The 55,973-nt window shown below is 49.2% G+C and carries 57 protein-coding genes and 3 pseudogenes (1 of these 60 running past the window's edge); 34 read left to right on the top strand and 26 right to left on the bottom strand.

The window, feature by feature from the left end:
• Positions 1-772: the 3' portion of a tripartite tricarboxylate transporter substrate-binding protein gene (locus KU392_RS10840; RefSeq protein WP_217735306.1), read on the top strand. 185 nt of this gene lie to the left of the window's left edge; the window shows 772 of its 957 coding nt (coding positions 186-957); the start codon falls outside the window, past its left edge; it ends in the stop codon at positions 770-772.
• 17 nt (positions 773-789) lie between these two features.
• Here the strand turns inward: KU392_RS10840 and KU392_RS10835 are convergent, their stop codons facing one another.
• The 4 genes from KU392_RS10835 to KU392_RS10820 all read right to left on the bottom strand — a co-directional run bounded on the left by KU392_RS10835 (position 790) and on the right by KU392_RS10820 (position 4,679).
• A complete protein-coding gene (locus tag KU392_RS10835) occupies positions 790-1,794 on the bottom strand; it encodes a sigma-54 interaction domain-containing protein (RefSeq protein ID WP_217735305.1) in 1,005 nt (334 codons plus the stop codon).
• A gap of 92 nt (positions 1,795-1,886) precedes the next feature.
• Positions 1,887-2,885, bottom strand: coding sequence for a Bug family tripartite tricarboxylate transporter substrate binding protein (locus tag KU392_RS10830; RefSeq protein WP_217735304.1), 999 nt, complete (start codon positions 2,883-2,885; stop codon positions 1,887-1,889).
• Positions 2,886-2,934: 49 nt separating this feature from the next.
• Complete coding sequence (locus KU392_RS10825) at positions 2,935-4,098, bottom strand: alpha/beta hydrolase (RefSeq protein ID WP_217735303.1); 1,164 nt, start codon at positions 4,096-4,098, stop codon at positions 2,935-2,937.
• Positions 4,099-4,142: 44 nt separating this feature from the next.
• Positions 4,143-4,679 (bottom strand): VOC family protein, encoded by a 537-nt coding sequence (locus KU392_RS10820; protein ID WP_217735302.1) that lies wholly within the window; start codon positions 4,677-4,679, stop codon positions 4,143-4,145.
• Positions 4,680-4,933: 254 nt separating this feature from the next.
• Between KU392_RS10820 and KU392_RS10815 the strand changes: the two genes are divergently transcribed.
• Positions 4,934-6,625, top strand: a complete 1,692-nt coding sequence (locus tag KU392_RS10815; RefSeq protein ID WP_217735301.1) for an FAD-dependent monooxygenase — start codon at positions 4,934-4,936, stop codon at positions 6,623-6,625.
• 9 nt (positions 6,626-6,634) lie between these two features.
• Positions 6,635-6,829: a DUF2783 domain-containing protein gene (locus KU392_RS10810; protein ID WP_217735300.1), complete on the top strand. Its 195-nt coding sequence runs from the start codon at positions 6,635-6,637 to the stop codon at positions 6,827-6,829.
• A 65-nt stretch (positions 6,830-6,894) separates the two neighbouring features.
• Here the strand turns inward: KU392_RS10810 and KU392_RS10805 are convergent, their stop codons facing one another.
• The 3 genes from KU392_RS10805 to KU392_RS10795 form a co-directional block, all read right to left on the bottom strand.
• Positions 6,895-7,917 (bottom strand): RNA-guided endonuclease InsQ/TnpB family protein, encoded by a 1,023-nt coding sequence (locus KU392_RS10805; protein ID WP_217735299.1) that lies wholly within the window; start codon positions 7,915-7,917, stop codon positions 6,895-6,897.
• Positions 7,918-8,003: 86 nt separating this feature from the next.
• Entirely contained in the window at positions 8,004-8,750 is a 747-nt protein-coding gene (locus KU392_RS10800) for an IclR family transcriptional regulator (protein ID WP_217735298.1), read from the bottom strand.
• Between the two features lie 93 nt (positions 8,751-8,843).
• Positions 8,844-9,671 carry a helix-turn-helix transcriptional regulator gene (locus tag KU392_RS10795; protein ID WP_217735297.1) on the bottom strand — a complete coding sequence of 276 codons (828 nt, stop codon included), beginning with the start codon at positions 9,669-9,671 and terminating at the stop codon, positions 8,844-8,846.
• Between the two features lie 239 nt (positions 9,672-9,910).
• Between KU392_RS10795 and KU392_RS10790 the strand changes: the two genes are divergently transcribed.
• The 4 genes from KU392_RS10790 to KU392_RS10775 are packed head-to-tail and all read left to right on the top strand — an operon-like array spanning position 9,911 to position 13,772.
• The gene (locus tag KU392_RS10790; RefSeq protein WP_217735296.1) at positions 9,911-10,876 is read left to right on the top strand and encodes an MBL fold metallo-hydrolase; all 966 of its coding nucleotides are present in this window, start codon (positions 9,911-9,913) and stop codon (positions 10,874-10,876) included.
• Positions 10,877-10,924: 48 nt separating this feature from the next.
• Positions 10,925-12,550: an FAD-dependent monooxygenase gene (locus tag KU392_RS10785; RefSeq protein ID WP_217735295.1), complete on the top strand. Its 1,626-nt coding sequence runs from the start codon at positions 10,925-10,927 to the stop codon at positions 12,548-12,550.
• A gap of 3 nt (positions 12,551-12,553) precedes the next feature.
• On the top strand, positions 12,554-12,751 hold the full coding sequence (locus KU392_RS10780; RefSeq protein ID WP_217735294.1) for a DUF2783 domain-containing protein: 198 nt from the start codon (positions 12,554-12,556) through the stop codon (positions 12,749-12,751).
• A gap of 19 nt (positions 12,752-12,770) precedes the next feature.
• Entirely contained in the window at positions 12,771-13,772 is a 1,002-nt protein-coding gene (locus KU392_RS10775; RefSeq protein WP_217735293.1) for a Bug family tripartite tricarboxylate transporter substrate binding protein, read from the top strand.
• Positions 13,773-13,869: 97 nt separating this feature from the next.
• Here KU392_RS10775 and KU392_RS10770 read toward each other — a convergent pair whose 3' ends face one another.
• From KU392_RS10770 to paaG, 4 genes are all read right to left on the bottom strand, one after another.
• Positions 13,870-14,472, bottom strand: coding sequence for a TetR/AcrR family transcriptional regulator (locus KU392_RS10770; protein WP_169293912.1), 603 nt, complete (start codon positions 14,470-14,472; stop codon positions 13,870-13,872).
• 97 nt (positions 14,473-14,569) lie between these two features.
• Positions 14,570-15,883 (bottom strand): phenylacetate--CoA ligase PaaK, encoded by a 1,314-nt coding sequence (gene paaK, locus KU392_RS10765; RefSeq protein WP_217735292.1) that lies wholly within the window; start codon positions 15,881-15,883, stop codon positions 14,570-14,572.
• Between the two features lie 52 nt (positions 15,884-15,935).
• Positions 15,936-16,382 (bottom strand): hydroxyphenylacetyl-CoA thioesterase PaaI, encoded by a 447-nt coding sequence (gene paaI / locus KU392_RS10760; RefSeq protein WP_217735291.1) that lies wholly within the window; start codon positions 16,380-16,382, stop codon positions 15,936-15,938.
• A gap of 2 nt (positions 16,383-16,384) precedes the next feature.
• Positions 16,385-17,185, bottom strand: a complete 801-nt coding sequence (gene paaG / locus KU392_RS10755) for a 2-(1,2-epoxy-1,2-dihydrophenyl)acetyl-CoA isomerase PaaG (RefSeq protein ID WP_169293915.1) — start codon at positions 17,183-17,185, stop codon at positions 16,385-16,387.
• 142 nt (positions 17,186-17,327) lie between these two features.
• Between paaG and paaN the strand changes: the two genes are divergently transcribed.
• The 14 genes from paaN (at position 17,328) to KU392_RS10685 (ending at position 29,996) form a co-directional block, all read left to right on the top strand.
• The gene (paaN, locus tag KU392_RS10750; RefSeq protein ID WP_217735290.1) at positions 17,328-18,989 is read left to right on the top strand and encodes a phenylacetic acid degradation protein PaaN; all 1,662 of its coding nucleotides are present in this window, start codon (positions 17,328-17,330) and stop codon (positions 18,987-18,989) included.
• 80 nt (positions 18,990-19,069) lie between these two features.
• Positions 19,070-20,227, top strand: a complete 1,158-nt coding sequence (locus tag KU392_RS10745; protein ID WP_169293917.1) for an ABC transporter substrate-binding protein — start codon at positions 19,070-19,072, stop codon at positions 20,225-20,227.
• Positions 20,228-20,293: 66 nt separating this feature from the next.
• The gene (locus tag KU392_RS10740; RefSeq protein ID WP_217735289.1) at positions 20,294-21,166 is read left to right on the top strand and encodes a branched-chain amino acid ABC transporter permease; all 873 of its coding nucleotides are present in this window, start codon (positions 20,294-20,296) and stop codon (positions 21,164-21,166) included.
• Between the two features lie 3 nt (positions 21,167-21,169).
• Positions 21,170-22,126: a branched-chain amino acid ABC transporter permease gene (locus tag KU392_RS10735; RefSeq protein ID WP_169293919.1), complete on the top strand. Its 957-nt coding sequence runs from the start codon at positions 21,170-21,172 to the stop codon at positions 22,124-22,126.
• Entirely contained in the window at positions 22,126-22,917 is a 792-nt protein-coding gene (locus KU392_RS10730; RefSeq protein ID WP_169293920.1) for an ABC transporter ATP-binding protein, read from the top strand. Before KU392_RS10735 ends, KU392_RS10730 begins: the two co-directional genes overlap by 1 nt.
• The gene (locus KU392_RS10725; protein ID WP_169293921.1) at positions 22,904-23,605 is read left to right on the top strand and encodes an ABC transporter ATP-binding protein; all 702 of its coding nucleotides are present in this window, start codon (positions 22,904-22,906) and stop codon (positions 23,603-23,605) included. The genes KU392_RS10730 and KU392_RS10725 overlap by 14 nt, the downstream gene beginning before the upstream one ends.
• A 144-nt stretch (positions 23,606-23,749) precedes the next feature.
• Positions 23,750-24,631, top strand: coding sequence for a PaaX family transcriptional regulator C-terminal domain-containing protein (locus KU392_RS10720; protein ID WP_169293922.1), 882 nt, complete (start codon positions 23,750-23,752; stop codon positions 24,629-24,631).
• 143 nt (positions 24,632-24,774) lie between these two features.
• Complete coding sequence (paaA, locus tag KU392_RS10715; RefSeq protein WP_169293923.1) at positions 24,775-25,764, top strand: 1,2-phenylacetyl-CoA epoxidase subunit PaaA; 990 nt, start codon at positions 24,775-24,777, stop codon at positions 25,762-25,764.
• A gap of 83 nt (positions 25,765-25,847) precedes the next feature.
• Entirely contained in the window at positions 25,848-26,132 is a 285-nt protein-coding gene (gene paaB / locus KU392_RS10710; protein ID WP_169293924.1) for a 1,2-phenylacetyl-CoA epoxidase subunit PaaB, read from the top strand.
• Positions 26,132-26,905: a 1,2-phenylacetyl-CoA epoxidase subunit PaaC gene (gene paaC, locus KU392_RS10705; protein ID WP_217735288.1), complete on the top strand. Its 774-nt coding sequence runs from the start codon at positions 26,132-26,134 to the stop codon at positions 26,903-26,905. The genes paaB and paaC overlap by 1 nt, the downstream gene beginning before the upstream one ends.
• A 5-nt stretch (positions 26,906-26,910) precedes the next feature.
• Entirely contained in the window at positions 26,911-27,426 is a 516-nt protein-coding gene (paaD, locus tag KU392_RS10700) for a 1,2-phenylacetyl-CoA epoxidase subunit PaaD (protein WP_169293926.1), read from the top strand.
• Positions 27,427-27,444: 18 nt separating this feature from the next.
• The gene (gene paaE / locus KU392_RS10695; protein WP_217735287.1) at positions 27,445-28,521 is read left to right on the top strand and encodes a 1,2-phenylacetyl-CoA epoxidase subunit PaaE; all 1,077 of its coding nucleotides are present in this window, start codon (positions 27,445-27,447) and stop codon (positions 28,519-28,521) included.
• A 23-nt stretch (positions 28,522-28,544) separates the two neighbouring features.
• Entirely contained in the window at positions 28,545-29,294 is a 750-nt protein-coding gene (locus tag KU392_RS10690) for a Phenylacetic acid catabolic protein (RefSeq protein ID WP_217735286.1), read from the top strand.
• A 51-nt stretch (positions 29,295-29,345) separates the two neighbouring features.
• Entirely contained in the window at positions 29,346-29,996 is a 651-nt protein-coding gene (locus KU392_RS10685) for an acyltransferase (protein ID WP_217735285.1), read from the top strand.
• 2 nt (positions 29,997-29,998) lie between these two features.
• Here the strand turns inward: KU392_RS10685 and KU392_RS14390 are convergent, their stop codons facing one another.
• Both KU392_RS14390 and KU392_RS10680 read right to left on the bottom strand, forming a co-directional pair.
• On the bottom strand, positions 29,999-30,121 hold the full coding sequence (locus KU392_RS14390) for a hypothetical protein (protein ID WP_256368577.1): 123 nt from the start codon (positions 30,119-30,121) through the stop codon (positions 29,999-30,001).
• A gap of 4 nt (positions 30,122-30,125) precedes the next feature.
• On the bottom strand, positions 30,126-30,857 hold the full coding sequence (locus KU392_RS10680; protein WP_169293930.1) for a GntR family transcriptional regulator: 732 nt from the start codon (positions 30,855-30,857) through the stop codon (positions 30,126-30,128).
• A 236-nt stretch (positions 30,858-31,093) separates the two neighbouring features.
• Between KU392_RS10680 and KU392_RS10675 the strand changes: the two genes are divergently transcribed.
• The 5 genes from KU392_RS10675 (at position 31,094) to KU392_RS10655 (ending at position 35,655) form a co-directional block, all read left to right on the top strand.
• Positions 31,094-31,375, top strand: a complete 282-nt coding sequence (locus KU392_RS10675; RefSeq protein ID WP_169293931.1) for a UxaA family hydrolase — start codon at positions 31,094-31,096, stop codon at positions 31,373-31,375.
• Between the two features lie 68 nt (positions 31,376-31,443).
• Positions 31,444-32,619, top strand: coding sequence for a UxaA family hydrolase (locus KU392_RS10670; RefSeq protein ID WP_169293932.1), 1,176 nt, complete (start codon positions 31,444-31,446; stop codon positions 32,617-32,619).
• A 64-nt stretch (positions 32,620-32,683) separates the two neighbouring features.
• The gene (locus tag KU392_RS10665; RefSeq protein WP_217735284.1) at positions 32,684-33,682 is read left to right on the top strand and encodes a Bug family tripartite tricarboxylate transporter substrate binding protein; all 999 of its coding nucleotides are present in this window, start codon (positions 32,684-32,686) and stop codon (positions 33,680-33,682) included.
• Positions 33,683-33,700: 18 nt separating this feature from the next.
• Positions 33,701-34,630 carry a hydroxyacid dehydrogenase gene (locus KU392_RS10660; protein ID WP_217735283.1) on the top strand — a complete coding sequence of 310 codons (930 nt, stop codon included), beginning with the start codon at positions 33,701-33,703 and terminating at the stop codon, positions 34,628-34,630.
• 23 nt (positions 34,631-34,653) lie between these two features.
• Entirely contained in the window at positions 34,654-35,655 is a 1,002-nt protein-coding gene (locus tag KU392_RS10655; protein WP_217735282.1) for an Ldh family oxidoreductase, read from the top strand.
• Positions 35,656-35,659: 4 nt separating this feature from the next.
• Here the strand turns inward: KU392_RS10655 and pgi are convergent, their stop codons facing one another.
• The 3 genes from pgi to galU are packed head-to-tail and all read right to left on the bottom strand — an operon-like array spanning position 35,660 to position 39,512.
• Positions 35,660-37,345, bottom strand: a complete 1,686-nt coding sequence (gene pgi, locus KU392_RS10650; RefSeq protein ID WP_217735281.1) for a glucose-6-phosphate isomerase — start codon at positions 37,343-37,345, stop codon at positions 35,660-35,662.
• Complete coding sequence (locus KU392_RS10645) at positions 37,345-38,598, bottom strand: nucleotide sugar dehydrogenase (RefSeq protein ID WP_217735280.1); 1,254 nt, start codon at positions 38,596-38,598, stop codon at positions 37,345-37,347. The genes pgi and KU392_RS10645 overlap by 1 nt, the downstream gene beginning before the upstream one ends.
• A gap of 38 nt (positions 38,599-38,636) precedes the next feature.
• A complete protein-coding gene (galU, locus tag KU392_RS10640) occupies positions 38,637-39,512 on the bottom strand; it encodes a UTP--glucose-1-phosphate uridylyltransferase GalU (protein ID WP_217735279.1) in 876 nt (291 codons plus the stop codon).
• A 589-nt stretch (positions 39,513-40,101) separates the two neighbouring features.
• On the opposite strand from galU, the gene KU392_RS10635 reads away from it, so the two are divergent.
• The gene (locus KU392_RS10635) at positions 40,102-40,893 is read left to right on the top strand and encodes a 1,6-dihydroxycyclohexa-2,4-diene-1-carboxylate dehydrogenase (RefSeq protein WP_217735278.1); all 792 of its coding nucleotides are present in this window, start codon (positions 40,102-40,104) and stop codon (positions 40,891-40,893) included.
• A gap of 64 nt (positions 40,894-40,957) precedes the next feature.
• The gene (locus KU392_RS10630) at positions 40,958-42,025 is read left to right on the top strand and encodes a 2-keto-3-deoxygluconate permease (RefSeq protein WP_217735277.1); all 1,068 of its coding nucleotides are present in this window, start codon (positions 40,958-40,960) and stop codon (positions 42,023-42,025) included.
• A gap of 155 nt (positions 42,026-42,180) precedes the next feature.
• On the opposite strand, the gene KU392_RS10625 is transcribed toward KU392_RS10630, so the two are convergent.
• From KU392_RS10625 to KU392_RS10610, 4 genes are all read right to left on the bottom strand, one after another.
• Positions 42,181-42,504: a DsrE family protein gene (locus tag KU392_RS10625; RefSeq protein ID WP_217735276.1), complete on the bottom strand. Its 324-nt coding sequence runs from the start codon at positions 42,502-42,504 to the stop codon at positions 42,181-42,183.
• Between the two features lie 385 nt (positions 42,505-42,889).
• Positions 42,890-44,230: an anti-phage deoxyguanosine triphosphatase gene (locus KU392_RS10620; protein WP_217735275.1), complete on the bottom strand. Its 1,341-nt coding sequence runs from the start codon at positions 44,228-44,230 to the stop codon at positions 42,890-42,892.
• A 50-nt stretch (positions 44,231-44,280) separates the two neighbouring features.
• Positions 44,281-44,955 (bottom strand): RloB family protein, encoded by a 675-nt coding sequence (locus KU392_RS10615; protein WP_217735274.1) that lies wholly within the window; start codon positions 44,953-44,955, stop codon positions 44,281-44,283.
• Positions 44,955-46,223 carry an AAA family ATPase gene (locus KU392_RS10610; RefSeq protein ID WP_217735273.1) on the bottom strand — a complete coding sequence of 423 codons (1,269 nt, stop codon included), beginning with the start codon at positions 46,221-46,223 and terminating at the stop codon, positions 44,955-44,957. The genes KU392_RS10615 and KU392_RS10610 overlap by 1 nt, the downstream gene beginning before the upstream one ends.
• 301 nt (positions 46,224-46,524) lie before the next feature.
• Here KU392_RS10610 and KU392_RS10605 point away from each other — a divergent pair.
• The 3 genes and pseudogenes from KU392_RS10605 to KU392_RS10595 form a co-directional block, all read left to right on the top strand.
• Positions 46,525-47,010: pseudogene (locus KU392_RS10605) on the top strand (transposase); the annotation flags it as partial.
• Between the two features lie 10 nt (positions 47,011-47,020).
• Positions 47,021-47,308 (top strand): hypothetical protein, encoded by a 288-nt coding sequence (locus KU392_RS10600; protein ID WP_217735272.1) that lies wholly within the window; start codon positions 47,021-47,023, stop codon positions 47,306-47,308.
• A 950-nt stretch (positions 47,309-48,258) separates the two neighbouring features.
• Entirely contained in the window at positions 48,259-49,269 is a 1,011-nt protein-coding gene (locus KU392_RS10595) for an Ldh family oxidoreductase (RefSeq protein ID WP_217735271.1), read from the top strand.
• Positions 49,270-49,927: 658 nt separating this feature from the next.
• On the opposite strand, the gene KU392_RS10590 is transcribed toward KU392_RS10595, so the two are convergent.
• From KU392_RS10590 to KU392_RS10575, 4 genes are all read right to left on the bottom strand, one after another.
• Positions 49,928-50,218, bottom strand: coding sequence for a helix-turn-helix domain-containing protein (locus KU392_RS10590; RefSeq protein WP_217735270.1), 291 nt, complete (start codon positions 50,216-50,218; stop codon positions 49,928-49,930).
• A complete protein-coding gene (locus KU392_RS10585; RefSeq protein ID WP_343212443.1) occupies positions 50,215-50,637 on the bottom strand; it encodes a transcriptional regulator in 423 nt (140 codons plus the stop codon). The genes KU392_RS10590 and KU392_RS10585 overlap by 4 nt, the downstream gene beginning before the upstream one ends.
• A 92-nt stretch (positions 50,638-50,729) precedes the next feature.
• The gene (locus KU392_RS10580; RefSeq protein ID WP_246587439.1) at positions 50,730-51,347 is read right to left on the bottom strand and encodes a nucleotidyltransferase domain-containing protein; all 618 of its coding nucleotides are present in this window, start codon (positions 51,345-51,347) and stop codon (positions 50,730-50,732) included.
• Between the two features lie 136 nt (positions 51,348-51,483).
• Entirely contained in the window at positions 51,484-53,187 is a 1,704-nt protein-coding gene (locus KU392_RS10575) for an IS1634 family transposase (RefSeq protein ID WP_217735268.1), read from the bottom strand.
• Between the two features lie 135 nt (positions 53,188-53,322).
• Between KU392_RS10575 and KU392_RS10570 the strand changes: the two genes are divergently transcribed.
• The 3 genes and pseudogenes from KU392_RS10570 to KU392_RS10560 all read left to right on the top strand — a co-directional run.
• Positions 53,323-54,086, top strand: a protein-coding gene (locus tag KU392_RS10570; RefSeq protein ID WP_246587438.1) for an IS5 family transposase whose coding sequence is annotated in 2 segments (ribosomal slippage) — positions 53,323-53,638 and positions 53,638-54,086 — 765 coding nt in all. Because the reading frame shifts where the segments join, the coding sequence is not laid out codon by codon here.
• A gap of 71 nt (positions 54,087-54,157) precedes the next feature.
• Positions 54,158-54,709: pseudogene (locus KU392_RS10565) on the top strand (transposase); the annotation flags it as partial.
• Positions 54,710-54,724: 15 nt separating this feature from the next.
• Positions 54,725-54,925, top strand: a pseudogene (locus KU392_RS10560) (transposase domain-containing protein); the annotation flags it as partial.
• Positions 54,926-55,001: 76 nt separating this feature from the next.
• On the opposite strand, the gene KU392_RS10555 reads toward KU392_RS10560, so the two are convergent.
• Positions 55,002-55,787: an HNH endonuclease gene (locus tag KU392_RS10555; protein ID WP_217735266.1), complete on the bottom strand. Its 786-nt coding sequence runs from the start codon at positions 55,785-55,787 to the stop codon at positions 55,002-55,004.
• A 64-nt stretch (positions 55,788-55,851) separates the two neighbouring features.
• Positions 55,852-55,973, bottom strand: a 122-nt coding sequence (locus KU392_RS10550; RefSeq protein ID WP_217735121.1) for a transposase domain-containing protein, incomplete at its 5' end; no start/stop codon positions are given.

Here is a 55,973-nt window from a genome sequence, read left to right as displayed (position 1 = left end):
AAACAGGGCGGGTGCGGCAGGGGTCATTGGATCAAATTATGTGGCAAAGGCGCCCAATGACGGTTCCACTTTGCTACTCACCTCGTCTACATTTGTAACAACCGCGGCCACGCAACCGTCTTTGCCCTATGACCCCATCAAGAGCTTTACGCCCGTTGCCATGATCGGGCAGGGACCACTGGTGATCGCGGTTCCCGCGCAGAAGCCCTATGCCTCATTGCCGGATGTCATGAACAAAGCCCGCATGAGTCCTGGTGCCGTCAATTATGGATCATCGGGAATTGGCTCACTGGCGCACTTGGCCACAACATTAATGGAAGATTCGGCCGATGTGAAAATGACGCATGTGCCATATAAAGGAGCGGCCAATGCGGCTGCCGACCTTGCCGGTGAACGGCTGGACATTATGCTGGCCAACTACAGTTCTTTGGCGCCATTGTTGCCCACCGGCAAGGTAAAATTGCTGGCAACAACGGCACCGGGCGTACATCCTGCATTTCCTGACTTGCCGCCCGCTTCACAAACCCTGCCGGGCTATGACGTGGATATTTGGGTGGGGATTTTTGCACCTGCGGGCACATCGCCCGAATTCATTGAAACCCTGAATGAGGCACTGAATGAAATCAGTCAGTCCAAACAGCTGGCACGTTTGCTCGAGATGGATGGGACGGTTCCCTCTGCCATGAGCAGTGAGGAGTTTGCCCAGCGCGTTTCGGGTGATCTTGAGCGATGGAAAAAGCTGGCGGACCAACACCAGATCCAGGCCAACTGATGTCGGTTTCTGTGGGCTCAGGGCGTTATTCCAAGCCTGGACAGTTGGTGACGCAAGGCATGACGGGATATGCCCAGGATGCTGGCAGCCAGAGTCTGGTTGCCGGCACTGCGTTTTAGGGCCTGCAAAATGAGTGACTTCTGGAAGCGTGCCGTCTGTTCGAAATAATCACTGGCTGATAGGGCGTCATCATGACCGGTGCTGCCTGCCGTATTATCCGGGATCATGGCGCTTTGTCCGTTTGCCTCGCGGATAATACGAGATGGCAAGTGTTTTTCAGTAATGACTTCCCCTTCCTCCAGAATACAAATCCGCTCCAGTAAATTGCCAAGCTCACGGACATTGCCTGGCCAACGGTATTGTTGAAAAATTTCCTTGACGGCTGTGCTTATTTCCGTGAAATGAGCATCATGCAGGGCATTGTATTTTTTCAGGAAACGGTCTACCAGTACAAAAACATCGTCTCCGCGCTCCCGTAAAGGAGGAATGTTGATGGAAACCACCTGGAGCCGATAATAAAGATCGTCCCGAAACTTGCCGGCCGACACCTCATTCAGCAGTATCTTATTGGTGGCGGCAATAAAGCGCAGGTCGGTAGACTGCTCCTGCACCGAGCCAATGCGCCGGAAACGGCGGCTGTCCAGTAAGGTCAGGATTTTGGCCTGCATAATAGGGTCAAGTTCACGTATCTCATCCAGAAACACGGTGCCACCGTTGGAGACTTCCAATAACCCCATTTTTTTATCGACCGCACCGGTGAATGAGCCCCGCTCGTGTCCGAACAGTTCAGACTCGAGCAGGTTGCCAGGAATGGCGGCGCAATTGATTTCCGTAAAGAGGTGACTGGCGCGGCTGGATTGTTCATGGAGCGTGCGTGCAACCAGCCCCTTGCCGGTGCCGGTTTCGCCGTAGATCAGGACCGTGCTGACTTTGCTGCGGGCCACCTTGGTGATCAGGTTTTTCAATTCAACCATGGAAGGATGGTTGCCAATTATCTCATTAACCGGTGTGGGGTTTGACATGCCGAAATCTTCAAATGAGCGTGAGACGGAGAAATGACATTATAGTCTCAAGTCTTTGGATAGCAATCACCAGGCTGGCCGCATAAGTGCCGTCAATTAACCGTGATACCACTTTTCCTGATGATTTCCCCTGCCTGTTTGGCCCGCTCATCAACATAAGACTTGAAGGCTTCCGGTGTGGATGCTACAGGATACATGCCCAGAACCTCCAGTTTTTCACGGACGGCAGGTATTTCAAGTGCTTTGGTTATTTCCGCGTTCCAGCGATTGACAATCTCTTTGGGTACGCCTGCCGGCATGATAATACCCTGTTCCGCGCTCCCCCTGAAGTCTTTTACGCCCAGTTCTTCGAACGTTGGCACATTGGGCGTGCTGCTTAAACGTGACGGCCAGGTAACCGCCAGAAAGCGCACACGAGGGTCGTTCTGGTATTGCCGGGCATTGGCAACGCCAACCAGGGCAGTTTGGATTTGGCCACCAACAAGATCAGTCATAGCGGCCGCATCACCCCGGTAGGGAACGTGAACCATGTTGATTTTTTCCCGGTCACTTAAGGTTTCCATGGCGATATGATGGGGTGATCCGATGCCCGGAGAGGCATAACTGATTTTGTTCGGGCTTTGTTTGACCCATTCCAGCCATTCCTGATAATTGGTGACATTGCTTTCTGTATTGACGATCAACAGCAAAGGCAGATGTACGGTTGTTGCCACATACTCAAAATCATTCTGCCTGTAATTCAAGTTATTGAAAAGATGCCAGTTATTGAACAGGGTGCTGTTATCGGCGGTTGCCAATGTGTACCCATCGGCAGGGGCTTTGGCCAGGGCGGCCGTCCCGATCGTGCCACCGGCACCGGGGCGGTTTTCAATGATGATCTGTTGTTTCAGTTCGGCACCAATTTGCTCACCAAGCAGTCGGGCCAGAATATCAGAGGCACCACCTGCTCCGTATGGGACAATCCATTTGATGGTTTTTTTCGGATACTCCTGGGCAATGGCTGGCTGCGCGAGCAGAAGGGCCATGCCTGCGGACAGGCCCAGAAAAAATGAGCCAAAGCGGGAACTGCGATATTGTATTGAGTTCAACATGTTGATTGTCTCCGGTTTATTTTAAAATAGTGTGCAGCTTATGGTCTGTTTACCAGTTATGTTTCTGGGTCCAGTCGGTAATTAAGGCAATGGCCTGGGCCAGTTCCTCTGCCTGTCCCTTGAAGTAATGATTCGCACCTTTGATGCAATGCATTTGCTTGTCGGTACTGTTATAGGCCTGGTACATTAAACCGATATCGCGTTGGGGCACGGCATCATCTGCACTGTGTTCGATGGCCAGCAAGGGAACCGTAATATGTCTGGCACAAGACTCACCGTCTGCTCTTGAGTGGTCTATGGACCATTGCGATAACCAGGAGCGTAAAGTGGAAAAGCGGGCAAGACCAACCGGACCGGTATTAACGGTTTCGGGAATACCCATGTAACAATGTCCGATTTTTCTGTCATTCGGGTCGATGCTGCCGTCCAGGAAACGCGGTTCCGCCATGGTGCGATGGGTGACGAAACAGCGCTCTATTTCAGCCGTATTGCGTTTTTTCAGGGTTTCCAGGGTTTCCTGCACCCAATCAGTGATACGCCGTACGCGCGCCAGTTGTGCCTGGCGATAAGCCTGCAGCCATTGCTGCGGGTAGGGCGGCTGAACAGAAAGGGAAGGTGAATACAGGTCAAATTCGGGGTTTCTTCTGTCCGGGTTGAGTTCATCAATGACCGACGGGTCTATCCATTCGCTTAAGCAGCGTGCCCGCGAGCGGTGAGCCGCTTCAAGAACGATGCCGTCAGCAGGTGTCAGACCGGACTCTTTGATATCCACCATATCACCGGCGGGCGTATGGGTAATGGTGGGATTTTGGGCCTGAGACTGGTAGAACAGGGCCAATGAACCCCCCCCCGACCAACCCAGCAGAATCACATTTTCATAGCCCAGTTGGCCTTTGGCATAACGAACGCAAGCGCCAAGATCAAGAAGGATTTTTTCATAGATGAGGGCTGAATCATTTTTGACATAGCGGCTTCCCATGCACAAAACCGGATACCCGTTTGCGGCCATTGCATTTGGAAGCGGCAGCAATTGCAAGGTGGAACTGGGGTGCATCATGAGAAAGACGGTTTTTCTATCGTGTTTTTTGGGCTTGATCAGTACGCCTTCGAGATTGACGGTTCCCTGACTGCCCACAAAACCATAGGTTTCGGTGAACTTGCTGGTTTCCTTATAGCTGACATGTACCCATTGCTGTTCAATTTCGTGTTTCATAAAATATTCAATACCTGTTAAATCCTGGGTTTTCTGACAAAAATTTATTGCTTCAGTATGGACAAGCGGGCTTGTGCTTTTTCACGGGTCCAGCTTGCCAGTTTGTCATGCGCCAGCTGAATGCTTTCTTCGGACAAGTTTTCGGGAAACATGTCGACCGTTAATTCAAGCCGGATACCGTTAGGGTCAAAAAAATAGATGGATCTTACAAAACCGTGATCGGTAATACCCAGAACCTGAATGCCGGCGGCTTCCAGTTTCGTTTTTGCACGCTCCAATGCCGCCAAAGAGTCAACTTTGAGTGCCAGATGGTTGACCCAGGCGGGCGTATTGGGTGAGGGTAATGCGGTCTGGTCATCTCCCAGGTCAAAAAAGGCGATGGAAGAGCCATCTTGCAGGCGAAAGAAAAGATGGACGTAAGGGCAGTGCTCTCCGGTACTGGGGACATTATCCGCACGAATAATATGGATGAGGGGTAATCCCAGAATGTCTTCATAAAAAGCGCGCGTTTGCTCGCCGTCTTTACAGCGCCATGCGAAGTGGTGCAAACGCTGTATGGGTTCAAAGTGGTTTAAAGGCATCTCATTCTCCTGGACCAGGAATTGTTTTATAAAAGTTTCAATTATTGATACTTTATATTATTTTTAAATAAATTAAATAGAGAAAACCCTAGTTAATTTGAAAAAATTTATAAGTATGGGTGATTTTTAACTAAGTAAAGAAAAAAAATTGTTTTTATGTGCATGAAAACCCTAATTATTTTTTTGTAATTGTAATTTATATTGTAAAAGTATCAGCTTTTGATATTATTTAAAAAATATTTTGAGGAGACACCATGCATTTACCATCTACCGAACCTCGGTTTTCACTTTATTACGACTATAAAATTCATCAACCCTGGCTTGCTTCGCAACATGCCCCTCAGGATCGCAAGCAGGTTGTCATTGTTGGTGCCGGTCCGTCTGGTCTGGTAACCGCACTGGAACTGGCACGATTGGGCGTGTCTTGTGTGGTCGTGACGGCAGAGTTGCAGGTTTCCCAGGGTAGTCGTGCTTTGGCATTTACCCGACGCTCAATGGAAATTCTGCAACAGGTTGGCATTGATGAGCGTATGACAGAGGCCGGCCTGCCCTGGCGTTTTGGCAATTCTTATTATCGTGGCAAGCGGGTATTCCGCATGGAGGCCCCCTACGATGTGAATGACCGCTTTTACCCCTTAATCAATGTGCAACAGCAATATATGGAAGAGTTTTTGCATGATGCATGCAAGGCGAATCCATTGATTGATTTTCGCTGGGGCAATAAAGTGGTTCAGGTGGAGCAGAAAGAGGGATATGTTGAGCTGGTCGTTGATACACCAGAGGGAACTTATTCACTTGAAACACAATGGCTGGTTGCTGCCGACGGGGGACGTTCCGGTATCCGCGCAGCACTGGGCCTGGAAATGGAGGGGACTTCTTATGAAGGCAAGTTCGTTATTGCGGATATCAAAATTGATTTGCCGCTACCCACTGAAAGAATGGCCTTTTTCGCACCCGAGTGGAATCCTGGCAATACCATCCTGATGCATCGTGAACCACATGGCATCTGGCGGCTGGATTATCAACTTCCTGAGGGAGAGGACCCGGACGAAGCGCTCAAGCCGGAATCAATCAAGGCCCGTATTGATGCCCAGCTGGCCATGATTGGATATGCGGATAAAACCTGGGAGCTGGATTGGTGTTCGGTGTATTCGGCACGCACGCTGACATTGCCGGATTATGTCCATGACAATATTCTTTTTACGGGTGATGCCGCACACTTGCTTCCTATTTTCGGTGTCCGGGGGGCCAATACCGGCTTTCAGGATGGTCAGTCACTGGCCTGGCACTTGGCCTTTGTGGTCAAGGGACTGGCCAGCAGAAAACTGCTGGAAAATTACAGTGCCGAACGAGTGACCGCAGCCAGGGAAATTATTGAGGAGGCCGGTAAAAGCACCCGTTTCATGACCCCTCCCAGTCGTGGCTTTCATTTGCTGCGTGATGCCGTGCTTTCACTTTCACTGACGCAGGCGTTCGTGCGGCCACTATATCATTGGCGTACTTCGCGACCGCATGAGTACACGCACTCTGCCCTGAATAGCATGGGGGATGACAATGCGCTTTTTCAGGCAGGCCCGGCACATGGTGCTCCGCCTAAAAATGTTCGTTTGGGCGCCGATAATTATCTGCTTGATTATCTTGGCGGAGGTTTTGACTTGCTGTATTTTACGCAAAATCAAACCGTCCCTGAATCAATAATGACGGTGGTTCGGCAAGCAAGAGCCAAAGGCATTCCCCTGAATGTGGTTGGGATTGGGCCCGGCTTGGAGATTGCCGGGGCCGATAAAACCATTAATGATGCATCGGGCGCCATCCGTGGCTGCTACGGCGTCAATAACCATGGTGCCGCTTATTTGCTACGCCCCGACCAGCATATCTGTGCCCGCTGGATTAACCTTGATGCCATGCGTCTTCAAATGGCATTGAATACCGCATTACCGCAATAAGGAGTTTTTATGTCTGAACAAAATAATACTTTGCCAGTAGATGCGCTGGAAATGATTTATGATGAGTTGGCAAGTGCCATTGATGAGGTGGACAAGGAGGCAACAGCGCTGTTCCTGGTAAAACTGGTGTTGCTGAATGCCAAAACCATTGGGAGTGCCGAAACACTGCGTGAGCATATCCGTATTGCAAAACAGGACTTTTGACATCCTCCCCTCCCTCTCGCTAACGCTCGGCCCCAAGGGGCCAGGGAAGGGGATTCCTGCCGTGTTTAGCCCACAGAGGCTAACTCACCTCGGTGGGTTCCTGCTGCTGGCGACCTGACTGCATCGCTCACTTCACAGGCGAACCGGGCGTGTCCCGCCCTTAAAATATTAATCGCACCGACGACATCGGCATGATTTTCAAATCCGCACTCAACGCAATGAAACCGGGCCTGGGTCTGGCGATTGTCTTTCGATACATGCCCACAAGCCGGGCAAGTCTGGCTGGTATGCTGCGGTGGTACCGCAATCAGCCAGCCCCCATTCCATGCGGTTTTATATTCAAGCTGTCGCCTGAACTCACCCCACCCTTGATCCAGGATGGAACGGCTCAGGCCCGACTTGGCCTTTACGTTGTTACCGGGCCGCTCACGGGTGCCGGATGCCGACCTGGACATATTCCGTATCGGCAAATCTTCAATCACGATCATGGCGTGGTTTTGGCTGATCTGGCTTGAAGCCTTATGCAGAAAGTCCTTGCGCGCGTTGGCAATGGCAGTGGTCGCTTTAGGCAGGGGCTGGTCTACTTCCCGCTCCGTCTGGATACTCACAAACCATTTACCTGCCGACTGGCTGACGGTGACATTTTTAACCTGACCCTGAACGTTCCGGCTGTTGCGATAACGTACCCAGCCCAGTTTGGGCAGGAAGATGCGGTTATTGCCTTGCTCCAGCTGAATACCTTGCGGATAACGGAAACTGTCAGCACGGCCTTTTTTCCTGAAGCGCGGAAATTCGGCCCGCTTTTCAAAGAAATTTTTGTAGGCCCGTTCCAGGTCCTTCAAGGCCTGTTGCAACGCCTGGCTGGGGGTGTTATTCAACCAATCGGTTTCCGCTTGTTTTTTCCATGCAGTCAGTACCTTGCACAACCCGGCATAACCCAGTTTCTTTTCTCCCGCTTTATACCGTTCCTGCTGCAAGTGCAATGCCTGGTTATACACATACCGACAGGAACCGGCAAAGCTGCGCATGGCGCGCTGCTGTTGGCCATTGGGCATCAGTTCGAATCGGTAGGCTTGAAGGCGTTGCATAGGGTTTAGTATAACCCCGTGCTATCCATCCCCACCATGAATGATGGGGCTTTCCGCACTTAGTGGTAAACCATCTTGAACGGGTATTAACGGTCAAGTTGTACCAGACGGTCGCCGAATTCGGCGGCCCTTTGTTTTAACACGGCAACCACACCATCGGGGTTGATCATTTGCAGGCGTTCTTCAGTCATGACCAGTGAAATGGCGCCTACGATGCCAATACCGCTTGTGTAAACCGGGACGGCAATACCAATGACACCGCTATCGATTTCATGCATTGAGATATAAAATCCTGCCTTGCGTATGGCGGTAAAGTGTTGTTTGAAATCGGGCCATTCGGTGGCGATTTCCCGGACGTCGGGTAAATGCCTGTTTTTTTCATACAGTTTTTGCAATTTGGCCGAAGGCAATAAGGCCAGCATGACTTTACTGGCAGAGCCCTTGAATAAGGGTAACGGGCGACCACGACCGAATGACACACCCACAGGGTTGTTGCTGGCCTGATGGTGCACGTTAATGATTTCATCGTTATACATGCGACAAAAAATGGAATCGCATCCGGTTTCATCGGAAATCTGACGCAGTATTTGTTCAGCTCTTTTCAGGACGGGATCGGATTGACGGATCCGGTAATCGAGTGTGATGATACGGGCACCCAGTGAGTAACGTCCCGAGTAGTTGGCCAGAAAACCGGCCGCATTGAGCTCTTTTGCATAACGGAACGCCGTGGGTCTTGAAACTTGCAGTTTTTCAGCGATTTCTTCTGCCGTCAAAAGAGTATCGGTTTCTGAAAACAGATCGAGGACATCGACAATACGGGAAAATTTCGTCATAAAAGAGTAAACGGTCTTATCTTGGTGCCCGGCAAGGAGTGGAACAGGCGCAAAGACAAACTATACCGTGATTGGAAGAATTTTGAAACTGAACTAATGAAGGCAGATATGGAATAACTCGTTTTGTGAGTTGATGTTGAGTTTTGTGTATGCCCTTTTGCGATAGGTCAGTATGGTATTGATGGATAAGTCCAGTTTCAGGCTGATGGATTCGGAGCTGTGACCAAGCATAATGAGCTTGCATACTTCGGCCTCTCTGGCAGATAAATTGTTAGCCCTGTCATGCAGCTTGCGTAGAATATCGTCCGAAACGGATTGGTTAAAAATGGCAGGCGAAAGATTGGATACATTGAGATGTTTCAGAACAAGGCTTGACAGTATTTCAGACAGCGATGAAAGGGCATTCACCTCGTTTCTGAAAAACAGGCCGGAGTGATAGGTCCGGTAAAAACTCATTGCATAACAAGACCGGTCATCCTTGAACAGGATGGAAAGACGCTCCAGCGTTCCGGTCAGGTTAAAACACAACTCACGATAGGGCGCGTAGCTGATACGCTCCTTGAATAAATGAAAGACGCCTATTGAATTGCTTGCAAGTACATTGTTTATTTCCAGTCGCATCGGGTCATGCAAACCCAATCCTGATGCGTAACGTTCTGCGGTCAGCCGGGTGATTTCATTCGAAACACGACTTGCCGTTCCAAAGTTACTGGGATTGCTGGCATTGTCGTAGTGGAATAAAGAGCAGACATCCACCGGTGTCACAGAGCGGCTGATGGCACCCATAATGGCAGAAATAAAATGCTTGCTTCCGATTTGGCCGATCAGGCCGGGGAGTTCATATTTTGAAAAACGCAACCATGTTGAGTCTGTATGTTCACTTGTTGACGGATTGGTTTGAAATACAGGTTTGGCTAACATGAAATATTCCTTGAATATATTTATTATTAATGGCTTATTTTTTTATGGGGCCTAAATTCTGGTGTCACATACAGTAGAGCCTTACAGGTCTTCCTGTCAATTATAAGAATTACTGATTGTCATAAAAAAGTACCGGATTTTGTCTTCAGCAGGAAATTTGTCACAAAGCCATGTGACAGGATAAAAGCAAAAAATAAACCATACTTTCTCCCATCTACCAACCAGAGGAGGAATTGGAAATGACCGTTGCATTTGCATCAACAGCAGACCATCAGGATCAGCAATTATATTTTGAAGCGATCGCCCCGAACATTTATGCCGCGACAGCGGAAGGGGACCCGAATGTGCTGGTGATTATTGGCAAAAGCGGTATTATGGTGGTCGATACGACCGCAACACCAGCGATGGCACAGCCCGTGATAGAAAAAATCAGGGAGATTTCAGATGCGCCCTTCAAATATGTGGTGTTGTCCCATTATCATGCCGTACGTACTTTGGGGGCTTCCGCTTATGATGCCCAGGCGATTATTGCCAGCAGAGGTACCTTTGATCTGATCAAGGAACGGGGGCAGCAGGATTACGACAGTGAGTTCGAGCGTTTCCCGCGCTTGTTCAGAGGAGTGGACTCTATCCCGGGCCTGACCTGGCCAACCATTGTGTTCGAGCAAAAACTGCAAATATTTATCGATGATCTTGAGGTACGGATTTTGCATCTTGGAAAAGGGCATACCAAGGGTGATACCGTGGTTTGGATTCCCAAGTACAGGATCATGTTTGGTGGGGATGCCATTGATTACCGTTCAACACCGTATTGTGGCGATGCTTATTTGAAAGAATGGCGAGAGTCGCTGCGTGCAATTCGCAGTCTTGAACCGGCCATACTTGTGCCAGGGCGTGGCTCGGCGTTATTGGGCAAGGAAAACTGTTCGGCAGCATTTGATGAAATGGATGAGTATCTGGCTGATGTGTATGAAATTACCCGCCAGGGGACGACGCTTGGTGGCTTGAAAGAAGCCTTTGATTATGCGTATCCGCGCTTAAAAGAAAAATATGGCAATTGGTTCATATTTGAACATTGTATTCCGTTCAGTATATCAAGGGCATTTGATGAAAGCCAGGGCATAACAGAGCCGCGTATCTGGACGGCGGAGCGTGATAAGGAACTTTGGCGTGAAGTGCACCGGGCAACAGAAAAAAATACCTGATAAAAGTTGTCAAAGTGAACATATTCAAATTAAAAGGAGACAAAAGAGATGATTGAGGAAAACGTATCGGGTTATAAACTGCCCCGATTTGAATATCGCAAACCCGCTGATTTTGATAAAACGGTGCAACGATATCCGGTTGTGATTGTGGGGGGAGGTCTGGCAGGATTAACCCTGGCGGCAGATTTGTCAACTCGGGGTATTGCGTTTGTTTTGCTGGATGAGGACGATACGGTTGGCGTTAAAGGGGCCTCCAGCAGAGGTATTGTCTATGCGCAAAAATCGTTGGAAATTTTTGATCGTTTGGGTATATATGAAAAGATAGCCCAGAAAGGGGTGGCCTGGTCAGTAGGAAAATCTCTGGTTGGGCAAAATGATATTATTTATGAGTTTGATGCGGCAAAAAGTTCGCAATCACTTCAGCCGCCTTTTCTGAATATCCAACAGTTTTATATAGAGTGGTTTCTGGTTGAAAGAATCAATGAACTGAAAACGGGAGAAATTCGCTGGAAAAGTCGTGTCATTGACGTTGAGGCGGCGCAAACGCATTCCCGCATTAAAGTGGAAACGCCGGATGGCACCTATTGGCTGGAAGCAGAGTGGCTGGTGGATTGTTGTGGTTTGGCCAGTGGCGTGCGTGAAAAGCTTGGTTTGGAAACTTTTCCTGAAAAAGGGACCGAGCGCTGGTGTATTTCAGACATCCGGTTTAAAAAAGAGCTGCCCCTGGAGCGCTGGACCTGGGTTGAATCACCGGTCAATGACGGGCGTGCGGTTTGGCAACATCCCATGGCCGATGGCGTCTGGCGCATAGATTTTCAAATGAAAATTGATTCGGATGTCGAGTACATAAGCCGACCCGATGTGTGTGAAGAAAGGGTGAGAAAATTATTGGGTCATAACGAGCCATTCGAACTTGTCTGGGTAGGTCCCTGGGCAAGCCGGACTCACCTTCTGGATAACTTCAAGTATCGCCGGGTTTTGTTTGCCGGCGATTCCGCCCATGTCTTTCCCCCATTAGGTGCACGTGGCGGTAATAGCGGTATTCAGGATGCCGATAATCTGGGCTGGAAACTGGCATTGGTACTTAAAGGGCAGGCGCAAGAGACGCTTTTGAATACCTACTCCCAGGAACGAAGGCCTGCCGCGATTCATAATATGGATCTGGCCACCAGAAGTGTGCGGTTCCTGTCACCACAGGGTGAAGGGCAGCGGATATTACGTAACGCCGTTATTGCATTGGCCAAAAAATGTGATTTTGCCCAGGCAATGGTCAATACAGGAAGGCTTTCAACTGCGTTTAGTTATCAGGATTCTGATTTAAGTATCGGTGCAGGGGAGTCGATTCCCAATCTTGCGCTTGAATTGAAAAATGGACAAAAACGAAAACTGGTTGATTACGCGACAGACAGCCAAATAATGCTCATATCCAGGTCCAGGGAAGTATTGCAGCCATTACAAAACAAGGCCATTTTTAAAATCTTGATAATTGGGCAACAGGAACCTGATGATATTCTGGATGTGGATGAAAAAATAGCCGATGCGCTTGGTATTCGGGACGGTTCAATCGTGATATTAAGACCCGATTTGCATGTCCTTGCCAGGTTTAAAGAGTTTGGGCATGCACAAATCAATGAGCTCATGCATCGCATTAATTATGTGGAACGGGAGGAGTAATAAATGAAAACAGTTAACCAACTTGAACAGCCAGACCAGTTTTATGATGAGTTGGCCAATGCACACAAGGATCTTGATCTGCCGGCAAGTGCCGACCTGAATGCACGTCTTGTTTTAATACTGGCCAATCAGATCGGCAGTCAGAAAGTGTTGTCTGAATGTATCGCACTTGCGCTTTGCGTGCCAGAGTCTTCAGTTTGAACCATAAGGAGGGGAGAAAATGGAAGGTAGTAAAAAAATACAGAATATGAGAAGGTTGCTGAGCTGTTTTTTATCGGCTTGCTGCTTTTTGCCAACTGGCTTGCAGGCAAAAAGCGCCTATCCTGATCAGGCAATAAAGTTGGTGGTGCCTTTTGCACCGGGCGGAGGCAATGATGTCTTTGCCAGAACCATTGCGCAGCCAATGGGTAAGCTCCTGGGGCAATCGATAGTGGTTGAGAACCGGCCCGGCGCATCCGGTGCCATTGGAGCTGCGGCGGTTGGCAGAACAATGCCGGCAGACGGTTATACCGTTTTACTGTCGGAAGTCAGTATTCATTCGGTTAATGGCCATCTTCGCAGCAATCTTACCTATGATCCGGAAAAAGATTTGTCTCCGGTGACTAAAGCGGGTACCTATGATTATATGCTGGTTATTAATCCCAAAAAGGTCAAGGCGCAAAACCTGGATGAACTTGTCAGTTATATAAAGGAATCACCCGGGAAAATGGCCTATGGGGTGCCAGGTGTTGGAACACCGCATCATTTGGGAATGGAACTGTTTGCCATGAAAGCAGGGCTTGAAATGACGCCGATTGCCTACAGGGGCGCTTCTCCTGCGGTACAGGATTTATTGTCCGGTGAAATAGATCTCATGCTTTCGGACAGGGCGGCAGTAAGAAGTCACATCAAGGCAGGAACCTTAAAAGCCCTTGCGGTTGCCGGCCGAGAGCGGGTAAAAGAATTTCCGGAAATCCCGACGATTGCCGAGTCGGGCATCAAGGATTTTGAAATGGAGTCATGGTTTGGTTTGTCAGTCAGAAATGGAACACCGGATACCATTATCGAAAAGCTTGCCGATACCTATGCACAAGTCATTAAGGATCCTGAAATTGTCGCCAAGTTAAGTGAGGCAGGGATCAATGTGACCTTTTCCTCACCCAAGGAATTTTCAGCTTTTATTAATGATGAAACCAAACGCTGGGGGGATTTGATACAGGAGCGGAATATAAAGATAGAGTAGGGGTAGGTGTTCCCACGCGGGAGCGTGGGAACCAGTAATCCTCTTCCCTGGCCCCCTTGGGGCCGAGCGTTAGCGAGAGGAAGGGGAGGATGTCAATTTATTTTATGTTTTTCAGGCCTTCCAGTACTAACGTGGTGGCCACGTCGGCATACTCTTCGCGTGTAATGGGCCCGTTGGGCTTGAACCACATGTAAACCCAGTTGAGCATGCCAAACAGGGACATGGTTACCGGTTTAAGTAAAGGACGTTTCTTATTGATTTCAGGGTTAATGTCGTGAAGGGCATCGGCAATCCGCATCACGATGCGCCTTTCAAGTTCATTGATTTCGTTGGTTTCTTCTTCCGCCAGCAAGCCGCGACAATTTAATTGAACAATATGCTTGTCATCGGCATCACGGTAGCATTCCAGTATTTGACGGACCAGTTTACGCAGGCGCAGTTCAGGCAAGTCGTTGTGCGACTCATCGGCAACGGCTTGCAATGCCTGATCCAGCTCTTCCAGATGTGAGCGGATAATATCAAAGATCAAAGCACTTTTACTGGGGTAATAGTGGTAAAGAAGTGCTTTGGAAACCTTACTGCGGGCAGCAATTTGTGACATGGAAGCTTTTTCCATGCCCAATTCTGCAAAAACTGCGGCAGCATTAACCAGGATGTGAAGTTGTTTTTCCTCGAAATCTGCTGCGCGGACGCGTGCCATACTGATTTACTGTCCTATAAAAATAAAAACCAAAAACGCTATTCTAGCTTACTTCTGATTGGGGATTATACCTAGACCCTACTCAGAACAACAGTATTTAGCGTTTTGGACGATTATCAATGACCCGTTTGGCTTTTCCTTCGGAACGCAAGAGCGTGCCGGGCAACGTAACATTAACGATTGTGCTGATCCCGACAATGCTTTTTATATGATGCGCCAGTTCTTTGGCCGAAAAATTCCGGGCATTTTCATCTTCGGCACCGGGCTGGCATTCCACATTGATCGTCATGCTATCCATACGCGAGCTGCTTCTGTTCAGTTCAATCTGGAAATGGGGAGCCAGGCCATGGCATTTCAGAATCTGTTCTTCGATCTGGGTAGGAAAGACATTGACCCCGCGCAGAATAATCATGTCATCACTGCGACCGGTAATTTTTTCCATACGGCGCATAGTACGTGCCGTACCGGGCAGAAGGCGGGTCAGGTCGCGGGTGCGGTAGCGTATAATTGGCAAACCTTCTTTGGTCAGGGTCGTAAAGACCAGTTCTCCTTCTTCCCCATCGGGTAAAACCTCACCGGTTTCAGGATTAATGATTTCAGGATAAAAATGGTCTTCCCAGATATGCAGGCCATCTTTGGTTTCCACGCATTCATTGGCAACACCGGGACCCATGACTTCAGACAGGCCGTAAATATCAACAGCATGCATATCAAAGGCCTGTTCAATTTCCTGGCGCATGGCATTGGTCCAGGGTTCTGCGCCGAAAATACCAATGGCCAGTGATGATTCGCGTGGATCCAGCCCCTGACGATGGAATTCATCAAGAATGGAAAGCATGTATGACGGCGTGACCATAATGATGCGGGGTTTGAAGTCTTGAATGAGTGACACCTGGCGTTCGGTCATGCCACCGGAAATAGGTACTACCGTACACCCCAGTTTTTCGGCACCATAATGCGCCCCCAGGCCTCCGGTGAACAGGCCATAGCCGTAGGCATTATGCAGGACATCACCAGACCGGCCACCGGCAGCGCGAATGGAGCGGGCCACCAGGGTTGCCCAAACCTCAATATCATTTTTGGTGTATCCCACAACCACCGGTTTGCCAGTGGTGCCGGAAGAGGCGTGAATGCGTGTCAATTTTTCGCGTGGCACGGAAAACATGCCGAAAGGATAGGTATCACGAAGATCTGTTTTTTGGGTAAAAGGGAATTTGGCCAGATCTGACAGGGTTTTCAGATCGGATGGATGAACCCCGGCTTTATCAAAATGCGCTTTGTAAAAAGGTGAATTTTCATAAGCATGATTAAGTGTCCATTGCATGCGTTGCAATTGCAGGGCGGACAGCTCATCACGGGATGCAATTTCGATGGGGTCCAGGTCTTCTTTTCTGGGGGTCAGGTTTTCCATTTTGTTTCCTCTAGCTTTATGTTTCTTTATTGTGTTTTTGACGATGGATCAGTCAAGATTGTGTGGTGGGCAATAAGGTGCCTTTAATCGTGCGGGCATGACCGCGAAATTCGGCGATATGTTTACCGTTCTGGTTGCGAATAACAACGTCATAGAGCCCGCTGCGGCCCTGTTTGCTGATTTCACGGGCATATGCCGTCAATTCGTCGTTTTCAAATGCCGGTTCCAGGTAGGTGATTGAGCAATGCTGGGCAACGGTGCGTTGATTATAAGTATTGCAGGCAAAAGCAAAACAGGTATCCGCAAGGGTAAAAATATAGCCGCCATGGCATGTGCCGTGGCCATTAAGCATGTGGGGCGTGATGCGCATTCGCATGCAGGCCTTGCCGGTTTCAACTTCAAGCAGTTGCATGCCCAAGTGCTGGGCGGCAAGATCGTCTTGCCACATGGCGTCAGCGCAGTCCTGGGCCAGGGTGGGGGAAAGGGTGTGATCGGACATGTTTATTTTCCTTTGAAAGCGGCTGGACGTTTTTCCAGAAAAGCGCTGACGCCCTCGGCATAATCTTCGCTGCATCCGGCCTGGCGTTGCAGCTTGCGTTCCAGCTCCAGTTGCTGGTCCAGTGTGCTGCTTGCCGCAGTCTGGATGGCCTGTTTGATCAGGCCCAGGCCGAAAGTGGGACCTTTAGCCAGTTCCCGGGCAAGTTCAGTTGCCCGGATTTGCAATTGATCATCTTCAATGACTTGCCAAATCATGCCCCAGTTGGCCGCAGTGCTCGCATCAAGTGGGGCCGCGGTTAATGCCAGCGCTTTGGCACGGGCCTCTCCGATAAGGTGGGGAAGTGTCCAGGTGCCGCCTGAATCGGGAATCAGGCCGATTTTGGAAAAAGCCTGGATGAAACGGGCGGAACGGGCAGCCAGCACAATATCGCAAGCCAGAGCCAGGTTGGCACCGGCACCGGCTGCCACCCCGTTGACAGCGCAAATGACCGGCTTGTCCAGTTCGCGGATTTGCCGTACCAGAGGGTTGTAATACTGCTCAATGGTTTCACCCAGGTCTGGTGCGGTATGGCCGTTTGCAGGGTTTCGCTCGGACAGATCCTGGCCGGCACAAAACCCCCGGCCGGCACCTGTCAGCAAAACAGCCCGCACAGCAGGGTCTTCTGCCGCCTGTGTGAGGCCTGCCCGTAATGCCAGATGCATATCGACATTGAACGAATTTAATTTGTCAGGACGGTTCAGGGTTAGATGCAAAACATGCTCTTCAAGTTTTATTGCAACACTTTCATGTGACTGAAGTCCCATGTTGTCTCCTTTAATTCGGTTTATTCAGTTGGGATTTATGGCTTTCCCGGATTTTTTTTGTATTTGATGTTCGATACTATTGCATAAACCGGCCGGTTGGTCAATAATGTGTTGAAAATAATTTCATACAGGAAAATCAGGAATGTCTAGTTTATTTGAAAAGCATGGTTCTACGCTGGAAACGGCACTTGAGGTTATCAGGCATCGCGGGTTCTGGTCTGCCTATCCGGAAATGCCCAGTACCCGTTTCTATGGGGAACATGCCAAAGAAGAGGGGCAGCAGGCCTATGATGCCCTTTTGAACAGGGATTTCAGCTTGCCCGGTCATCCCGAGCAGGGCCGGGCCGGCAATGAGCAATCCCCTTATGGTGTGGCATTGGGCATACGTTATCCGGTTGCCAGTGTGGAAACGCTGGTGAAGCAATCACGGGAAGCCGGTAATGTCTGGGCCGATACGCCCCTGGACGTGCGTATGGGGATTTGTCTGGAAATTCTTGCTCGTCTTAACAGCATGAGCTTTGAAATAGCCAATGCCGTGATGCATACTTCCGGGCAGGCTTTCCCAATGGCATTTCAGGCCGGTGGTCCGAATGCACAGGACAGGGCCCTGGAAGCACTGGCTTACGCCTGGGCGGAAATGAGTCAGATTCCCAGCCAGACCGATTGGGTCAAGCCACAGGGCAAGGCAGGTGATCTGGTCCTGGAAAAACACTGGCGCATTATTCCACGCGGCGTTTCGTTGCTGATCGGATGCCAGACATTTCCAACCTGGAACAGCTACTCGGCATTTTTTGCCAATCTGGTGACCGGCAACACGGTTATTGCCAAGCCGCACCCATCGGCCATTCTGCCTATGGCCTTAACAGTACGGGTGGCCCGCGAAGTGCTGTCAGAACAGGGCCTGCCTGCAGATGTCGTGTTATTGGCGGCTGAAGAGGATGGCATGGGCATGGCAAAACAACTGGCTTTGCATCCTGACGTGGCGCTGATTGATTACACGGGGTCAAGCGCTTTTGGACAGTGGCTGCGTACACAGGCGGCGACCCCGCTGGTGTATACCGAAGAGGCCGGTGTGAACAGTATTGTGCTGGGCTCTACCGATAACTTTGATGCCATGTGCCAGAACATTGCTTTTTCCCTGACCCTGTACAGCGGACAAATGTGTACAACACCGCAAAACCTGTTTGTGCCGCGTGACGGGATCTTGGTCAATGGCGAGCGCAAAACGTTTGATGAAGTGACCGCCGGTATCGCCAGTGCCGTGGATGCCCTGCTGGTTGATCCTGCGCGGGCGGTCATGGTTACGGGAGCCATTGCCAATCAGGCTACGCTGGAACGCGTTGCCACCATGCGGGGAGCCGGGCGCCTGATCCGTGATTCGGCTGCCTTGCCTGGCATGGAACAGGTACGTACGGCAACACCATTGATTCAGGCTTTGGATGCCAGTGATGAAAACGTTTACGGTACCGAGTGCTTTGGCCCGGTTTCTTTTGTGATTGCCGTGGACGATGTGGAAGACGGCATACGTCGTGCCACGCAGCTGGCACGTACCAAAGGAGCGATTACAGGGGCTATTTATGAAACCGATGAAAAGCGTCTGGCTCAGGCGGTTGATGCATTTGCCCGAGCGGGTGTGAACCTGTCCGTTAATTTGGTGGGTGGGATTTTTGTCAATCAAAGTGCCGCTTTCAGTGATTTCCATGGTACGGGAGCCAATCCGGCGGGTAACTGCTGTTATGCGGACTCCGCTTTTGTGGCCAATCGGTTCAGGGTGGCGATGTGGCGTCGCCTGAAAAATAATTAAGCTGTGTTTGTTTCCGGCCGGTGTCGTCAGGTACAGGCCGGAAAGTATTTAAATGTCTGAAAATAAACAGGAGACAAAAAATGAGTCATAACAAAACAGGAAAAACAGGACGTAAATGGGCAGGGTTGCTTGCCGCTTTATGCTTTGCAACAGGCGTACAGGCAGAAATCCGCATCGGTTCCACGGTTTCGGCTACGGGGTTTGCCTCTTATCTCGGAGAGCCCGAAGCGCAAACCCTGAAAATGCTGGTGGATGACATTAATGCCAAAGGCGGTGTGCTTGGCAAGCAGCTTAAGCTGATCGCCTATGATGATGCCGGTGATGCCAACAAAGCACGTACCTTTGCCACCCGTTTGGTGGAAGATGACGAAGTGGTTGCCATTATAGGAGGCACCACAACCGGTGCAACAATGGCGATTATACCCACCGTGCAGGAAGAGGGGATACCTTTTGTGTCTCTGGCCGGTGCGATTGAAGTTATCAAGCCGGTACGCTCCCATACCTTCAAGACGCCACATACGGACCGCATGGCCTGCGCCAAGATTTTTGAGGATATGAAAAAGCGGAATCTGTTAACGGTGGGCCTGATATCGGGTTCAGACAGTTTTGGTGCATCCATGCGCAAGCAATGTCTGGATATCGTGGGTGATTATGGTATTACCGTAGTGGGCGATGAAGTCTTTGGCCCCACTGATGCGGACATGACCCCACAGTTGACCAATTTACGCAATAAAGAGGGCGTTCAGGCAATCCTGAGCCTGGGACTGGGGTCGGGACCTGCCATTATTACCCGGAATTATGCACAACTGGCCATTGATTTGCCGCTGTACCAGTCGCATGGGGTGGCCTCGGATGCCTTTATTAAACTGGCGGGCAAAAAAGAGGCGGAAGGCGTGCGTTTGCCGGGAACCCCCTTATTGGTTGCCGAGTTGCTGGCAGAAGACGATCCGCAGCGGGAAGTGGCCTTGCGCTATAAACAACAATACGAAAGCATGGCTGGCAAGCCGGTTTCCACCTTTGGCGGATATGCGCATGATGCCTTATATCTGGTGGTGGATGCCATAGAGCGTGCCGGAAAAGCAGAACCTGCCGCCATTCGTGATGCGTTGGAAAACACAAAGGGTCTGGTAGGCACCACCGGTACTTATACCATGTCGGCTGCAGATCATCTGGGTTTGGATCTTAGTGCTTTCCGGATGCTGGAAATCCAGGATGGTAAATGGAAGCTCATCGAGTAACGCCATTTTTGTGGAGGCGCATGCCTCCATTCATCATTACGATCAGATGAAATTCCGGAGACGTACATGTCTGAGTTCATGCAGTTTTTGCTGTCCGGGCTAACCGTTGGCGCCGTCTATGCGCTGGTGGCCCTGGGTTTTACCATTATTTATAACGCGTCGGACGTGGCCAACTTTGCCCAAGGTGAGTTTGTCATGCTGGGAGGCATGATTACGGCTGCCGCCTATGCGGCGGGTGCCCCCTTGTTATTGGCGGCAACCCTGGCGATTGTGCTGACGGCAGCCATTGGCATCCTTTTGAACAAGCTGGCCATTGAACCGGCCCGTGGTGCACCCGTGGCCAGCCTGATTATTATTACCATCGGGGCATCCATTTTTATTCGCGGGTTAACGCAGATATTGCTGGATAAAGAGCTCCATCGCTTTCCCGCTTTTTCTGGCGATGATCCCATTCATGTACTGGGGGCGACCATTCTGCCACAGAGTTTATGGGTGATTGCCGGGGCATTGCTGGTGTTTGTGGCGTTATGGCTGTTTTTTACCCGGACGTTAACGGGGCGGGCAGTGCTGGCAACCGCCAATAACCGTATCGCCGCTTTGCTGGTGGGAATTAATACACGTTATATCATGGCCTTGTCCTTTGCCTTATCTGCCGCCATTGGTGCCCTGGCCGGGATATTGATTACACCCATTACCCTGACAAGTTACGACATTGGCATGACGATGGCGCTGAAAGGTTTTGCCGCAGCCATGCTTGGCGGCATGGGAAATCCCAAAGGCGCCCTGGCAGGCGGCCTGGTGCTGGGTTTGCTTGAGGCCTTGACAGCGGGCTATCTCAGTTCGCAGTATAAGGACGCTGCTGCATTTGTGGTGATTCTGGCGGTGCTGTTTTTCATGCCCCAGGGTATGTTTGGCCGTAAAGTTGCCGAGAGGGTTTAAGCAATGAAAAGACTTTCTTCCAAACAGGTAACCTTGCTGGTATTGCTGGCGTTGATTGCGCTGGCCCCTTTGTTTTTCCCTTCCTCTTATTATTTGCGCATAGGCTCCCTGGTGTTTGTCAATAGTCTGTCGGTGATCAGTATTGTGATCCTGACGGGGTATGTCGGGCAGATCAGCCTGGGACATGCCGGCTTTATCGGGATAGGGGCCTATGCCTGTGCCCTGGCCCCGGTTCATTTCAATGTTTCGGTGTTAACCGCTTCCGTTCTGGGGGCCGTTGTTTCCGGTGTTGTGGCCTGGGTGGTGGGGCGGCCCATCCTGCGACTGCGGGGTTACTACCTGTCTGTCGCCACATTGGGATTTGGCATGCTGATCTTTATGGTGCTGAACAACGAGGCCTGGCTCACCGGAGGACCTGATGGCATGGTGGTTGCCGATCCCGGGATCAGGGCTTTGCTCAAAAGCTGGGGAATCTCGCTCAACAATGCCGAGTTCTGGTATGCCTTCAATGGGTTTGTTCTGCTGATCGGCGTCTGGATAGCCCTGAACTTAAAGCATAGCGCGACCGGTCGTGCCTTGCATGCCTTGCATGGTTCAGAGGTGGCGGCACGTACTGTTGGTATCGATGTGGCCCGGTTCAAATTGCGCGGCTTTGTTATTTCCGCCGTTTATGCATCGATCGCCGGTTCTTTACTGGCCATGCAAAACCGCTTTGTCACCCCCGATGTGGCGGGTTTCATGCATTCGGTTGAAATCGTTACCATGGCGGTACTGGGTGGCGCGGCGTCAGTGGTCGGGGCGATTCTGGGAGCGACCCTGTTGACGGCATTGCCACAGATACTGACCTTTTTACAGGAATATGAACAGATTGTTCTGGGCTTGATCATGATGCTGGTGATGATTTTTCTGCGCGGTGGCGTGTTACCCAGTCTGGTACGTATGGTACGGGGGAGAGGTTGATGAGTCTGCTTGACGTAAAAGGAGTGAGCATTTCATTTGGTGGCGTGCGGGCTGTGCAGGATGTCAGCTTTTCGATTGATAAGGGACAGATTGTTTCGGTCATCGGACCCAATGGCGCAGGTAAGACCACTTTATTCAATATGTTGTCGGGGGTTTATAGTCCACAACAGGGTGAAGTTCGCCTGGCGGGAGAGCTGGTGACGGGGATGCCCGCACATTTGCTGGCCCGTCGTGGCCTGTCCAGGACGTTTCAGAACCTGCAGATATTTTCAGCAATGACCGTACTGGAAAATGTCGCGACAGGATTCCACCTGCAGGAAAATGGGTCGTTATTGGCGGATTTGCTGGGCTTGCCGTCTGCACGGCGTCGTATGAAGCGTTCAGAAGAACAGTCGATGGAGCTGCTTAAAACGGTGGGGCTTGAGCGGGCGGCCGGTTTTGAAGCCGGCTCCCTGTCTTATGGTGCATTAAAGCGCCTGGAAATTGCCAGGGCGCTGGCTTTGCAACCGCAGCTTTTACTTCTGGATGAACCGGCTGCCGGCTGCAATGCGGTGGAAACCGAAGAAATTGAAAAACTGGTGGCGCAAGTGGCCAAGAGCGGAACCGCCATTTTACTGGTTGAGCACGATATGAAAATGGTGATGCGTATTTCCAATCATATTGTCGTGCTGGATCATGGTGAGAAAATTGCGGAAGGCACACCCGCCGAGGTCGTCAGTCATCCGCGGGTTATCGAGGCTTATCTGGGGGTAGCCGCTACAGAGGAGGCAACACGTTATGCTGAGTGTTAGTCAGTTACGCTCAAGTTATGGGCGGATAGAAGTGTTACATGGCGTGAGTCTGGAGATCAGTGCTGGAGAAATTGTGGTGGTGATTGGCGCCAATGGAGCGGGCAAAACAACATTATTGCACTGTCTGTCAGGCATCCAGCCCATACAGGACGGCAATATTGTTTTTCGGGGGGAAAGTTTCAATACCGTACCTGCTTATCGTCGAGTCAAACACGGCCTGGCACAGGTGCCTGAAGGCCGGCAGATTTTCACCAGCCTGAGTGTTGAGGAAAACCTGCGTCTGGGGGCTTACCTGTACACGGATGACAAGGTGGATCGTGATATGGAGGATGCCTTTAACATGTTTCCCATATTACGGGAAAAACGTAACCTGCCGGCAGGCGGTTTGTCGGGTGGGCAGCAACAGATGCTGGCTATTGCCAGGGCTTTGTTAAGCCGGCCGTCATGCCTGTTGCTTGATGAGCCCAGCATGGGGCTGGCACCCATTCTGGTGGCGCAGATTTTTGATGTGGTCAAAAACCTGAAAAGCCTGGATGTCACGGTCTTGCTGGTTGAACAGAATGCCTTTGGTGCTTTGTCGATTGCCGATCGTGGTTATGTCATGGAAACCGGGCACATCACACTGTCAGGAGAGGCGCAGGCGTTGATTGTCGACCCCCGTATCCGTTCGGCGTATTTGGGCTTGTAAATAAGCCGTGCCTCATGCCTGAATGCAGGAAGAAAACGGTGTGAGGCATACTTGAAAACCGGTCTGAAAACATATTGCTGCCAGTAATCGGTGGCAAAAGCTGGTACATTTTGAGTTTCTGGTTTTTATTGGTGTAAATATTTAATGTCCAAATCTGTTTCCCGTTCTGTCAATGAAGTTGATATGCTGACCAGGCAATTGTTGCATGCCGTCCCGCTGAAGGCGGCTGCGTTTATTGTCACGCTGTATGGAGATGTGGTGGAGCCGCGCGGGGGCGTATTGTGGATGGGCAATGTCATAGAAACCTGTGCCATGGCAGGCATCAGTGAAAATCTGGTGCGTACGGCCGTGTCGCGCCTGGTGGCTGCCGGGCAGCTGACTGGCGAGCGTATCGGGCGGCGCAGTTTTTATCGTCTTACGCCTGCCGCTCGAGCCGAATTTGCTTATGCGGCCAGGGTGCTGTATGCCTCCCGGGTTGCCCAGCAATGGCATCTGGTTTATTTGGATGGAGAAAATGCGGATGTGTCAATGCGCGGCCTGAAAAGACTGGGTTATGCGGCCTTGAATCCCAGGCTGGCCTTTGGTCCCGATGACGTGCCTTTGTCACCCGAAGCGCTTGTTTGGAAAGCCGGGGTCATTCAAGGGCAAGACCAAATGCGCAGTTTTGCGGCAGCTCACTGGGATCTGGCTGTTTATGCCGAAGCCTACCGGACGTTTATCAGGAATTTTCAGCCGGTAGAGGGCCTGTTGGGAAAACTGGGCGATGAGGAAGCGCTAACTCTTCGTTTATTAATGGTGCACCAATATCGTTATGTTGCATTGCGGGCTCCCCATTTGCCCCGCGAAGCTTTGCCGGAAAACTGGGAAGGGCATATGGCCAGATCTTTGTTTGCCCGCTTGTATCTGACATTGTCCAATAAGGCAGATGCTTATGTGTCCGGTAAGTTTGTTGATAACAATGGCGTTTTAATCGAGCAGGGGCAATCTTTGCAGCAGCGCTTGGTGTGTTTGTCGCAACTGGATTGATTTTTTTTATCTTCAAACATTACATTTTAATGGTAAATACTTATTGAATTGTAATGTTTTGAATGGCTTAATATAGCCTTATAAGTGACCGTCCGGTCGGTTTGTTAATTTAGGGTGTAGCGTTTAAAGCAGAGGTGAAATTTATGTATGCACAGGTAATTGATACGGGTAGTGATCGTGTACGTGCAATCGGAGAAATGTCCGAGGAAGAAAAAACCTTTATGGCACGTATTGAAAAAGGGGAAAAAATAGAGCCCAAAGACTGGATGCCAGAGGGTTATCGTAAAACGCTGATCCGCCAGATTGGCCAGCATGCCCATTCAGAGGTGGTGGGGCAATTACCGGAAGGGAACTGGATTACCCGTGCCCCCACGCTGGAACGCAAGGCAATTTTGCTGGCCAAGGTCCAGGATGAGGCCGGTCATGGCCTGTATCTGTATAGCGCGGCCGAAACATTGGGTATCAGCCGGGATGAAATGACAGAACTGCTGCATGCCGGAAAAATGAAATACTCGTCTATTTTCAATTATCCGACCCTGAACTGGGCGGATATTGGTGCCGTGGGCTGGCTGGTGGATGGTGCCGCCATTATGAACCAGGTGGCTTTGCAGCGTACGTCTTATGGTCCTTACAGTCGCGCGATGATCCGTATCTGCAAGGAAGAAAGCTTTCACCAGCGTCAGGGTTATGACCTGCTTATCAAAATGTGCCAGGGCAGTCCCGAGCAAAAAGCAATGGCTCAAGATGCCATGAACCGGTTCTGGTATCCGGCATTGATGATGTTTGGCCCGTCTGATAAAGATTCGGTGCATTCAGAGCAGTCCATGGCCTGGAAAATCAAGATTAATACGAACGATGAATTGCGTCAGAAGTTTGTGGATCAGACTGTGCCTCAGGCGGAATATCTGGGTCTGACCATTCCTGACGAGAATCTGGTGTGGAACGAAGAACGCGGTTCCTATGATTTTACCCAACCCGACTGGAATGAGTTTTTTGACGTGATTGCCGGTAATGGTCCTTGTAATAAAGACCGCATGGCAGCCCGGATCAATGCCTGGAAAGATGGGGAGTGGTTTCGCGAAGGCCTGGCGGCTTATGCGAAAAAATTGCCTTTGCGTAAACAGGCTGTCTAAAACGGTAATGGGCAAAGACCGCTTTGCAAAGCGGGTCAAATTTGGATATTTAGTCACAATCAATGAGAAAAGGAGGACATATCATGTCTCAAGAATGGCCTTTATGGGAAATATTTATTCGTGGTCAGCATGGTTTAAGTCATCGTCATGTGGGCAGCCTGCATGCGCCTGATGCAGAAATGGCCATTAATAATGCCCGTGATGTATATACCCGCCGCAATGAAGGGGTCAGTATTTGGGCTGTCAGGTCTGAAGAAGTGGTGGCCAGCGCACCATCCAAACGTGGTCCCTTGTTTGAACCTTCAAATTCCAAGGTTTACCGACACCCTACTTTTTTTAAAATTCCCAAGGAAGTGGGGAGTATGTAATGAAAACAGCACATTCAGATACTTCAACGGCCTTGCAGCAGATGCTATTGAGAATGGGCGACAGCACCTTGGTGCTGGGACACCGTATTTCAGAATGGTGCGGTCACGCACCGGTCCTGGAAGAAGATATTGCCATGGCCAATATTGCCCTGGATTTTATCGGTCAAACCCAATTTTGGCTGGGGATGGCGGCAGAGCTTGAGGCCGAGGGAAAAACGGCCGATCAACTGGCCTATTTACGGGACTGTGCGCAATTTCGTAATTTGCTTTTGGCAGAGCAGCCCAATGGTGATTATGCCCATACTATCGTCAGGCAGTTTTTATTTGATGCCTGGCATTTTCTGCAATTACAGGCCTTGATGAAGTCAACCAATGCCAGCGTTGCCGAAATTGCCGCCAAAGCGATTAAAGAGGTGAATTATCATCTTGAACGAAGCAGTGATTTGCTCATCCGCCTGGGTGATGGCACTCCTGAAAGCCATACCCGCATGCAGGCGGCGCTTGATGATTTGTGGGCCTATACAGGGGAAATGTTTATGGGTGACGAGCATGACATTGCGCTGGCCAAGGCCGGTATCGCCCCCTTGCCGGAAAGTTTGCGTGATGACTGGCTGGCATGTGTGCAGGAAGTCATGCAGCAGGCCACCCTTACTTTACCTGATAATCCTTTCATGCATAAAGGTGGCAAACAGGGTCGGCATACCGAGTACCTGGGACACCTTCTGGCGCAAATGCAATTCTTGCAGCGCGCCTACCCGGGCTGTGCATGGTGATAAGCATGAATACTTTATCCCGACCAGAGCTGGAACAGGTCTGGCAATGGCTGGACGCCGTGCCAGATCCGGAAATTCCAGTTATTTCATTGGTGGATCTGGGCATTATCCGCGAGCTGTATTACGAGGGTGAAACACTGGTGGTTGTGGTAACACCCACTTATTCAGGTTGTCCGGCCACCTCAGTCATAAACGCGGATATTGAAGCGGCCTTACGTTCGCATGGCATAGAAAACCTGCGTCTGGAACGCCAGCTGTCTCCTCCCTGGAGTACTGACTGGATCAGTGAGCAGGGGCGGGAAAAGTTGCGCGATTACGGTATTGCGCCGCCGGTTACACAGGAAAGCACCGATACGGGTACCCGTATCTGGTTGCGGACAGAAAACAACCTTACGGTTGCCTGCCCGCGCTGTGGCTCCCGTCACACCACACGAGTCAGTCAGTTTGGTTCCACACCTTGCAAAGCCAATTATCGCTGCCAGGATTGTCTGGAACCATTTGATTATTTTAAATGTATTTAATCATTAGCGGAGGAGCTCATGACACGCTTTCACCCTTTGCAAGTTCTGGATGTGCATCACGACACCCGTGATGCCGTTGTTGTCACATTAAAACCGCGTCAGGAAGATGACGCATTGTTCAAGTTTATTCCCGGCCAGTATCTGACCTTCCGGCACGGGGTGGATGGTGATGAGCTGCGTCGTTCATACTCTATCTGCTCGGCCCCTGATGAGGGAGTTATACGGGTGGGCATTAAACGGGTGGATGGCGGTGCCTTTTCCACCTGGGCCAACGAAAACCTGAGTGCCGGTACTGTCCTGGAAGCAATGCCGCCCATGGGCAGCTTCCATATACCGCTGGCGTCTGATAACAAGCGACATTATTTGGGGTTTGCCGGTGGCAGCGGAATTACGCCATTACTTTCCATCATCAAAAGCACCCTGGCACAAGAGCCATTGAGCAGTTTTACACTGGTTTACGCCAATCGCCAGGTGGGTTCCATTATGTTTCGCGAAGAGCTGGAAGACCTGAAAAACGAGTATATGGGACGTTTTTCGATTATCCATTTTCTTGAAAGCGAAGGGCAGGAAAACGAGATGTTTTCAGGCCGCATCAACACTGAAAAATGCAATGCGCTGTTTAACAGCTGGATTAATCTGAAGCAAGTCCATACTGCCTTTATCTGCGGTCCTGAAGCCATGATGCTGACGATTGCCGATGCCCTGAAAGCGCATGGGATGGCCAAAGAAAATATCAAGTTTGAACTTTTTGCTTCGTCCCAGCCCGGCCGCTTAAGCCGACCGGTTGTGAAATCGGCCACCCGCACTACCGCCGACCAATGCGTGGCAACCGTCACTCTGGATGGCGTGGCCCATAAGTTTGAATTCCCCAAAGAAGGACAAAGTTTGCTGGATGCCGCACTGGAAAACAATATGGATGCCCCTTATGCCTGTAAAGCGGGTATTTGTTCCACTTGTAAAGCCAAGGTGCTGGAAGGTGAAGTTGAAATGGCTGTTAACCATGCACTGGAAGATTATGAAGTGGAACAGGGGTATGTGCTGACATGTCAGTGTTATCCCCAGAGTGATCGGGTTACCGTCAGTTTTGACGAATAAGGAGCTGCAGGATGTTTGATAACATGAAAGTTGAAGAGTATCTGGCCCAGGGGGGCGTTTTCAGTTCTCCTGAAAATGCACCGGCCCGTTACCGTGCCGAACTGATGCGCATGATGTTTGTGTTTGTGGATAGCGAATTGGCTGCTTCGGCTGGTTTTGCCTCATCCATTAATTTTGCACCGGATATTAAAGCACGCATTGCGGCCAGTCGTATTACACTGGAAAAAGCCGATCATGCCCAGCGGGTATTACGGATTTTAAGTGGATTTGGTACTGATGCCGAGCGCTATGAAAAACAGCATGAGTGGGCATTCCGCCTTCACCGTGACAGTGATGTGCCTAAAGAGCGCCAGGCGGCGGATATGCGTTTGCCCGTGTTTTATTTCCCGCTGCTTAACTGGGCTGATGCGCTGGTGATGACTGCGATGCAAGGCTTGGCAGCACAAGTCCAGCTTGAAGAGTTGGGTCGTGTTTCGTATGATCCATTGGCCGTGGCTTTCCGGGAAATCGCGCCACGCGAGCATGAACACACCCAATTGTCACAGGACGGTTTGGCGTTGCTGCTTAAAACCGGTGAACATCAACAGTCCTTGCAGCAAAGCGTGGATTATTGGTACCCCAGGGTTGCGGCCGGTTTCGGTCAGCAGAATGCCGAACGATATGAGATGTTGCGCAAGCTGGGATTGCGTCATGAAAGCACTGAAAACCAATTGAAGCGCTGGGAGTCGTTGGTTAAAAACAGTTTCCAGGCGCTGGGATTACGTGTTCAGTAATATAAAACAGTGTTTTGATTATGCTTGCCAATCATTGGAGGTATTTGTTTAATGGCTCAGATTTTTTCTTTTGATGGTGTGATTCCTGTTGTTGATCCTTCTGCTTATGTCCATCCTGCAGCCACGTTGATTGGTGATGTACTGATTGGTCCGGCCTGCTATGTGGGGCCGGGCGCCGTATTGCGTGGTGATTTTGGCCGTATCCAGTTGCTGGCGGGCGCAAATTTTCAGGATAACTGCGTGGCACACAGTTTTCCTGATGCTGAAGTGCTTGTGGAAGAAGAAGGCCATATTGGTCATGGCACGATATTGCATGGCTGTCGGGTAGGTAAAAATGCAATGGTAGGCATGAACTCCGTGGTCATGGACAGGGTGGTGATTGGTGAAAACGCCATCATTGGTGCCATGTCTTTTTTAAAGGCTTCCATGGAAATTCCAGCCGGCCATTTGGCACTGGGCTCTCCTGCCAGTGTCGTGCGACCATTAAAACCGGAAGAAATAGCCTGGAAGCGTGAAGGCACCCTGGTTTACCAGCGGCTTGCGCTGGAATCCAGGAACAGTACGAAGCAGGTGGCCGAACCATTAACCCGGCCGGAAGCCAACCGGAAGCGGGTTCGTGCACCCAAATATGACCCTTTGTTTATTGCCCGCTTGAAGCAGGATGCGGGCGTGTCTGCGGGTATGCATTCCCACGCGGAGTGAACTCATCCCCGCAAAACCTCAATCAGCCCCCGGGTGGAGGCATCCAGGCTGTCCAGGTTGTCGCCTTCACCATTAAGCAAGGGTTCTGGTTCCCACGCTCTGTGCGTGGGAACCGTTTCACTCACCAGGTCATTCCTTGGCAATATATTCGTATTTTTCAGTATTGACATAGGATTGTCGCAACTCTACCGGTTTTTCATTATACGTATAGGCAATACGGTTAATTTGCAGCAGGGCGGTATTTTCGGGTACTTGCAGCCAGGCGGCAATGTCTTTGTTGGCTTGGCAAGTGATTAATTTTTCTTTGGTATCAATCACATTCACACCAAAATTATTCTGATAAAAATTATAAAGCGTGCTTGAGCGCTCGGCTAAACTTTTCTCTGTCAGAGAGGAAAACAGATTCTCGGGAACCTGGATTTCATCAATCATGACCAGGTCATCATTCAGACTCAGTAAATTGAAAAACTCAAAAATATAGGCATCTTTGGCTAATTGAAGCTGCTCCCTGATTTCTTTGGACGCCTTTTTTTTCTGGAATTTCAGAAGCTGTGTAACAGGATAGGACTTGAGGCCGTCCCGGCGCTGGATGCGGAAAAACCTGAAAAAATGCTGGTCACTTTCTTGCGTGGCCACAAATGTGCCGCGTCCCTGGTGACGGACCAGAATATGTTCCTTGACCAGTTCATCAACGGCTTTGCGCAGTGTGCCGATAGAGACACCAAATTTCTTTGCAAGCTGGTTTTCTGGAGGAATGGCTTCGCCCCTGACCCACTCTCCACTTGCCAGTGATGCCAGTAATGATTGCTTGACAGCAAAGTATAGCGGTGTTCCCGGAACGAAATAATTTTTTTTATTCATATAGATCAAAATGTAACTTGTTTAAGCGATGGTATCACGGACGGAATGTTGGTTCCATGGGCAGATGCGTAATTCTAACACTAAAAAATTCATATAGATGATTTAGTTGACTTATATGATTAATATGATTAATATTATTTCAACAGTAGATAAAAAATTCAGAAAAATGTTTTATCTATCCTAAAGGTAAGTCGATTCAAGCACTGCTTATTCAATTGAAATTAAAGGAGAAGACAATGATCCATGCCGTATTGCATGATTCAAAAGATACCGTAGCGGTTGCCGTGGTAGAGGGGATAACGGCGGGTACGGAACTTAGCTGCTGGAATATGGAAGAAGACAAAATCATTTCCGTCAAGGCCACACAGGATATTCCTATTGGTCATAAAGTGGCTTTGGTAGACATGAAAGAAGGTGACACGGTGTTCAAGTACAGCGTGGACATTGGCAAGGTGGTGGCGCCCATCAGGGCGGGCGACCACGCTCATGTGCATAACATCAAAACCAAGCGTTGGTAATCAATCCCGACTGACTTCGCTGTTCATCTCATTCTATTTTTTATAGACATATTTACCAGGAATTTACAATGGCTATTATTGATTCAAATACCACTTTTTATGGTTACAGAAGAGACAACGGACGGGTAGGGGTCCGTAACCACGTCATCATTCTTCCCGTGGATGATATTTCCAATGCGGCAGTTGAGGCGGTTGCCAACAATATCAAAGGAACCCTTGCCTTGCCTCACCCTTATGGCCGCCTTCAGTTTGGTGCCGATCTGGATTTGCATTTCCGTACCCTGATTGGCACGGGCTGTAACCCGAACGTGGCAGCGGTTATCGTGATTGGTATTGAAGAAGGCTGGACCAAGAAAATTGTGGATGCCATAGCCGTCACCGGTAAGCCGGTCGCCGGATTCAGCATTGAAATGCATGGCGATCATGACACCATCATGCGTGCATCCAAAAAGGCTAAAGAATTTGTGCACTATGCCACCAGCCTGAGAAGAGAAGAATGCCCGGTTTCCGAATTGTGGGTATCCACCAAATGCGGTGAGTCAGACACGACGTCAGGATGCGGGGCAAATCCGACGGTAGGCGATGCGTTTGACAAGCTCTATGCCAATGGCAATACGCTGGTGTTTGGCGAAACCTCTGAATTAACGGGCGGTGAACAAATCGTTGCGGCACGATGTGCCAATGATAAAGTGCGTGAAGACTTCATGTTCATGTTTAACCGTTACCAGGACATGATCAACCGCTGGAAAACCTCGGATCTGTCCGAGTCTCAGCCAACGAAGGGCAATATTGCCGGCGGTTTGACCACCATTGAAGAAAAAGCGCTGGGCAATATTCAGAAGATTGGTAAAAAATGTATTGTGGATGGCGTTCTGGACAAGGCGGAAATGCCCACCGGTAAAGGACTCTGGTTTATGGACTCCTCCTCAGCCGCTGCTGAAATGGTCACATTATGTGCCGCCTCAGGCTATGTGGTGCATTTCTTCCCGACAGGGCAAGGTAACGTGATTGGCAACCCCATTGTGCCGGTTATTAAAATTTGTGCGAACCCCCGCACAGTCAGAACCATGTCTGAACATATAGATGTGGATACATCAGGACTTTTGCAACGTGAAATCAATTTGGATCAGGCGGGCGATAAATTGCTTGAGTGCATGCTGGAAACGGCGAATGGCCGTTGGACAGCGGCTGAAGCGCTTGGCCATCGTGAATTCGTATTGACTCGCTTATTCGAAAGTGCCTGATTTTCAGGGCCGGTTCATAAAAAAACAAACCGGCCATTAATCCTACTCGTGGAGGAGACACCCCATGAAGCATTGTTTTAATGTAACAAAAAGAAGGATGTTGAAGTTTGGAGTATTATCAGTTTTCTGTGCCGCCAGTCCGCTGCTGGCACCCGTGGCACACGCCGATTGGAAGCCGACCCAGTATATTACGTATATTGTTCCCTTTGCGCCGGGTGGTTTGACCGATGTTGCCGCGCGCATGATGGCCAAGGGGATTGGCGATAAAACGGGCTGGAATATTGTTGTCAGCAATAAAGCCGGCGCCAATGCCAACCTGGGTGCCGCCGAGGCGGCGCGTGCAAAACCGGATGGTACAACCTGGTTGGCCATTACCATGACACATGCTGTTAATAAAACCCTGTTTGGGGAAAAGGCCGGCTATGATGTTGAAGAAGACTTTGTCCCCGTTGCAAAAATTGCGTCTTCGGCAATTATGGTGGTCGTGCCGGAAAATAGCCCTATCAAAACCCTGCAGGACCTGATTGATACGGCCCAAAAGAAAACCCTGAATGTGGGCAGCAGCGGTACCGGAACACCTCCCCATATTGCCATGGCCTTGTTTCAGGACCTGACTGGCACGAAAATGACGCATGTTCCTTATAAAGGCGGTGCGCCATCCATGGTGGATTTAATTGGTGGTCAGCTGGATGTGGTCTTCTCTAATTACCCGGAATCCCTGCCATACGTGCAACAGGGTAAATTGCGGGCGATTGCCGTGACATCAGACCAGCGGGCACCGGCCGTTCCGGATGTGCCCACGACGGCAGAGGCGGGCTTGCCTGGATTAAAGGTGGACAACTTTACCGGCTTGCTGGCACCCAAAGGCACTGATCCCGCTTTGGTCAGGGAAATCAGTGATCGTGTTGTCAAGGTTGTGGGTGACAAGGCAATCGGTGAGCAGCTGGTCAAGCTGGGCTTTATTCCCGACCCAATGGGGTCCGATCAGTTCAAAACGTATTTGAATGAACAGATCCAGGCCTTGTCCAAAACCATTAAAGATGCCGATATTAAAGTTAATTAACGACTGCATATAATTATTATGAGCCACCTTATTGTTATTTCTGAATTTATGGACGATACCGCCGTGGATTGCCTGCGCGAGAAGGCACAGGTTGATTACCGCCCGGATCTTGTCGATAAACGTGAAACCCTTTTTCAGTCTTTGACCAATGCCCGTGTCCTTATCGTACGTAACAGGACGCAGGTCAACCGGGAATTGCTGGAGCATGCCCCGCAACTGAAGGTGGTGGGAAGGTTGGGGGTGGGCCTGGATAATATTGATCTTCAGTTGTGTGAAGAAAAAGGTATTACCGTTTATCCGGCTTACGGGGCCAATGCCCAAGCGGTGGCTGAGTATGTGATTGCCAGCGCTTTCATATTGCTACGGGGCGCTTATCATTCCAGCGAGCAAATAGTGGAAGGTAAGTGGCCTCGTACGCGGTTGAGCAATGGCCTGGAATGTGCGGGCCGAACCATGGGATTGGTGGGCTTTGGCAGCATAGGAAGGTTAACCGCCAGTCTTGCCAGGGCGCTGGGTATGAGAATTATTGCCTATGATCCTTTGATCGGGGTGGACAGTCCTGTCTGGCGTGAAACCGGGGCAACACGCATGTCATTGGATGAGTTGCTGCAGCACAGTGATGTGGTGAGCCTGCATACACCATTAACATCCGAAACACGTCATTTAATCAATGAAAAACGAATCTCACTAATGAAACCGCAAGCTGTATTAATTAATAGTTCCAGGGGCGGGATTGTTGATGAGCAAGCCTTGGTAGAGGCGCTGAAGCTTGGTAAACTGCGTGGTGCCGCACTGGATGTTTTTGAGGATGAACCGGTAAAGCCAGGTAACTGTCTGCCGGTGATACCCAATTTATTATTAACCCCACATATTGCAGGCTTAACCGAGGAAGCCAACAAGCGGGTTTCAGACGTTATTGCACAGAAAGTGATTGGGCATTTTGCTTAATAAGCCTGATAAGGATGAATGGTATGACAACAGTTTCACTGTCTGAATTAACCCAATTGGCACGGGATACCCTGGCTGCTTCAGGGGCGAATGCTTCAATGGCAACCTTAACGGCCAATGCTTTGGTATTTGCGGATGCCCAGGGCATTGCCACCCATGGCGTATCGCGGGTGCCCAGTTATGCGCAGCATTTGTCTTCAGGCCGTGCCGACGGTAATGCAGAACCCAATATTGTGCAAGAAAAGGCTTCCGCCATTCTGGTTGATGCGGGTACCGGGTTGGCATTCCCCGCCTGTGAGTTGGCGATTGCTTCGGCAATAAAAAAAGCGAAACAAACCGGTATTTGTATTGCGGGCGTCACCAACAGCCATCATTTCGGTATGGCTGCCTATCATCTTGAACCGGTCGCACAGGAAAACCTGATTGGACTGGCTTTCAGCAATTCTCCATCCGCCATTCCGGCATGGGGCGGTAAACGGCCATTGTTTGGTACCAACCCCATTGCAGCCGCTTTTCCACGCATTCAATCTGCGCCGGTCATGATAGACCTTTCTTTATCGCAGGTGGCACGCGGCAAAGTTATTTTGGCGGCCAGGGACAATAAACCCATTCCTGATGGCTGGGCCCTGGATAGCGAGGGCAAACCCACCAATGATGCCAAGGCCGCACTTAAAGGCAGCATGCAGGCGGTTGGCGGTGTAAAGGGCGCCATGTTGGCCATGATGGTTGAAGTGTTGTGTGTTGCCTTAACCGGTGCAAGCTTTGGTTTTGAAGCCGACCCTCTTTACGATGATGTGGGGAATAAACCAAGGCTGGGGCAGGTGTTTATCTTGATCGACCCTGAAGCACTGGCCGGGCAGCAGACCTACTTTGACCGTTTTGAAAGCCTGATTGAGGCGATGCTGGAAGATAATGGCGTACGCCTTCCTGGCGCCCGCCGTCATGACCTGGCAAAGATCGCCACCAGTGAAGGGGTGGATGTTCCGGATAGTTTATTGATGCAGATGGGGTATCAGGCCGCTTGAGGTATCATTCCCACGCGGGAGCGTGGGAACGAGTCTGAAGAACCTCAATCAGCCCCCGGGTGGAGGCATCCAGGCCGTCCAGGCTGCCGCCTTCACCATTCAGCAAGGGTAGCAGCTGGTTGGCAATTTCCTTGCCTTTTTCCACGCCCCATTGGTCAAACGGGTTGATGTTCCACAGGACTGATTGTACAAACACCTTATGCTCATACATCGCGATCAGCATGCCCAAGCTGTACGGACTGAGTTCGTTGAGCAAAATCGTGCTGCTGGGCTGGTTGCCTTCATATTGCTTGTAAGCGGGCAATGATTCAAGGGCATCAGCCCCCAGCGCCTGGTTGCCAAATGCCAGTAATCGGGACTGGGCCAGGCAGTTGGACAGGGCCAGGTGGTGCTGCGCCACCAGGGCCTCGGCATTTTCGGCATAGGTAAACTGGTTGGCGTTATAGCGTTTAACCGGGGCAATGAAATCGCAGCTGACGGCATGCGTACCCTGGTGCAGCAACTGGTAAAACGCATGCTGGGCATTGGGGCCGACTTCGCCCCATATAATCGGGCAGGTGTCAAGGTTGACCGCTTTGCCGTTGCGCTGAACGGATTTGCCATTCGACTCCATTTCCAGCTGCTGCAAATAAGAAGAAAAATACTTCAGCCGGCCATCATAAGGCAGCATGGCATGGGTCTGGATATCCAGGAAATTATTATTCCATGCGCCAATCAGTCCCATTAATACAGGAATGTTTTGTGCAAAAGGCGCGGTTTGGAAATGCCGGTCAATAGCATGTGCGCCCGCCAGAAACTGCCGGAAACCTTCCACTCCAATGGTCAGGGCAATCGGCAAGCCAATGCAAGACCATAAAGAATAACGTCCACCCACCCAATCCCAAAGCAGGAACTGGTTTTCGGGGGCGATGCCCCAGGCCGTCATCTTTTCAGGTTTGGTGGAAACACCCACAAAATGGTGTCGCAACACCTGCGCGTATTGCCCCAGGGCTTTTTCCAGCCACAAACGCACGGTTTGCGCATTGGACAGTGTGTCGATGGTGCTGAACGACTTGGAGGAAATAATGAACAGGGTGGTTTCCGGGCGCAGCCGGTGCAGCAGTTCAGACAGCTGGCTGCCGTCCATGGTGGATACGAAATGCATGTTGAGCGGTTTGACCGTTGCCTGCCTGAAATCGGCCAGGGCATGTGAGGCCATCAAAGGCCCCAGGTCTGAGCCGCCCACGCCGATATTCACCACATCCTGGATTACCTCGCCGGTCGCACCCCGGTATTGGCCCGCATGAATCTTTTCAACCAGGGCAAACATGCGCTGCAATTGCGCATGAACCTGCCGGGCCAGCACAGGATGGCGGGTATCATTTTGGGGCAGGCGCAAGGCCCAGTGCATCACGCTGCGCTGCTCGGTGTAATTAATGGCTTCTTCAGAAAACAGCCGCTTGATCCAGCCCGATAAATCCTGGGCATTTGCAAAATCAATCAAACGGTTCAGCACTTTCCGGTCAAGGCGGTGTTTGCTGAAATCATACACAACCTCATCAAACCGCACATGAAAACGTGTGAAACGTTCTGCATCTTGGGCGAACAAATCCTTCAAATGAACCGACTGGAACTGTTGGCCGGCTTCGGTTAAACCGGCCAGCACGGATTGGGTATCGTTAAGTGGCAAACGTTGAATACGGTGACTCATTATCTTCCTACCCCCATATAGGCAAAGCCCTGCGCCTTGACATACTCGGGGTCATAAATATTGCGACCATCCAGCACCAGGGGATGCTGCATATGCTGAAGCAAATACTTGTAATTGGGGCTCCAGTACTGTTTCCAGGCGGTCAGCAAACACAGGGCATGCGCATTCTGCACGGCCTCGTATTGGTCGTTGCACAACACCAAATCATCACGCTGCCCGTAAATGGCCGCGATTTCAGGCAAGGCCTGCGGGTCGTGCAGTTTTACCGTCACACCCTGGGCCCATAAGGCCTTTAACATGACATGAACCGGTGACTGCTGCACATTGGATGTATTTTCTTTAAATGAGGCGCCCCAAATGGCCACTGTTTTACCCGCCAGTTCACCGTGATAATAATTCCACAGTTTTCTGAACAGCAATTCTTTTTGCTGCTCGTTAATCTCCCACACCTGCGCCAGCAGTCGGCTTTTTACCCCGGTATCAGACACGGCATCGGACAGGGTTAAAATATCATGAGAGAAATTATCCCCCCCAAACCCGGCACCGGGGTACAAATAAGCGGCGCCAATGCGGCTGTCTGCCGCCATGCCCTGGCGCACATGGGAAATATCGATGCCCAGCTTTTCAGCGACAACGGCCAGGTCATTCATATAGCTAATGCGGGTAGCCAGCATGCCTGAAATGCTTAACTTGGTGAATTCGGCATCCAGCACGGGCATGAACAAATACTGCTGCTCGCGGGGGAACAGCGGACGTAAAAATTCACGCACTTTTTTTTGTACGGTTGCCTCGGTACAGCCCACAATCAGCTGCGTTACCTGCGAGAAACTGTTCAGCGCCTGGCCTTCCTGAATAATATCGGGCAGATAAATCCAGTCATCGCCGGGCAATACCTGCCTGAGCCGGCTGGTGCCATGAAGACCCAGGGTAGAAGCATTAATCATGAGCTTGGGGTGAATGATCGTTCGCTGCGCCAGCTGATGCAACAGTGCCAGGCCGGCGGCTTCTTCCGCAGGACTGAAACTGAAAAAATACACGTCGATATCCAGCGGCAGGGTGGAAATATCGCTACACGCCAGAAAACCGCTGGCAAACTGCTTTTCCAGCAAGCGGTTAACGCTTTCATCAGGGAAATGCTGCCTGAACAGCTCATATTGCCTGGCATCACACCAAAACACCTGATGCCCGCACTCGGCAAGCAGGGCCGCCATCACCCCGGCGTAAAGCGTTTTTCCGAAAATGGCCACTTTCATTGGTTCTTCCTGTTCCAGTCCTGTCAGGGATTAAGCGCCTAGATTGCCAGCGCTTTAATCAGGCTTTTGAAGTCTTCACCCAAAGCAGGGTGTTCCACCCCGTAATGCAGCACCGCTTTCAAATAGCCCAGCTTGCTGCCGCAATCAAAGGTTTGCCCCTTCATGCGATAGGCTTCAACGGTTTCTTCTTTTTGCAACAGGGCAATCGCGTCAGTCAGCTGGATTTCATTGCCGGCCCCTTTTGGGGTAACCGCCAGCAATTGCATGATGCGCGCCGGCAATACATAGCGCCCCACCACTGACAGGTTGGAAGGGGCTGTACCCACAGGAGGTTTTTCGACAATACCTTGCATTTCAATGCTTTCACCTTCGGCAGGGGAACTGGCAACATCCACAATCCCGTACTGGTCCACCATATCCTGGGGCACCGACTCGACCATAATCTGCGCAGTCGCAGATTGGCCAAAGCGTTGAATCATCAAGGCCAGGTCATTCTTGCCAGACGCGTTTTTAACCAGTACATCGGGCAACAGCACGGCAAACGGCTCATTGCCGGTAACCGCCCGGGCGCATAAAACCGCATGTCCCAGGCCCAGAGGCTGGGGCTGGCGCACGCTGATCACGCTGACATTGGGAGGCAGGATATCGGTGATCTCCTTCAGGATATCAAATTTTTTCTTCTGTTCCAGCGTGGTTTCAAGCTCGAAATTGCGGTCGAAATAATTTTCAATAGAGGCTTTGGCCGAATGGGTGACCAGAATAATCTGTTCAATCCCCGCTTCAACCGCTTCCTTGACCACATATTCAATGGCAGGGCGGTCTACCACCGTTACCATTTCCTTGGGAATGGATTTACTGGCAGGAAGAAAACGGGTACCTAAACCGGCAACGGGAAGAATGGCTTTTTTAATCATGAAGGTTTTTATTGGGTTGAATTTGACTATGTTGTTGGTATGCGTTTGCTTATGTTTTTAGTATGCGTAAATGGTTTTGGTATTGGGCTATAGGTTGTTTGTTGTTGTATCAATGATAATACCGTGTCTTTACAGACGTTTGTCAGAGTTTGTTTGATTTTAACTGGATTTTTGCGCTTCATTGGGTAAAACAACAAATGGGAAGCTTCTGTTGGTTTTTTTCTGGCTCCCATGCTCCTGCGTGGGAGCCTTAATCTGCGTGGGAACTTCCTGGTTCCCATGCTCCTGCGTGGGAACTGGTATGAGTGTGCAGTAGTTCCTGGTTCTCATGCAGAGCGTCGAAGGTTGCTACGGGGTGACAACTATCTTATCAAGGGAGGTTAGTGTTAACCCTGTATTCAAAATCCAACTATCAATATAAATACTTGATTTTTATGCTGAATAGTTAACTTATATCTTAAAGGTATGGATTCGGATCTTTATGGTATTAGACGTGTTTGGGAAAACACTACTAAGCTTGTCCCTCAGTTTTAAATCAAAAACATTTCTCATGGAAATAAACATAAGTATTAAGGATTAAAGGTGAGTAATGAGATTCGCTAATAAGGTAGTGATTGTAACTGGTGCTGCTCAGGGTATTGGTGAAGGTGTAGCAACAAGAGTTTCGCAAGAAGGTGGCACAACGGTGCTGGTAGACCGCTCACCTCTTGTCAAGGACGTCGCTGAAAGAATCAAGAGTAATGATGGCAATGCAAAGGTTTCCTGGGTCGAAGCCGATCTGGAGACCTACGAAGGGGCAGAAAAGATGGCGGCTCATGCGATTGAGCATTATGGCCAAATCGATATTCTTTTCAATAACGTTGGCGGAACAATCTGGACAAGACCCTTCGAAAAATATGAGCCTTCGCACATTGTGGATGAAGTAAACCGGTCTTTATTTCCAACGCTCTGGTGCTGCCGTGCGGTACTGCCTTACATGGTGGAAAAAAAGCGCGGGGTTATTGTGAACGTTTCTTCTATCGCCACCCGAAGTATCTATCGTGTTCCTTATGCGGCGGCCAAAGGTGGCGTGAATGCTTTAACAGCATCCCTGGCCATGGAGGTTGCCCCTAAAGGCGTTCGTGTGGTGGCTGTTGCTGTTGGCGGCACAGAGGCGCCTGCACGTCGCATACCAAGGAATCCATTGGGTAATCCATCAGATCTTGCCGAGCAGGATCAGATTTGGTATCAGGAAATCATAGAACAAACAAAAGACAGTACCTATTTTGGCCGTTACGGAACCATCGATGAGATGGTTGCCCCGCTGTTATTTATGGCTTCAGATGAGGCTTCATACATTACAGGATCGGTGCTGCCTTCTGGTGGTGGCGATCAAGGCTAAAAAATCACCAGGCATATTCATTAGACATATCAATATTTAAAATAAACACAAAAGGCTAGACAATATGGAAAATTACACAAGTTTTGACAGGGTTCTGCTTAAGGTTTTAAAAATACCTGGTGCATTGATGATTGTGCCTTTATTTCTTGGCGTCATATTCAATACTTTCGCACCTGAAGTATTGAATATTGGCAGCTTTACAACCGCGCTGTTCAAAAATGGACTGGCTGTTTTAATCGGGCTTTTCTTTCTGTCCGTAGGTTCTCAAATCAGTTTTCGCTCGGCGCTGCCCTCTGTGGAAAAGGGAGTTGTTTTACTTGTGGCAAAATTTGGCATAGCTCTTATTTTCGGGCTTGGCGTTGCTTTTTTTGCTCCGGATGGCGTGCTGTTTGGACTGCTTCCACTGGCTATTATTGCCGGTATGTCCAATTCAAACGGTTCATTGTATGTAGCGCTTACCAGCCAGTTTGGTAACAAGACAGATAAGGGTGCGATCTCCATTCTTTCAATTAATGATGGCCCGTTTCTTACCCTGGTCGCATTGGGCGTTGCCGGACTTGCCGCTTTTCCCCTGCTTGCTCTTTTTGCCGCTATTTTTCCAATGCTCTTTGGATTCATTCTTGGAAACAGCAGTACGATAGCACGTAATTTTTTAGCTCCCGGTGAAAAACTCATTATTCCTTTTGCCGCTTTTGCGATTGGAGCAGGTATTAATCTGGAGGTGTTGCTGGGCCAAGGAGCCATTGGGGTTTTATTGGGCATTGCAACGGCAGTGATCTCGGGTGGTGCCGCGATTATTTCCCTGTATATCTGGCATGTGGTTCGCCGTCACCCCAAACCCACCAGAAACATGGTTTCTGCCGCCTCTGAAGCAAGTGTTGCGGGTAATGCGATTGCAACGCCTGCTGTTGTTGCCTCTTTGGATCCCACTTACTTGGCAGTGCAAGATGCCGCAACAGCACAGATTGCCGCAGCCGTAGTGACTACCGCCTTCGTTCTTCCGTTTTTTGTAGCCTGGTTTGCGGGCTGGCAAAAACGCAATGGCATTACGCCGGAAAATGAAGAAGCGCTGTATGAGGTGGAACAGACGAATGAGGAAGTTGGCTACGAGATAAAACCAGCTACCAAGTAATTGTGTGAGGTTGTTGCTTGTTCCCATGCGGGTGCATGGGAACAAGTATGTTGTCATGGCTAATTGCGGGTTTCGTGTCATGCCACCCGGCACCTTATTTGACCGTTCATGCTTATACGTTCAGGGGCAGTGAGGTGCGAAATTTTGGCCTTTTTTTATGCCCGGATGTAAGTCCAGCCGGATTGCTGCATGAGAACCAGTTCAAGAATTGCAGGGTTTTGCAATAAAGTAAGGGGGTTGCGTAATTCCCTGTTTAACTTTGCCAGTGTATTTGGACAGACCCAAGTCATCATGTCTGTATCGGCTTCTACAGTATCCAAAGCGGTGGTGACAGCTTCGGCATTAACAATAATGCGTATTTCAGCATCAGGCGTTGCTTTTTTCAGGTTACGGGCATTATTGCGCGCACGTTGCAACGCATTGCCTGTTGGCGCGTGCAAAATGACTTTCAATTTATGGGCCGGTTGATTATTAAGCATTGAACTATTTACCTCTTGGTTTTTTATACATTTCATTTGGAACAGATATAAAAAACATGATTTTCCACAAAGTGTTGATTGCTGAACAGTTATGTTTTAATTGACCATGGTTTGGAACTTATTTTACAGTTTCCTGGTTCCCATGCTCCTGCGCGGGAGCCCTCTCTGGCAGGATAGTTGACATACATGAAGTCTCGGACAACTATCCTGCCAGAGGGGGCAGTAAAAAACCAACATCAAGGAGACAGTTGAACTTTCATAAACGACAGAAAAATATTGTTTTTAAATGGATTTTCCTTAACTAAATGACAAGTGATGCTCCGTGTGGGAACAAGTAGGACTCACCCTCAAAGGGTGAGTTGAAATATAAGTGTTGGTTCAGATTTCAAAGCCGATCAAAGATTGATCCCTTTTGAGGATGGTAAATTTTCTCGTACATGCGTGTTGCGTAGTCATCCGTCATGCCTGCAACATAATCGCAAATTACCCGAATTTTTCCGGCATCGGTACTAGCTTGCTGATGTTTGTGTTTAGTTGAAAGAGGTAATAAACGCTCAGGATCAGATGCCAAGGCTTCGAACAGTTCTATGATTAATTTTTGACCTTTGAATTCCAATTGCTGTACATTTGGGCTTTTAATAACCTTATCAAGTACCAGCTTGGTAATGCTATCCATCATGGCTTTTGGGGCTTGATCCATCACTGCATTCCACTTTAGTAAATGAGTGGTTGCTTGGGCCAAGCCTGAGTTTTTAACAGAAATGCTAATGATCAGCTTGTGTACCAGGCTGCCAATACATTTTTTGCGGCTATGGCTTTCGCCTGAAAATAACTTATTTCTTATATCAGTAGCTTTCAGTCCACAGTCAGAAAACAATGTGTTGTCTTCTACTGGTCCGAAGTGGGCGTCCCAATCTTCACGAGTTACCATGCCTAGAGCAATAGCATCCTCCAAGTCATGCAAACTATACGAGATATCGTCTGCAAGTTCCATAATAGAGGTATCAAGGGCTTTGTATATGGGTTTCAGATGGCCTGATTTTTTATTAGGCTGAAGCTTAATAAATGCCTTTTTTTCTGCTTCAGTCAGGGGATTGAATATCCAGGAAACTACAGCTTGTTCATCATCCAAATAGCATTTTGGGGGGAGTTGTTTATTTGCTTTACACAACCAGCGTTGATTAGGTAGTTCACCATAGGCACTATCCTGGACTGTATCGTTGTAGGACGCTGGATATTTAAGAACCCCAAGAAGGGTTCGACGAGTTGGATTCATGCCGTTTTTTTCGGTGTACTTATCCAGCTTGGAAAGAATTCTCAAGGTTTGACCATTTCCTTCAAAACCACCATAATCTCGCATACAAATGTTTAGTGCGACCTCACCGCCATGACCGAATGGCGGGTGGCCAATATCATGAGCCAGGCAAATAGTGTTCATTAGTGCTGAGCAGGGCAGCGCAGTAGAAATTTCCGTATCATCTTTATGTTTTTCTTTTAGCCAATGAACAATACCAGTGCCAATTTGTGCCACCTCCATGGAGTGAGTCAGACGGGTTCGATAGAAGTCACTTTCTCCCAGGCCTAATACCTGGGTTTTTGACTGTAAACGACGAAATGCTGATGAATGAACTAATCGAGCGTAATCTCGTTCCCATTCACTACGTATATCAGTCTTAGCACGAGTATCATTTGGCTCAAATCGCTCTTCCCAAATATCAACGGTCATATTGTAGGTCTCCTTGTTTTAGTTAATTTTATTGGTTAAAAATTACCGCATTACTTTCCTAGTGTCGTCAACCGCTGTACAAGTACGTGTATATCGGTGAAAGGTTCTGGATTAGTATAAGCCGTAAATTTTTTGGTTAAAGTTTGTGCTCGTAAAATTGCCAATTCCAAATGCTGTTTTGTGTTGGCAAAGGCGTTATTTGTACCTTTTTCATAGTTGGGTAGATAGTGTTTTAAACGTTGAAGAACCTCAGTTCGATGAATAGGAGCCTGTATATCTTCATAATGAAGTAATAACCAAAGTTCAAAACATGGTATTGAAGGAATGGCATTAAAGCTGATTAATTGGTTATTATCATTTTTGAGCTTTTTATCCAGAGACTTGGCCAGACTTAAGGCTTGGTTATAACTATCGTGCTCATCGCGATCGAATACAGCATAAACACGTTCAAATGCTCTTTTTTGCAGGCGTTTATGTGAGTCACCATTTTCAAATAATGACTGGGCATACTGTACTACCTGAATTGGTGCCGTACCAAGGTCGCTTGCACGAACTTCTATGTTGGCCGTTTGCAAGCGGTAGGCAGAACGGATTTCTTTGAAATAGTTTGGTTCGGTTTTACTGCCTTCCGATACAATTAATATTCGGTCATAAGAAGCACGACTAGTGCGTTTCCTTGCAAGTTGCCGTTTGTTGCGTACTTTTGGAGAATTGTCGCGAACCATCAGGAGTTTAGCCCCAGGGAATGATTTAGAAACGGTATGCCACCATATCTTCCCATCAAATAACCACGTTCCAATGCTTCATTTTTACGTGGGCTGAATTCGGACAGGCTGACGAGTGTAGAGGCCTGGTCTTGATCTTTCTCTACAAACCATATTTGATCACGTCGGAATAAATCCGGTGCATCCAGCAATGACGTGTCGTGCGTTGTGAAAACTAACTGGGCACCTCCTGTATTGATGTCGGGCTGGTGGAATAAATGTACCAGCTCTCGAACCAGCAACGTATGCAAGCTGGTGTCCAGTTCATCAATAACAAGCGTTAATCCTTTTTGCAAAATTTCCAATACCGGGCCAGCCAGGAACAGCAAATTCCGCGTGCCACCAGATTCATCCATCAAGTCAAAGACTGCTTTCCCATGAGGCGTCACATGGGAAAAACGTAATTGCTGTTTTTCAACTTCTTCGTTGCGGATTTCTGTTTTACCCGCAGTCAGATCAAAGTGAACGGTTTGGCCAGGTACTTTTTGGGTAACCAGTTCTATATCTGAGATGCTAATGTCGGCAGCACTTAGAAAATCGCAAATCTGCTTGCGGCCACCTGAATTTTTGAGCATTTGAAGTGAAGTTTGCGGGTTGAGTTTATTATGTTCATTGAAAATAACCAGACTGCTTGAAAACCAGTCAAAAACGGGGCGTAAGCTGTCGCTGTTGAGTTGTACTGCCATTGACAGGAACAGGGAGTTGGAACGGGTGGCGCCTTCCCATAAGGCTTTGGAACCTTTCATGCCAGGGCCAAACTCATAAACATCTTTACCTGTTTCGGAGTCGTACCACCGTTCAAACCAGCGCTGGGGTTTGGCTGATTTGTATACCAGCAAATATTCGTTGATTATCCGTTGGGCTGTCATGGTAAAACCGTATTGGTAACGAACCGATCCAAGCGCAAAAGTGACTTCGAATTCGCTTGGTTGACTGGCTGAAACGGTATCCAGGCGGAACGGTTGTATGGAATATACTTGATCGGGCTGGATGACAGTGGCAGATTCCAGCACCACACCACGCATGTATTGCAGGGCCTTCAGCAGATTGGATTTTCCGCTTGCATTGGCACCGTAGATAACCGCACTGCGCAAGAGCCTGGGTACAGTGTTCAGGTCGGAAGCCAATGTGTGGGTATCTTGCAGTGTGTTGTCTTTTGAGGCAACCAGGCTGAGTACCTGTTCATCCCGCAGACTACGAAAGTTTTTGACCCGAAACTCGATGAGCATTTTATTTTTACCAGATAATCAAAAATATATGATGATTATGCATTTTTTATGCAAAAAATCAACTTATTTTATTATTAATGTGGGTTTTGATTGTGAATTTCTTGTTCTCCCCCTCTGGCAGGATAGTTGTCACCCTCCCATTTCAACCAGACAGGCGGTAAAGGACATCCATCATGGTCCGTTATTCCCATGAACGTAAACAAGCCGTGCCAGGATCTAAAGCCAAATCAGAACAATGGTCAGCCCAAGCCAAGCTTGCGACCGTCATTGAAACTGCAGCGTGAATTACGGTACAAGGAGAAGGCGCTGCCTGTTGCGCGAACAATGCCTGCATCTGCCGCTGGTTCTGCATTCCGATAATGGTGCGCCAATGAAAGCGCAGACCATGAAGGCCAAGCTGGAAGAGTTGGGGGTATTGCCCTCCTACAGCCGTCCCCGGGTCAGTAATGACAATGCATTTATCGAGTCCCTGTTCAGAGTGTTGAAATACCGCCCGCAGTGGCCTTCGTCCGGCTTTGCTTCGCTCACTGAGGCACGGCAATGGGTTGAACGGTTTGTACGTTGGTACAACACCGAGCACCGCCACAGTAAACTCAACTTCGTTACCCCCCAGCAACGCCATGACGGTGAAGACCCAGCGCTGCTGGCCCAACGTAAAGCAGTGCTGGAACAGGCCAAGCAGAACAATCCGTCACGCTGGGGATCACGTCCAGTCAGGAACTGTGAACCGACAGGGCCAGTGAGCCTGAACCCTGAAAAAGAGATAACCATGCAACAAGCTGCTTAAGACAAAAATAGTGACAACTACCTTGACAAACACCGATGGTGGTACAGTATTAGGTAGCATTGTATTGGTTAATGCTGGCAGAGACAAAAGTTTTGAGCCACTTAAAAAACACATAAAACTTCTGGAGCAAAGATATGATGACAAAATCAGACAACAGTTTGGTATCCAAACAAAAGCCCTTACAGCAAATGAGGCGAACTACCTTATTGGCTTCAGGGACTTTGACGAGATTAGAAATAGATGCCTTAAGGCAGAAAAAGAAACATATCTCAGACTACTATCAAAAGGAATTAAGTAAAACGCTTTTGAGAAAGTGATTTTTGCTGAATTTAATATGTACTGGTGTTCACAATATTGAAGCCCTCTCCAGAGAAATAATGAACCAGGACGTTCTTATTACTTATCAATGCGTGCTGCCTTTTAATTTACTGTAATCGTATTCATAAACGCGGTATTTGATAAAGTATTTTTTTGAACTGCGCTCCGAATGTTAGACACTAGCTGGACTAACCAAGGAGCGCAAACAAGCAAGTTTTCAAGTATTTGGCTGTTTGCAAGCGATAGGCAGAACGGATGATCTTCTGATTGGGCTGAATGACAGCCGCAGATGCAGCCACCACACTGGGTTAACCAGGATAAAGGCCAGTTGACCAATCACTTTTCAATCTTTGAATATTACCTTTTGTTGGCAGGATTCCATGGCGACACTACAAAACGACGCCTGGTAACAGCGGGGGCGATCGTCAAGGGACTTGACCTGAATTTTATAGAAAAATTCAGTCTGAAATGGATTGATTGGCCGAATAAGGCGCACGGGATGCGGATGTCCATCTTCCGGGATATTTGGTGGCGTGCAAATTAAGTGCCTTGGTTGATACCGCGGGTAATAATAAAATTAGACTACTGAATTTTATTAACAAAATGAAGCGTGACATGCAGCAACTATATGTGAAATGTGGTTTGATATATTGACATCAGGACAGACCAGTATATAGATTAACCTGGATCAAAACAAATCACTTTTCAGCCTATAAATATTACCCATTGTTTGTAGGAGGTAATGGCTTGCATATGTTTGGATTGATGCTATGGTGGCAGCCCTTGTTGATGGCCCTATCGGGGGCCTGTCAATATTAACCCCGCATATTGCCGGATTAACTGAAGAGGCCAATAAAAGGGTGTTAGACGTGATTGCACAAACAGTGATTGGATATTTTTCTTAAAATAATGATAGTAAGGATCAATGGTATGACAACAGTTTCACTTTCTGAGTTAACGAAATTGGCACAGGAAGCCCTGGCTGCTGCAGGCGCGAATGCCTCAATGGCGACATCCACGGCCAATGCCTTGGTATTTGCCGATGCGCATGGTATTGCAACGCATGGCGTATCGCGTGTTCCCTGTTATGCACAGCATTTATCTTCGGGACGTGCCGATGGAGCTGCAGAACCCCGCATTGTACGAGAAAAAGCATCTGCGGTATTGGTTGATGCGGGTACAGGACTGGCATTCCCTGCTTGTGAATTGGCCATTTCTTCTGCCATACAAAAGGCAAAACAAACCGGTATTTGCATAGCAGGAGTAACCAATAGCCACCACTTTGGAGTGGCCGCTTATCATCTTGAGCCGGTTGCGCAAGAGAATCTGATTGGACTGGCATTTAGTAACTCTCCGGCTGCAATTCCTGCATGGGGTGGTAAACGGCCGTTGTTTGGTACGAACCCCATTGCCGCTGCTTTTCCGCGTATGCAATCTGCCCCGGTCATGATAGACCTTTCTTTATCACAGGTAGCGCGCGGCAAAGTCATACTGGCCGCCCGAGACAACAAACCCATACCTGATGGTTGGGCCCTGGATAGCGAAGGGCAACCCACCAATGATGCCAAGGCCGCCCTTAAAGGTAGCATGCAGGCAGCAGGCGGTGTAAAGGGCGCCATGCTGGCCATGATGGTAGAGGTGCTTTGCGTAGCGTTAACCGGCGCAAAATTTGGCTTTGAGGCCGATCCTATTTATGATGAGGTTGGGAACAAGCCGATGTTGGGTCAAGTATTTATATTGATAGATCCGCAAGCACTGGCTGGAGAGCAAGTTTACTTTGATCGCTTTGAAAGTTTGATTCTTGCGATGTTGGAAGAGAATGGCGTACGTCTTCCTGGCGCCCGCCGTCATGACTTGGCAAATACAGCAAAAGATGAAGGGGTGGAAATTCCAGACAGTTTGCTGATGGAGATGGGCTATCAAGCAGCGGAGAAGGTTTGATTTTCTGGACACGAAGTTAAGATAACTACAATGGCTCCAATGTATCCAGTTTTTCCGCAACAATTTCTTTCTTGTCAGGAGGCTCTGCCCGTAATGGCTTGCCAGGGCCAGACAGGTTCTCAAATGCCAAGGTCACTGCTTTCTCCTATGATCCAGATTTTTGGCTGTTCCAGTATTCGTGTTAAGAAAGATTCTTGATCTTCAAGGCGTTTATGGAATTCTTCCTGGCAACAGAACCATAGACGAAGGCAGCCGTTATTTCGGAAGCCAAGCTCGTTGAACAGCACCCGAACCGCTGGAAACCAAATTGATTAATTCGTTGGAGTAAAAGCTGCGATCAGGTTGGCCGAACAAAATCCCCAGCCCCCGTTGTTTGGTACCGGAGAAGAGGGCGTCGGAAAGACTCGTAGTAAACGGTCGGCAAACTACACCCTGATCCCCATTGACACCGGAAGATTTTTATTTTTAGGCCACAATTGGGCATCCGTTGTATACGAGTAAAAAATATAATGACCGCTAGTACGGTCATGTCAACGTGTGTTTACTGGATGCTTACGAAAAATTAGCAATTTGCCAAAAAATGGCAAAAAGCTATACCATAGATTTTTAAAAAGTTTGTTATCCTTTTTTTGCCAACGATTCATCCACTAAAACTGCATTAAACAACCTCATTCAGCTCACGCAACACTTCAGGGTGCCGGCCAGCGATCTTCAGTAGCGTTTGTGCGGCACCACTGGGGTTGCGTCTACCTTGCTCCCATTCTTGCAGGGTACGCACGGAAACCCCCATCAGTTTAGCGAAAGAGTCCTGGGAGAAGCCGGCATTAATACGGGTTTTTGCCATTTCGGTTACATTGACCTTGGTTGCCCTTGCAAACTGCCGGTTTTTCATTTCTCGCACGGATTGAAGAAGCTCATCTTCAAACTGTTTCATTTCTTTATCATTCATTTTGACACCTCATTTTTCAGCTTAAGCAAAAACTCGGTAGAAAGATTATCGAATTTCGCTTTTGTATATGCTATTAGCAAGGATATTTCACCGACAGAGAGCGTATTGAAATAGATGATTCGCACACCCCCTCGTTTACCAATACCTTGTTTGCCCCAGCGTACCTTACGCAAACCACCTGAACCTGGTATGACATCGCCCGCTTCGGGGTTACAGGCAATCCACTTGATAAACTCATGCCGCTCATCATTGGACCATATGCCAGCTATTGTTTTTATAAATATGGAAGTTTCGTAAACAGTGTAAATCATGGTTTTATTATACGTCAATGACGTATGTTTTTCAATTTTTTTAAGAGAACTCACCTGAAGGTTTGTCGCACAGGCCAAAGGCCTGTCAACGGCACAACGCTTGCACATTGAGTATCTTTTCGCAAGCTCTAAAAATACGAGAATTTTACAATAAACCCACTCACACAAAACTTCGGGGCTTGCCTGGGCCTGACAGGTTCTTAAATGCCAAGGTCACTGCTTTCCCCCATGATCCAGATTTTTGGCTGTTCCAGTATTCGTGTTAAGAAAGACTCTTGATTTTCAAGGCGTTTATTGAATTCTTCCTGGCTTAGAATAGTGGGGTTTACCGAACGCCCCAGTAATTGACTGGTTTCCTCCAATAAGGAAAAAAGCGTTCCATAACTGATTTCATTACTGATTAGCATCAAGTCAATATCACTGTTGGCGGTATCGGTTTTTTTGGCAACAGAACCATAAACAAAGGCAGCGATTATTTGAGCAGCCAAGGGTTGAAGGGCATTACGAAGTGGGTCAGCCAAGCCAATGGTTTTTTGAACGATTGAACATAGTTCTTCAAAGATGGGGGAGTCATGGTTCGCTTGGTAATGTTTTTGATTGCCAACCATTTTTACCGTAATCAGGCCACTATTTGCCAATGAGGCTAATTCTCGTTGAACGGCACCTGAACCGCTGGAAGCCAAATTGATTAATTCGTTTGAGTAAAAGCTACGATTGGGTTGACCAAATAAAACCCCCAGTACCCTTTGTTTGGTACCGGAGAATAGAGCGTCGGAAAAGCTCGTATGCGATGATTGTGAATTAATTTTCAAACCCATATTGGGTTTTATCATACCCAATATGGGTTTGATTGGCAAGGAGTGATTGTACGTTACGGCCGGGCCTTGTCACCCGAGTTCGACAGTTAAAATTTTAAGTTATTGATTTATAAAGGATTATGTTATAAACGCTCCATTACAAATTCACATATTCAACATCAGTGGTCGGTTTTTTAACCTTCAGGCTGGCTAACACAGCCGCTTGTTCCGCATCAATGGCGGAGATGCCGGTAACGGGTGCCTGAGCATCGAAGGTGACTTTATGCGTCTGAATCCGGCGCAATACTGACAAGGCCCGTTCCGGTGAACACACGTCGGGCACCGGATTCTGGTACAGCCGTTCGCGCATGACACGCGCGAGTACCAACGCGATAAAACAGATATACGCATGCGCCCGGATACGATCGGGCAAGCGATGATAGACTGGTCCGATTTCGATATCTGACTTGAGCATCTTGAATCCGCGTTCGATATCGGCCAGGGATTTATAACGGGCGATGACTTCGCTCGCCTTCAGATCCTGCGTATTGGTGACCAGTAGTAGTTTGCCATCCATGGCACGGGCCAGCGCTAATGCCTTTTCGTCAATATCATAGGTGAACAGTTCACTTTTCAGATCCACCCGGATAATGCGCCGTAGCCGTTGCTCACATACTTCGTGGTAAAACCGGGCGCGAACGCCACCGTCCGATAACCCACGACCCCGGCTTCGTTGGCCTTCGTCCTGCGAGTCAAGTTTTCCTACCCACTGTGCCGCTTGGGCTTCCAATTGGGCGATGGTGGCATCACGTTGCGCGGTTTGCTCAGCGGCTCGGTGCCGGTCGTGCGCGACGACCAACCGCAGGTTGTTCCACTGTTCCTCACCCACGATCTCGGATTCGTCAGCGGTTTGCGCACGCTGATTAAATGGTGCCAGCAGATCGGCAAATTCGTTGTAACGGCGGCCTGGTACCGCCAGAATAAATTCCAGCGGTGCGCCCGATGGCAGCACGATTTTTTGCAACGTTTCCAGGTTATCTAACGACAGCAAGCCCCGGTCGGCAACGGCAATGACCCGTTTGATCGGGAAGCGTTCCAGTACCTTGAGTAAAGAAGATTTCAAGGTACCCACTTCGGCCGTATTGCCCGGGAAGACCTCGTGATAAAGGGGAATGCCTTCAGCGGTTTGCACCAGCCCCAGCATGAATTGACGGGCCAGGCCACCTTCCTTGGACTTACCAAACTGGCGGATCTCTTCGTCTGCTTCAGACAGGCCCTCGGCCCGTATAGTGGTCATATCGTAGAAGACAACGGAGAGATCTTCACTGACGAGTGGCCGTACGGCATCGGCCAAGATCTTGTCAATGACGTCCTGGTGTTCAAGCAGTGCGTCCATGGTGCGCAACAGTTGTTGGTGATTGACGGACTCCAGGCTCGTATCAGGCAGGCTGACGGTCTTGAGCCATCGTAAGGTGCCTGGCTTGGAATCTGCATCGCATAAACGATTGATGACCATTACACGCAACAACGCTTCCAGATCAATGCGATGACGCGTTCGTTGCTTCAAGGCCTGACGCAAACGGTCCAGCCCCAGTTGCTTCCAGATTTGGGTAAGGACCCAGACATCGCCCAACGCACGGGATGATTCAAACTGCGGTGTGCCGCTACCCGCGGCAGACGCGCCGTCCACACCGAGAATACGAGACAATCCCTCATGCATGGATTTGATTGAGTCACCCAGTTGATCCAACCGCCCAAGCGTCGCCACCGTGCGCTGCTTGGGGCGCCCAGTGTCGTCGCGGTAGGCCTCGACCAGCTGTACATAGCGCCTGGGGCCCGATTTGGTGACTTTGATAAACATGCCACTACTATATCACTATTTTAATATTTAATACAATGTTTTTTTATTAAAACGTGCCATTACAAATAATTGCATTAAATTAGGGCGTGTTAACACTAATAGACAATCGGCCGCAATATTGCCTATCCTACAGGAATGGAAATCACACCTGAACAATTTACGCATATCGAAAGCTGCCTTCCCCGGCAACGAGGCAATGTCAAGCTAACGAATTTGCAGGTAGTCAATGCCATTCTTTATGTGGCCGAGCATGGCTGCAAGTGGCGCGGTCTGCCCGAGCGATTCGGGAACTGGCACACCGTTTACACGCGCATGAACCGCTGGGCAAAGGCTGGTGTTCTTGATCGGATGTTTGCTGAGCTTCAGAAGCATCAGATCGTGCGTATAAAGATCGAAGCGGTCTCATTGGACAGCACCAGCATAAAGGTGCATCCCGATGGCACGGGTGCTTTAAAAAAAACGGCCCCCAATCCATTGGAAAGTCGAGAGGGGGCTGGAACACCAAGATTCATATGGTTGCCGCGGATGATCGAACTGCCGTAGCGTTTTCACTTTCTCCCGGACAGGCCCATGATGCGCCTGCTGGACGTGTCTTGCTCGAACGGCTCGGCGCGCTCACTCGGCCCGTCCATTTGCTGATGGATCGCGCTTATGAGGGCAATAAAACCCGGCAGCTTGCGCTCGATCTTGGCTATATCCCCGTCGTACCCCCGTCCTCCAGGCGGTTGGATCCATGGGAGTATGACCGCGCGATGTATCGACGGCGAAACGAGGTGGAGCGATTGTTTCGTCGCCTCAAAGGCTACCGAAGAATCTTCTCCCGCTTTGAGAAGCTCGATCTCATGTTCATTGGATTCGTCAATTTCGTACTCGTGATGGACGGACTGCGTTTGTGTTAACACGCCCTAATTAAAAACCCGCATGAATAAAGGCGTTCGTGTCAAAAGCACAGGATTAAAGTGTCGAACTCAGGTTACCCGAGCGTGCGCCAGCGCCTTTGGCGGTGCCTGCGGAATCGAATTACAGTTGGTCTTTTGATTTTATGAGCGATGCACTTTACAACGGTACGCGCTTTCGTGTGCTCAATATCATTGACGAAGGCGTCAGGGAAGCCTTGGATATCGTGATTGATACCTCATTACCTGCCACCAGAGTGGTGAGAACGCTGGAGCAACTTAAAGCAGAAAGAGGCCTGCCTAAAATGATTCGCGTGGATAATGGTAGTGAAATGACGTCGCTTGCTTTTACACAGTGGTGTGAAGCACATGGCATCAAGATTTGTTATATTGAGCCAGGCAAGCCAAACCAAAATGCTTATATAGAGCGATTTAATCGCAGTTATCGCACCGAAGTCCTGGACCCGCATTTGTTCTCATCGCTGGATCAGGTGCGAGACCTCAGTTGGGCCTGGATGTTAAGTTATAACGAGGAACGACCCCATGAGTCATTGGGTAACTTACCACCCAGTGAATTTAAACGACAGTTAGCAGCAGAAGTCTCTAGTTATGAACTGTGCGCTTGACGGTAAGCTTACGGTGTGTCGGTTGGACGCAAGAATTACTTATTCCTGGGTTCGGATGCCGGTGGTGAACGGGCGGCGACGCTTTACAGTTTGTTGGGCACGGCCAAACTGAACGGGATTAATCCTGAGGCGTACCTGCGTCATGTGCTGTCGGTGATTGCCGACTATCCGGTGAATCGCGTCGACGAGTTATTGCCCTGGCGAGTACAACTGTAAAAAAAGCTTTAAGCTGTCAATACGGTATGGGGCGGATGCTTACTATTTAGCGATAATTGGTAGTGACGTTTTTGTTCTAGTTGTTCGGTAAGAAACCTTTCTCACAGAACCACTTACTCTGGCTCCAAGCATGATAGGCTGCTGTTTTCCAGCCATTTACTCGCGCTGCAGCACAGCTTTCAGCGCGTCGTTTGAGTTCAGTGCGGACACCGTTTTTCGGATCAGCAGCACTCAGAATTTGAAGCTGATGACGAATATTTAGCAATTCTTCTGCTGCTTCGGATGCGAAGAGTGCGGCTAGGCCTAGGGAGCGGAAATGATGGTTTACTCTAGCATAAAGCGTATCGTCCCATGTTTTCGATCGTGTAACCGTGAAACGTAATGCGGTTGGCCACCGTTCAAGCACGATTGCAGTCAACCAGATATCATCCCCAAGATTGTCATAATAAGGATGGAGAGGTACATCTTTGGCAGTCTTCGGTATGACGTCTCGCTTTGCCTTGTTGCAGTCAAAGCAGGTTGGGATTAGATTGTACGGCGCAACAGCAAGAGCTGGGTAATGTGCCTTGGGTAAATAATGATCGAGTGTTGTCACGGAACGTTGCATACACAGTGGACAGCGCCCGCGTGGTGCTGATGAAAAAATTTTGTCGTAAATATTTCTCCCTGGTGTGTTGTTCTTTGCCATGCGTTGAGTATAGACTTTCTCCATCTCATTCACTGTTACATCGGGTGCGACTACATCATGGACTGCGATGTTATGCAGTTGATGACGACGTGCGGCTTGGTCGAATTGTATAGATGCAGTCGTAATCGTTGGTGTGGCGGCAGCTAAACGTTTTGCAAGTTCTTTATTTCGCACCCTGCTTATGCAGTAAGCGTTCGGCCATCTCATCTTGACAGCGGTTTTCTTTAACCTGTTTTTTTTACATCGCTGTCTGTGGTTGCCAATTATGCGGCAACAGTTCAGCAATACGGCTGGCGGGCTGAGTGGGCAAGCGTGTGAGTACATCCTTCAAATAGGCATACGGATCATGCCCATTGAGCT

The sequence above is a fragment of the Advenella alkanexedens genome (assembly GCF_019132845.1).
In the GTDB taxonomy this organism is placed as follows: Bacteria; Pseudomonadota; Gammaproteobacteria; order Burkholderiales; family Burkholderiaceae_B; genus Advenella; species Advenella alkanexedens.
The sequence above is the reverse complement of the archived record's forward strand: the minus strand, read 5'-3'. Positions and strand labels throughout refer to the sequence as shown.

Excerpts from the sequence above, each read along its gene's own strand:
- KU392_RS10835 (WP_217735305.1), bottom strand. The coding sequence starts at position 1,794 with ATGTCAAACCCCACACCGGTTAATGAGATAATTGGCAACCATCCTTCC.
- KU392_RS10830 (WP_217735304.1), bottom strand. The coding sequence starts at position 2,885 with ATGTTGAACTCAATACAATATCGCAGTTCCCGCTTTGGCTCATTTTTT.
- KU392_RS10825 (WP_217735303.1), bottom strand. The coding sequence starts at position 4,098 with ATGAAACACGAAATTGAACAGCAATGGGTACATGTCAGCTATAAGGAA.
- KU392_RS10820 (WP_217735302.1), bottom strand. The coding sequence starts at position 4,679 with ATGCCTTTAAACCACTTTGAACCCATACAGCGTTTGCACCACTTCGCA.
- KU392_RS10815 (WP_217735301.1), top strand. The coding sequence starts at position 4,934 with ATGCATTTACCATCTACCGAACCTCGGTTTTCACTTTATTACGACTAT.
- KU392_RS10810 (WP_217735300.1), top strand. The coding sequence starts at position 6,635 with ATGTCTGAACAAAATAATACTTTGCCAGTAGATGCGCTGGAAATGATT.
- KU392_RS10805 (WP_217735299.1), bottom strand. The coding sequence starts at position 7,917 with ATGCAACGCCTTCAAGCCTACCGATTCGAACTGATGCCCAATGGCCAA.
- KU392_RS10800 (WP_217735298.1), bottom strand. The coding sequence starts at position 8,750 with ATGACGAAATTTTCCCGTATTGTCGATGTCCTCGATCTGTTTTCAGAA.
- KU392_RS10795 (WP_217735297.1), bottom strand. The coding sequence starts at position 9,671 with ATGTTAGCCAAACCTGTATTTCAAACCAATCCGTCAACAAGTGAACAT.
- KU392_RS10790 (WP_217735296.1), top strand. The coding sequence starts at position 9,911 with ATGACCGTTGCATTTGCATCAACAGCAGACCATCAGGATCAGCAATTA.
- KU392_RS10785 (WP_217735295.1), top strand. The coding sequence starts at position 10,925 with ATGATTGAGGAAAACGTATCGGGTTATAAACTGCCCCGATTTGAATAT.
- KU392_RS10780 (WP_217735294.1), top strand. The coding sequence starts at position 12,554 with ATGAAAACAGTTAACCAACTTGAACAGCCAGACCAGTTTTATGATGAG.
- KU392_RS10775 (WP_217735293.1), top strand. The coding sequence starts at position 12,771 with ATGGAAGGTAGTAAAAAAATACAGAATATGAGAAGGTTGCTGAGCTGT.
- KU392_RS10770 (WP_169293912.1), bottom strand. The coding sequence starts at position 14,472 with ATGGCACGCGTCCGCGCAGCAGATTTCGAGGAAAAACAACTTCACATC.
- paaK (WP_217735292.1), bottom strand. The coding sequence starts at position 15,883 with ATGGAAAACCTGACCCCCAGAAAAGAAGACCTGGACCCCATCGAAATT.
- paaI (WP_217735291.1), bottom strand. The coding sequence starts at position 16,382 with ATGTCCGATCACACCCTTTCCCCCACCCTGGCCCAGGACTGCGCTGAC.
- paaG (WP_169293915.1), bottom strand. The coding sequence starts at position 17,185 with ATGGGACTTCAGTCACATGAAAGTGTTGCAATAAAACTTGAAGAGCAT.
- paaN (WP_217735290.1), top strand. The coding sequence starts at position 17,328 with ATGTCTAGTTTATTTGAAAAGCATGGTTCTACGCTGGAAACGGCACTT.
- KU392_RS10745 (WP_169293917.1), top strand. The coding sequence starts at position 19,070 with ATGAGTCATAACAAAACAGGAAAAACAGGACGTAAATGGGCAGGGTTG.
- KU392_RS10740 (WP_217735289.1), top strand. The coding sequence starts at position 20,294 with ATGTCTGAGTTCATGCAGTTTTTGCTGTCCGGGCTAACCGTTGGCGCC.
- KU392_RS10735 (WP_169293919.1), top strand. The coding sequence starts at position 21,170 with ATGAAAAGACTTTCTTCCAAACAGGTAACCTTGCTGGTATTGCTGGCG.
- KU392_RS10730 (WP_169293920.1), top strand. The coding sequence starts at position 22,126 with ATGAGTCTGCTTGACGTAAAAGGAGTGAGCATTTCATTTGGTGGCGTG.
- KU392_RS10725 (WP_169293921.1), top strand. The coding sequence starts at position 22,904 with ATGCTGAGTGTTAGTCAGTTACGCTCAAGTTATGGGCGGATAGAAGTG.
- KU392_RS10720 (WP_169293922.1), top strand. The coding sequence starts at position 23,750 with ATGTCCAAATCTGTTTCCCGTTCTGTCAATGAAGTTGATATGCTGACC.
- paaA (WP_169293923.1), top strand. The coding sequence starts at position 24,775 with ATGTATGCACAGGTAATTGATACGGGTAGTGATCGTGTACGTGCAATC.
- paaB (WP_169293924.1), top strand. The coding sequence starts at position 25,848 with ATGTCTCAAGAATGGCCTTTATGGGAAATATTTATTCGTGGTCAGCAT.
- paaC (WP_217735288.1), top strand. The coding sequence starts at position 26,132 with ATGAAAACAGCACATTCAGATACTTCAACGGCCTTGCAGCAGATGCTA.
- paaD (WP_169293926.1), top strand. The coding sequence starts at position 26,911 with ATGAATACTTTATCCCGACCAGAGCTGGAACAGGTCTGGCAATGGCTG.
- paaE (WP_217735287.1), top strand. The coding sequence starts at position 27,445 with ATGACACGCTTTCACCCTTTGCAAGTTCTGGATGTGCATCACGACACC.
- KU392_RS10690 (WP_217735286.1), top strand. The coding sequence starts at position 28,545 with ATGAAAGTTGAAGAGTATCTGGCCCAGGGGGGCGTTTTCAGTTCTCCT.
- KU392_RS10685 (WP_217735285.1), top strand. The coding sequence starts at position 29,346 with ATGGCTCAGATTTTTTCTTTTGATGGTGTGATTCCTGTTGTTGATCCT.
- KU392_RS10680 (WP_169293930.1), bottom strand. The coding sequence starts at position 30,857 with ATGAATAAAAAAAATTATTTCGTTCCGGGAACACCGCTATACTTTGCT.
- KU392_RS10675 (WP_169293931.1), top strand. The coding sequence starts at position 31,094 with ATGATCCATGCCGTATTGCATGATTCAAAAGATACCGTAGCGGTTGCC.
- KU392_RS10670 (WP_169293932.1), top strand. The coding sequence starts at position 31,444 with ATGGCTATTATTGATTCAAATACCACTTTTTATGGTTACAGAAGAGAC.
- KU392_RS10665 (WP_217735284.1), top strand. The coding sequence starts at position 32,684 with ATGAAGCATTGTTTTAATGTAACAAAAAGAAGGATGTTGAAGTTTGGA.
- KU392_RS10660 (WP_217735283.1), top strand. The coding sequence starts at position 33,701 with ATGAGCCACCTTATTGTTATTTCTGAATTTATGGACGATACCGCCGTG.
- KU392_RS10655 (WP_217735282.1), top strand. The coding sequence starts at position 34,654 with ATGACAACAGTTTCACTGTCTGAATTAACCCAATTGGCACGGGATACC.
- pgi (WP_217735281.1), bottom strand. The coding sequence starts at position 37,345 with ATGAGTCACCGTATTCAACGTTTGCCACTTAACGATACCCAATCCGTG.
- KU392_RS10645 (WP_217735280.1), bottom strand. The coding sequence starts at position 38,598 with ATGAAAGTGGCCATTTTCGGAAAAACGCTTTACGCCGGGGTGATGGCG.
- galU (WP_217735279.1), bottom strand. The coding sequence starts at position 39,512 with ATGATTAAAAAAGCCATTCTTCCCGTTGCCGGTTTAGGTACCCGTTTT.
- KU392_RS10635 (WP_217735278.1), top strand. The coding sequence starts at position 40,102 with ATGAGATTCGCTAATAAGGTAGTGATTGTAACTGGTGCTGCTCAGGGT.
- KU392_RS10630 (WP_217735277.1), top strand. The coding sequence starts at position 40,958 with ATGGAAAATTACACAAGTTTTGACAGGGTTCTGCTTAAGGTTTTAAAA.
- KU392_RS10625 (WP_217735276.1), bottom strand. The coding sequence starts at position 42,504 with ATGCTTAATAATCAACCGGCCCATAAATTGAAAGTCATTTTGCACGCG.
- KU392_RS10620 (WP_217735275.1), bottom strand. The coding sequence starts at position 44,230 with ATGACCGTTGATATTTGGGAAGAGCGATTTGAGCCAAATGATACTCGT.
- KU392_RS10615 (WP_217735274.1), bottom strand. The coding sequence starts at position 44,955 with ATGGTTCGCGACAATTCTCCAAAAGTACGCAACAAACGGCAACTTGCA.
- KU392_RS10610 (WP_217735273.1), bottom strand. The coding sequence starts at position 46,223 with ATGCTCATCGAGTTTCGGGTCAAAAACTTTCGTAGTCTGCGGGATGAA.
- KU392_RS10595 (WP_217735271.1), top strand. The coding sequence starts at position 48,259 with ATGACAACAGTTTCACTTTCTGAGTTAACGAAATTGGCACAGGAAGCC.
- KU392_RS10590 (WP_217735270.1), bottom strand. The coding sequence starts at position 50,218 with ATGAATGATAAAGAAATGAAACAGTTTGAAGATGAGCTTCTTCAATCC.
- KU392_RS10585 (WP_343212443.1), bottom strand. The coding sequence starts at position 50,637 with ATGTGCAAGCGTTGTGCCGTTGACAGGCCTTTGGCCTGTGCGACAAAC.
- KU392_RS10580 (WP_246587439.1), bottom strand. The coding sequence starts at position 51,347 with ATGGGTTTGAAAATTAATTCACAATCATCGCATACGAGCTTTTCCGAC.
- KU392_RS10575 (WP_217735268.1), bottom strand. The coding sequence starts at position 53,187 with ATGTTTATCAAAGTCACCAAATCGGGCCCCAGGCGCTATGTACAGCTG.